Source organism: Micromonospora echinofusca (assembly GCF_900091445.1).
In the GTDB taxonomy this organism is placed as follows: domain Bacteria; phylum Actinomycetota; class Actinomycetes; order Mycobacteriales; family Micromonosporaceae; genus Micromonospora; species Micromonospora echinofusca.
In genome coordinates, this window is sequence record NZ_LT607733.1 from 6,681,054 (window position 1) to 6,735,000 (window position 53,947).

Genomic DNA, 53,947 nt, shown 5'->3' on the forward strand with positions numbered 1-53,947 from the left:
GGACGTGCACCATGCCCGCAAGGTGGACGCCCCCAGCGCGACCGCGTCGGCCCTGGCCCGGGCCTGGGGCGCCACCAGGGCCGCCCCGCCGATCTCCTCGCTGCGGTTCGGTGACGCCGTCAGCGAGCACCGGCTGCTCGCCGGCGGCGCGGGGGAACAGATCGAACTCGCACACCGGGTCAACGAGCGGTCGGCCTTCGTCCCCGGCGTGCTCGCGGCAGTCCGATTCGCCGGCCGGGCCGCCCCTGGCCTCTACAGTCTGGAGGACGCGCTGTGCGGCTGACCCCATCGCACCACCTGCGGGAACTGGTCGTGAGCCTGGCCAAGGAGCGCCCGGACGGGGTGGCCCTGTGCGCCCCCGGCCGACCCGACCTGTCCTTCGCCGCCCTCGCCCAGCAGGTGCGGGCCACCGGCGAACGGTTGCGCGAGCTGGGTGTCGGCCCGGCGGACGCGGTGGCGCTGGCCCTGCCCTCGGGGCCCGCCCTGGCCACCACCTTCCTCGCCGTCGCCGGGCAGGCCCGGTGCGTGCCGCTCAACCCGGCGCACTCGGCGGAGGAGTTCGCCGACTACCTCCACCGCACCGCCGCCCGCGCGGTGGTGGTGCCGGCCGGCGCGGCCGGCACCGCCGCCACCGCCGCGGCACGCGAACTGGGGGTCCGGACCCTGGAACTGGTGACCCGTCCGGGCGAGCCGGCGGGCGTCGGGACGCTGGTCGGGCAGGCCGTCGACCGGCCGGCGGCCGACCGGCCCGGACACCCGGACGACGTCGCCCTGCTGCTGTTCACCTCCGGCACGATCGCCCGGCCCCGGATGGTGCCGCTCACCCACACCAACCTGCTCACGGCGGCCCGCAACACGGCCGGGGCGTTGCGGCTGGCGCCGACCGACCGCTGCCTGAACGTGATGCCGCTGTTCCACGCGCACGGCCTGACCAGCACCCTGCTCGCCAGCCTCGTCCGGGGGGCGTCGGTGGTCTGCCCGCCCGGCTTCGACGCCGCCGCGTTCTTCGACCAGCTCGACGAGTTCTCGCCCACCTGGTACACGGCCGTCCCCGCCATGCACCGGGCGGTGCTGGACGCCGCCGCGAGCACCGGTCGGCGGCCGGCCGCCCGGCTGCGCTTCGTCCGCTCGGCCTCCGCCCCCCTGCCGGACACCGTGCTGGACCAGCTGGAAGGGCTGTTCGCCGCGCCGGTGGTCGAGGGGTACGGGATGACCGAGGCGGCCTCCCTGGTGACCTGCAACCCGCTGCCCCCGGGCGAGCGCCGGCGCGGGTCGGTCGGGCTGCCGGTGGGCGAGCCGGTCCGGGTGCTCGACCCGGCGGGTCGTCCGGTGCCGGTGGGCACCCCCGGCGAGATAGCGATCCGCGGCGCCAACGTCACCGCCGGGTACGCCGACGACCCGGCGGCCAACGCCACGGCGTTCGCGGACGGCTGGCTGCGTACCGGCGACTACGGCCACCTCGACGAGGACGGCTACCTGTACGTGGTCGGCCGGGTCAAGGAGATCATCAACCGGGGCGGCTCGAAGGTGTCGCCCGCCGAGGTGGACCAGGCCCTCGCCGGGCATCCCGATCTCGCCGAGGCCGCTGCCTTCGCCCTGCCCCATCCGACGCTGGGGGAGGACGTGGCGGTGGCGGTGGTGCCCCGTGCCGGGGCGAGCGTACGCGAGCAGGAGGTGCGGGAGTTCGCCGCGCGGCGGCTGATCGCACACAAGGTTCCCGGCCGCGTCTTCGTGGTGGCCTCCCTGCCCCGCAACGCCGTCGGCAAGGTGCAGCGGCTGCGGCTCACCGAGCGGCACACCCCGGCCGGGCGCGGGCCGGCGGTGGCCACGGGCACCGACCTGGAGCGCCGGATCGCCGCGATCTGGGCCGCCGTGCTCGGAACCGACCGGCCCGGCGCCACCGAGAACTTCTTCGACCTCGGCGGCGACTCGCTGCGGCTCGCCCAGGTCGCCGAGCGGCTCCGCGTCGAGCTGGGCCGGGAGGTGCCCGTGCCGGTGCTGCTGATGCACCCGACCGTACGCGGGCTCGCCACGCACCTGAGCGGGGACGGCGGGGCCGACCCGCCGCCGGTCGCCGAGCAGCGCCGGCGGCACGACGGCCGCGACCGGCTGCTGCGCCAGCGGCGCGGCCACGGCGCCGCCGCACCGGCAGGGGAGGCCGGCTGATGGCGACCGGCCTGGAGATCGCGATCATCGGGATGGCCTGCCGCTTCCCGGGCGCCGACAACCCGGAGCAGTTCTGGCGCAACCTGCGCGACGGCGTCGAGTCGATCAGCCACTTCGACGCGGCGGAGCTGGCCGACGCCGGGGTGCCCGACCAGGCGCTCGCCGACCCCGGGTACGTCCGGGCGCAGGCGGTGCTGCCGGACAGCGACCGGTTCGACGCCGAGTTCTTCGGCATCAACCCGAAGGAGGCGGACCTCATGGATCCGCAGCAGCGGGTCCTGCTGGAGTGCGCCTGGACTGCCCTGGAGGACGCCGGCTACGACCCGGACCGGGTCGACGGGCCGGTGGGCGTCTACGCCGGTACCTACTACAACTCCTACCTGCCGCTGCTGCCACCGACGGACGACGTGGCGGAGCAGTTCGCCCGCAACATCGCCAACGAGAAGGACTACGTGGCGACCCGGCTGGCGTACAAGCTGAACCTGACCGGACCGGCGGTGACCGTCCAGACCGCGTGCTCGACCTCGCTGGTGGCGGTGCACCAGGCCGCGCAGGCGCTGCTCGCCGGCTCCTGCGACCTGGCGCTGGCCGGTGGCGCCACCGTCCGCGCCGAGCAGGTGGTGGGTTACCCGTACCAGCCGGGCGGGATCTTCTCCTCCGACGGGCACTGCCGGGCCTTCGACGACGCCGCCGAGGGCACCGTGCCCGGCAACGGTGTCGGTGTCGTGGTGCTCAAGCGGCTGGAGGACGCGCTCGCCGACGGCGACACCGTGTACGCGGTGATCCGCGGCTCGGCCATCGGCAACGACGGCGGCGAGCGTGCCGGCTTCACGGCCCCCGGCGTGGCGGGGCAGGCCCGGGTGATCGCCGCCGCGTACGCGGCGGCCGAGGTGGACCCGGCGACGGTCGGCTACGTCGAGGCGCACGGCAGCGCCACCCGCCTGGGCGACCCGATCGAGGTCGAGGCGCTGACCCGGGTGTTCGGCCCGGCCGGCGCGGACGGCTGCGCGATCGGCTCGGTCAAGACCAACATCGGGCACACCCATGCGGCGGCCGGCGTCGCCGGACTGATCAAGGCGGTGCAGGCGCTGCGGCACGGGCAGATCCCGCCCAGCCTGCACCACGAACGGCCGAACCGTGCCATCGACTTCGGGGCGACCCCCTTCGTGGTGAGCACCCGGCTGACCGCCTTCCCCCGGCGCGACCATCCCCGCCGGGCCGGGGTCAGCTCCTTCGGCATGGGCGGCACCGGTGCCCATGTGGTGCTGGAGGAGGCGCCGGCGGCCCCGCCGCCGTCACCGGCTCCGCCGGGCCCCCGGCTGCTCACGCTCTCCGCCCGCAGCGCCCCGGCGTTGGAGGAGCGGACCGACGCGCTCGCCGCGTACCTCGCCGAGCGTGCCGAGACGGACCTCGCGGCGGTGGCGCACACCCTCTGGCAGGGACGGCATCCCTTCGGCCACCGGCGGGTCGTGGTCGCCGCCGACCCGGCGGAGGCCGCCGCCGCGCTCACCGCCCGCGATCCGCGCCGGGTGGTCACCGGCGCGCCAGGCGACGCCCGGCCGGACGTCGCGTTCCTGGTACCGGGGGTGGGCGACCAGCGCCGAGGGCTCGGGTACGAGCTGTATCGCACCCAGCCGGCCTACCGCTCCGCCGTCGACGAGTGCGCCGAGTTGCTCGCGCCGCTGCTCGGCCGGGACGTTCGGGCCCTGCTGCACCCCACGTCGGGCGCGCCGGCGGCCGGCCCGGCGGACCTGCGGCGGCTGCTGGGGCGCGGCGCACCCGGGGGCGGCGGGGAACCGGACCCGCTGCACCGCACCCGCTACGCCCAGCCGGCCGCCTTCGTCGTCGGCTACGCGCTGGCCCGCCTGTGGGCCGCCCACGGCGTACAGCCCGCCGTGTTGATCGGCTACAGCCTCGGCGAGTACGTGGCGGCCTGCCTGGCCGGCGTGTTCACGCTGCCCGACGCGTTGGGCCTCGTGGTGCGCCGGGCGCAGCTCATCGACCGGCTGCCGGTCGGTGCGATGCTCGCCGTACCGGCCGCCGAGACCGAGGTCGTGGCCGACCTGGTGCCCGGGGTGCACGTGGCGGCGGTCAACGGTCCGACCCTGTGCGTGCTGGCCGGCGCGCCGGACGCGGTGGCCGAGGTCGAGCGGCGCCTGCTCGCCGCTGGCCGGGCCGTGCGGCGGCTGCCCACCAGCCACGCCTTCCACACCCCACTGATGGATCCGGTCGCCGAGGAGTTCGGCGACCTGGTCGCCTCGGTGGCCCGGCGCCCACCGACCGTGCCGTACGTGTCCAACGTGACCGGCACCTGGGTCACCGGCGACGAGGCCACCGACCCGGAATTCTGGGTGGCCCACCTGCGCCGGCCCGTCCGGTTCGCCGACGGTGTCGCCGAGCTGTGCCGGGATCCCGACCGGATGCTCGTCGAGCTGGGCCCGGGGCAGGCCCTGGGCAGCCTCGCCGCGCAGGCGCGCCCCGCAGCCACCCCGGTGCCCGCGCCGACGGTGTCGAGCCTGCCGGGCGTCTTCGACCGGGACTCCGAGCCCGCCCACTTCCTGCGGGCCGCCGGCCGGCTCTGGTCGGCGGGGGTGGCGCTTACCCCACCCGTCCCGGCGGCCCGTCCGCCACGCCGGGTGCCGCTGCCCACGTATCCCTTCCAGCGCCGGCGGCACTGGGCGGCGGTGCCGGCCGGGTCGCGGCCCCATCAGGCGACGCCCGCGCTGACCCGCCGCCGCGACGTGGCGGACTTCTTCCAGGTGCCGGCCTGGCGGATGCTGCCGCCACGCGCGAGGCGCGACGCCGCGACGAGCACCGGGCACTGGCTGCTCCTCGTCGACGACGAGGGTCTCGGCGCGGCCCTCGCCGCCCGGGTGGCGCCGGCCGCCGACTCGGTGACCGTGGTGCGGCGCGCCGACCACGACGGCCCCCGGCTGCGGCGGATCGCCGACGACCGGTACGCGATGCCGGCGGCGGACGGGGACTATCCGGAACTCCTCGCCGAGCTGGCCCGGACCGGTCGGCGGCCGGACCGGATCGTGCACCTGTGGACGGTCGGCATCGGCCCGGACACCGGCGAACGGGACGCCACCGAGCGGGGTTTCGGCAGCCTGCTCCCGCTCGCCCGGGCGCTCGCCGGCCGTCCCGGCGACGAACTGGTGGACCTCACCGTGGTCACCGCCGACCTGCGCCGGGTGACCGGCACGGAGACCGGGTCGCCGCTGGCCGCGACGGCGCTCGGCGTGTGCCTGGTGCTTCCGCTGGAACATCCGCACCTGCGGTGCCGCGCGCTCGACGTCACCCTGGCCGGCGGCGAGCCGGCGGAGGTCGCCGCCACGCTCCACGAGGAACTGTGCGACCCGGCCGGCCCGACCACCGTCGTCCTGCGCGGGCGGCACCGTTTCGGCCCGACCTACCCGACGGTGCCGCTGCCCCCGGCACCCGACCGCGCCCCCGGCGGCGGCTACCTGGTGACCGGCGGGCTGGGTGGGATCGGCCTGTCCATCGCCCGTGAACTGGCCCGGACCGAGAACGCCGGCCTGGCCCTGCTGTCCCGTACCGCGCTGCCGCCCCGGCAGCGGTGGGACGAGTGGCTGGCCAGCCGCCCCACGGACGCGACGGCCGAGCGGATCCGGGCCGTCCGCGAGCTGGAGCGCCTCGGCGCCCGGGTGGCGGTGCTGACCGCCGACGTCACCGACCCGGGCCAGCTCCAGGAGGCGGCACGACGCGCGGTCGCCGCGCTCGGCCCGGTGCACACGGTGGTGCACGCCGCCGGGGTGGCCGGTGGTGGCCTGCTCCAGCTCAAGGAGCCGGCTGTCGCGGCCCGGGTGCTGGCGCCCAAGCTGCGGGGTGGGCTCGCCGTGGTGGACCTGGCCCGGCGCATCGGTGCCCGCACGGTGGTGCTGTGCTCCTCCACGCTGTCGCTGAGCGGCGGGATCGGGCAGGTCGACTACGTGGCCGCGAACGCCTTCCTCGACGCCCTCGCCCAGCACGCCGCCGACCGGCCCGGACCCAAGGTCGTGTCGGTCAACTGGGACGCCTGGCAGGAGGTCGGGATGGCGCAGCGGCACCTCGCCGGCACCGAGCCGGTCGCCGGGCCGACGCGGCCGGTGGACCATCCGCTGCTGCACACCCGTGGCGAGCCCGCCGACGGGCACGCCGTGTACGAGGCGACCGTGGACGCCACCGACTCCTGGCTGGTGGACGAGCACCGGATGCTCGGCGACGCGGTGGTGCCCGGTACCGGCCACCTGGAGCTGGCACGCGCGGCGTACGCCGACTTCGCCGGTGCGGGCCCGGTCGTCCTGTCGGACGTGCGGTTCCACACCCCGGCCGTGCTGGGCCGGGCGGGCCGGCGGGAGCTGCGGGTGGTCCTCGACGGGGCGGGCGAGCCGGTCGGGTTCACCGTGGCCAGCCCGCACCCACGGGCGGGGACCGCGCACGGGCCGACCTGGCAGGTGCACGCCACCGGCCAGGTGGCGGCGCTGACCGACGACCCGCCACCGGACCGGCCCGTCGAGCGGCTCATCGCCGACGGCCGGCTGCGGGACCTCGGCCGGCCCGAGCCGGTCGAGCTGATGGGCTTCGGCGGGCGCTCCCGGTGCCTGCACCGGGTGTGGCAGGGCGAGCGGGAGGCGCTGGCCGAGCTGGTCCTGCCCGACCGGTACGCCGACGACCTCGTCCGGATGCAGCTGCACCCGTCGCTGATGGACCTGGCCGCCGGCTTCGTGGGAACCCACCTGGCCGAGACGTTCCGCATCCCGATCTCGTACGGGCGGCTGCGGTGCTGGCGACCCCTGCCCCGGCGCGTGTTCAGCCACCACGTGTACCGGGAGGACGACCGGCCGGACCGGGAGACGTCCACCGCCCAGATCACCCTCTACGACGCTGCCGGGCGGGTGCTCGTGCGGATCGACGACTTCGTCCTGAAGCGGGTCGCCGACCTGCGGCGGACCTTGGACGCCGCCCGTACCGGCAGCGGCCCGGAGATCGGCGGGTTCCGGCTCCCGGGCCCCCCGACGGTCGGGGGCGCGGGGCTGCTCGGCGCGCACCTCGCCACCGGCCTGCGGCCTGCCGAGGGCGCCGACGCCTTCCGCCGGCTGCTCGCCGCCGACGTCGGCCCGCAGGTGGCGGTGGTGGCCAAGGACCTCGACGCGGTGTTCGCCGACATCGCCGGTCGCCGGGGGGCCGAGGCGGTGGCGCAGCGGCCACCGGCGCACCCCCGACCGGCGCTGGGCACGCCGTACCGGGCGCCCGGCGACGCGGTGGAGGCGCGCCTTGTCGACATCTGGCACGACCTGCTCGGCGTGGAGCAGGTCGGGGTCGACGACGACTTCTTCGAGCTGGGCGGGCACTCCCTGCTCGGGCTGGAGATGGTCAACCGGATCGGCCGCGAGCTGGGGCTGAGCGTGCCGCTGAGCGTGCTGTTCGAGGCGCGCACCGTCGCCGAGTTGGCCGACGTGCTCCGCCGGGAGCCGGCGCCGGCCGGCCCGGCCGTACTGACCGAGAGCCGAGGAGGATGACCGATGGGTGACATCGAGACGGTCGGCGTGGTGGGCGCCGGCGTGATGGGAACCGGGGTGTCGCAGGCCCTGGCGGAGGCCGGGCTGTCGGTGGTGCTGGTGGACCTGAGCACCGAGATCCTGGACCGGGCCCGGCGGGAGATCGGGGACGGGGTACGCCTGCGGCGGCTGCTCGCGGGAACCGGCGGGAACCGGACGGCGGTGCTGGAGCGGATCAGCTGGCACACCGACCTGGACGCCCTCGCCGAGGTCGACTTCGTCATCGAGAACGTCACCGAGGACTGGGCCGTCAAACAGCCGGTGTACGAGCGGCTGGACGAGGTGTGCCGGCCGGACACGGTGCTGGCGGCGAACACCTCCGTCATCGCGATCACGGCTCTCGGTGGCCTGACCCGCCGGCCGCAGGCGGTGCTGGGCATGCACTTCATGAACCCGGTGCCGCTGCGACCCATGGTCGAGGTGATCCGGGGGCACCACACCAGCGACGAGACCGTCGCTCGCGGTCGCTCCCTGCTGGAGCGGCTGGGCAAGGAGGCCGTGGTGGTGGCCGACTCGCCGGGCTTCGTCAGCAACCGGGTGCTCATGCTGACGATCAACGAGGCGGCCTTCCTGCTCCAGGAGCGGGTCGCCGACGCCGCGGAGATCGACCGGCTCTTCCGTGGCTGCTTCGGGCACCGGATGGGCCCGTTGGAGACCGCCGACCTGATCGGCCTGGACACCATCGTCCAGTCCATCGAGGGGCTGCACGAGGCGTTCGCCGACAGCAAGTACCGACCCTGCCCGCTGCTGCGCCGGATGGTGCAGGCCGGCCTGCACGGCCGCAAGAGCGGTGCGGGCTTCTACTCCTACGCCGGTGCCGGCGACCGGCCGGCGCCAGCGGAGAGGCGAGGATGATGGAGAACATTCGACGGCAGGTCCGCGCGTTCCTCGCCCGGTACGTCCGGGACCGGGAGATCGCCGACGACGAGAACATCTTCGCCGCCGGGGACGTCAACTCGCTGTTCGTCATGCAGCTCGTGCTGTTCGTCGAGAGCGAGCTGGACTGCCCGGTGGCGGACGAGGACCTGGAACTGGAGAACTTCAGCAGCATCGACGCCATCGTGGCGTTGGTCGGGCGTCGGACTGCGACGGTACGCGGATGAGGGTCCAGCTCACCGCCGACCAGCAACGGGCGTGGGAGCGGTTCGCGGCGTTCGCCGACGACGACCTGGTGCCGTACGCCGGCGGCTGGGACCGCGCGCAGGAGTTGCCCCGCGCCGTCGTGCACCGCCTCGCGGAGGCGGGGCACCTCGGTGCGGTGATCCCCGCCGAGTACGGCGGCGCCGGGCTCGACGCGATCAGCTTCGGGCTGCTGCACGAGGAGGTCGGCCGGGCCTGTTCCTCCGTGCGCAGCCTGCTCACCGTGCACGGCATGGTGTCGTACGCACTGCTGCGGTGGGGCCGCCCGGAGCAGCGCGCCCGCTGGCTGCCGGAGCTGGCCCGGGGGGCGTGCCTGGGCGCGTTCGCGGTGACCGAGCCCGGCGCGGGCAGCGACCTGGCGGGGCTGTCCGCCGAGGCCCGGTCGGTGCCCGGAGGGTACGCGCTGGACGGGCACAAGCACTGGATCACCTTCGGCCAGTACGCCGACCTCTTCCTGGTCTTCGCCCGGTTGGCCGGCCGGCCGGCGGCCTTCCTCGTGGAGCGGCAGCGCAGCGGGCTGACGGTGGTGCCGCAGACCGGCGCGCTCGGCACCCGCGCCTCGATGCTCGCCGAGCTGCGGCTGGAGGACTGCCGCGTCCCGGCGGAGAACCTCGTGGGGCGGCCGGGTTTCGGGCTGTCCGCGGTGGCCGCGAGCGCCCTGGAACTGGGGCGCTACAGCGTCGCGTGGGGCTGCGTCGGGCTGGCGGAGGCGTGCGTGCGGGCGTCCCTGGCCTACGCGGACACCCGGGAACAGTTCGGCCAGCCGCTGCGTCGCCACCAGCTCGTGCAACGCATGCTGGCCGACATGGTGACCGGGACCAGCGCGGCCCGGCTGCTCTGCCAGCAGGCCGGCTGGCTGCGCGAGAGCGGCGACCCGGCCTCGGTGCACGCGACCTGGCTGGCCAAGTACTTCGCCTCCACCGCCGCCGTGCGCGCGGCCGACGACGCGGTGCAGATCCACGGCTCGCGCGGCATCGGCGACGCGTATCCGGTGCAGCGGTACCTGCGCGACGCGAAGGTCATGGAAATCATCGAGGGCAGCACGCAGCTCCAGCAGATCACCATCGCGGAGTCGGCGTACCAGCTACGGCCCCGGTCGGCGGGTGACGCGCAGCCCCGCCAGGGTGCGGAGGGACTGATCCGATGAACGCTGAGGACGCACGGTCGCAAGCGGAGGCGCCGGCCGGCGGAATGATCAAGTGTGTCGTCTGGGACCTCGACCACACGCTCTGGGACGGCGTGCTGCTCGAGGACGGCGAGGTGCGGTTGCGCCCGGGCGTCGCCGAGGTGCTGCGGGTGCTCGACGAACGCGGCGTCCTGCACTCCGTGGCCAGCCGCAACGACCCGGACGCCGCGCTGGCGGCGCTGCGCCGGCTGGGCGTGGCCGAGTACTTCCTGCATCCCCAGATCGGCTGGGGCGCCAAGTCGACCTCCGTGCGGGCCGTCGCCGAGGCGCTCAACATCGGCCTGGACGCGCTGGCCTTCGTCGACGACGACGACTTCGAGCGGGCCGAGGTCGGTCACATGCTGCCCGAGGTTCGCTGCATCGACGCGGCGGAGGCGGCCACCCTCGCCGACCGCCCCGAGCTGACCCCCGAGGTGGTCACCGCGGACGCCCGCCAGCGCCGCGAGATGTACCGGGCCGACCTGGCACGCCAGCAGGTGGAGAGCCGCTTCGACGGGCCGACCGAGGAGTTCCTGGCCAGCCTGGGGATGCACCTGACGATCGCCGAGGCCGGGCCGGACGACCTGCTGCGGGCCGAGGAGCTGACCGTCCGTACGCACCAGCTCAACACCACCGGCTACACCTACTCGCGGGCGCAGCTCGACGCGTTCCGCACCTCGCCCCGGCACCGGCTCTACGTGGCGCGGCTGTCCGACCGGTTCGGCCCGTACGGCACCATCGGGCTCACCCTGATCGAGCAGGAGGGTTCGGCGTGGACGATCAAGTTGCTGCTGATGTCCTGCCGGGTGATGTCCCGGGGAGTGGGCGGCGTGGTCATCACGTTCCTGCGCCGCCTGGCCCGCGACTCGGGCGTACGGCTGCTCGCCGAGTTCGTGCCGAACGGCCGTAACCGGATGATGCACGTCACCTACCGGATGAACCGGTTCCGGGAGATCGGCCGCGACGGCGAGCGGGTGCGCCTCGAGTGCGACCTCTCTGACGTGCCGCCGCTCCCCGGCCACCTGCGGGTGGAGACGCCGTGACGGCTGGCGCGGACGCCGCCGCGGGCGCGGCGCGGGAGGTGGGCCTGGTCCGTCCCCGGCCGCTCCCCGGGGCCGCGCTGCGGCTCGTCTGCTTCCCGTACGCCGGCGGGGGCGCCTCGGTCTTCGCCTCCTGGCCGGCGGGAACCGGGCCGGACATCGAGGTCTGCGCGGTCCAGCTACCCGGCCGGGAGGCACGCTTCGGGCAGCGGCCCTTCCAGGACGTACGGACCCTCGTCTCCGCCGTCGAGGCGAGCCTCGGCGGGCTGCTGGACGAGCCGTTCGCGCTCTTCGGGCACAGCATGGGCGCCCTCGTCGCGTTCGAGTTCGCGCGCCGGCTGGCCGCGCGGCGTCGCCGGGCGCCGGCCCACCTGTTCGTCTCCGCCCGGCCGGCACCGCACCTTCCCCGGCCGTGGCCGCGCGCGCACCTGCTCCCCGACGACCAGTTGATCGACCGGGTCCGGCAGATCGGCGGCACCCCGGCACAGGTGCTCGCCGACGCCCGGCTGATGCGGCTGGTCCTGCCGGTGCTGCGGGCCGACTTCGCCGTCAACGACGGGCACGTGCACCGCCCCGGCCCGCTGCTGGACTGCCCGGTCACCGCGCTGGGCGGCCGGGACGATCCCGAGGCGTCGCCGCGGGCGCTGACTGCCTGGCAGCGGCACACGACCGGTCCGTTCCGGCTGCGCCTCTTCGACGGCGGCCACTTCTACCTGCGTGAGCACCGCGACGAGCTGCTGCGGGTGGTGCGGGAGTCGCTGGTCGGCTGAGCTACCGGCCTGGCTCAGCCGGCCAGCAGCTCCGCGACCTGGTACGCCAGGTCGAGCGCTCGGTCCCGGCCGAGTCCCCGGCCGCCGGCTGCCGCGCCCGGCCGATCGCCGTCGAGCGCCACGCGGAGCCCGCCCGGGTGGGTGCCCAGGGCCCGGTGCACCGCGAAGTAGCCGCGCACGCTGTCGAGGACGCGGCTGAACGGTGTACCGGGGGCCGCCATCGGATCGCACTGCCAGAGCACCCGGTGCCCGGCAGCGGTCATCTTCTCCACGATCGGGGGGAGGCTCTCCTCGACCCGGCCGGAGCCGAGCCGGCAGGTGAGGGTGAGCCGGCCGGCGACGTTGTCCGGGTTGAGCCGTTCGCAAAGTTCGACGGCCGACTCGGGCAGGGTGTCCGGCCCCAGGGTCACCGTCACCGGGTTGGCGATCCGGGCGACGAGGTCCACGTGCGCGCCGTCGAGGCGGCGGACCTGCTCGCCGAGGCCCAGCAGGTGACCGGAGAGACCGTACCTGCCGCCCCGGGCGGCCCGGATCAGCGGCCGCTCGTACTCCAGCACCAGGGCGTCGTGCGAGCTGTAGAGGCGGGCGTGCGGGCGCGCCGCGGCGTCCGGCACCCCGGACGCCCGCAGGAACGCCATGGCGCGGCCGATCTGCCGGGCGGCGTCGAGGTGCGGCGTGGCCGGATCGGCGCCGTCCAGCAGGCCCTGCTGCCAGCGGTGCACCGACTGGAGGTCGGCCAGGTCGCCGGTGAGGTGGGCGCGCAGTACGTTCATGGCGCCGGCCGCGTTGGCGTACGCCAGGATGAGCCGGCGTGGGTCGGGGACACGGGCTTCCCGCACCGGCGCGCGGCCGTTGACCAGGTCGCCCCACCAGCTCGGCAGTCCGGTGCGGTCCGTCAGCGTGGCCGCCGGGCGGGCGTACCCGCCGGCGGCCCGAGCGACACTGACCACCGGCATCGAGCCGCCGTACGCCAGGACCAGGGCCATCTGGGCGAGGGTCGCGGCGTTGGCGACCAGCCGCGCCTCGGTGTTGTCGGCGAAGGACTCCACCGGGTCGCCGCCCTGTAGCAGGAACGCGCGCCCCTCGGCGGCGACGGCCAGCCGGTCGCGCAGCTCGTCGACCTCGGCCGGCGTGACGAGTGGCGGCAGGGTGCCGAGGAGCCGCATCGCGTCGGCCAGCTCCGCCTCGTCGGGCCAGGGTGGTCGCTGCGCCCCGGGCAGGCCCCGCCAGCCGTCGAGCCCGTCGCCCTCGACGTTCCGGCTGACCTCCGGCGCCGGCCAGGCGGTCGGCGGCCAGCGCCGTAGCAGGCCCGGCGGTCTCATACCGTCTCCCTCCGACGACCCCTCCCCCGTGTCCGTCCGTCCAGGATGGCCGCTCGCCGGACGCGGGGAGATCTCCGAGAATGCGCAGTCCGGTGCTGGTGCCGGGTGGCCGGCGGGTCAGGCGGCGCACGCGCAATCCGGAAGGTGCGTGGCCGGTACGGCGGGTGCCACCGTCGGGTGGTCAGGGGCGGTCCGGCCGTGCCGTACCACCGGCCCGTCGCCAGGAGACACCGAGGAGGCAGTCGTGACGGTAGATCCGGGATCACGGGCGGTCGTGCTGGGCGGGAGCATGGCGGGCCTGCTCGCCGCCCGGGTGCTCGCCGACGCATACGACGAGGTGGTCATCGTCGACCGGGACGAGTTGACCGGCAGCGACGCCCGCCGGGGCGTGCCGCAGGGCCGGCACGTGCACGGCCTGCTCGCCCGGGGCCAACAGATCCTGGAGACACTGTTCCCGGGTTTCACCGGGCGGGCGGTCGCCGCCGGCGTACCCACCGGTGACCTGGGCGAGTTGCGCTGGTTCTTCAACGGCAGGCCGCTGCGCCGGGCGAGCACCGGACTGATCTGCGTCTCGGCGTCCCGGCCCCTGCTCGAGGCCCAGGTGCGCGACGCGGTCGCCGCGCTGCCCGGGGTCCGGCTGCGCGGCGGCTGCGACATCGTCGGTCCGGTCGCCACCGAGGACCGCGACCGGGTCACCGGCGTCCGGGTGCGCCCGCGCGATGCCGCCTCCGACGAGGTGATCCACGCCGATCTGGTGGTGGACGCCACCGGGCGGGGTTCCCGTACGCCGGTCTGGCTGGCCGAGTTGGGCTACCAGCGACCGGCGGAGACCCGCATCCCGATCGACCTGGCGTACACCACCCGGCACTACCGGCTGCGCGACGAGAGCATCCTGCACGGCGACCTGTCGATCAACCCGGTCTCCACCCCCTCGCACCCTCGCGGGGCGTTCTTCTCCCGGATCCAGGACGGCCGGAGCGTGCTGTCGCTGACCGGCGTGCTTGGCGACCACCCCCCGGCGGACGAGCGGGGCTTCCTGGACTTCGTCCGGTCCCTCCCGGTGCCGGACATCTTCGATGTCATCCGCGACGCCGAACCGCTGGACGACCCGGTCTCGTTCCGCTACCCGGCCAGCGTGCGCCGGCACTACGAGCGTCTCGACCGCTTCCCGGCCGGCCTCCTGGTCCTCGGCGACGCGCTGTGCAGCTTCAACCCGGTGTACGGCCAGGGCATGACGGTGGCGGCGCTGGAGGCGCTGACGCTGCGCGAGCACCTACGGGCCGGTCCGGTGCCCCGCCCGGCGGCCTTCTTCCGGGACGCCGCCCGGGTGGTCGACGTGCCCTGGGACATCTCCGCCGGTGGGGACCTGAGCTTCCCGGGGGTGGTCGGGCCCCGCCCGCCGAAGGTCCGGATGGCCAACGCGTACATGGCCCGTCTCCAGGCCGCCGCGGTCCGCGACGGCGCGGTGACGCGTACCTTCATGCGGGTGGCCGGCCTGGTCGACCCGCCGACGCACCTGATGCGCCCGGGCATGGTGTGGCGGGTCCTAACCCAGTCGCGGGGCGTGGCGCCGGTCCCGGTCCGACCGACCGAACGGGCCGTCGCCGGCGACTGAGGCCACGGGATTCCCACGTAAAAGAAATCGGCAATCGGCAAAACGGCAATCGAAAAGATGCACGCCCGTCTGCTGTCGCGAACCATAGGCACGAATAGCGATCGTCGCCTTTGGATCGGCTGAACCTCCGCAGATGGTAGGTGCACCCATGGTCATGTCACGTCGGCAGCTCATCGGCTCGACTGCCGCGATATCCGGTGCCACCGTCGGCCTCGCCGGCCTGGGCGCCACGCCCGCCCAGGCCGCCGGCGCCCCGGGCACCGCGGTCGACCCGCAGGTCGTCATCCACCGCGACGACCCGCGGTACGCGCAGCTCATGCTGCGCTCTTTCAACCCCCGGTTCATCTCGTCCCCGGAGACGGTCCACCTCACCTACACCGCCGAGCAGGTCCGCGCGGCGGTCGAGCAGGCGGTCGGCCGGGGCGAGCGCATCACCGTCCGCAGCGGCGGCCACTGCCTGGACAACCTGGTCGGGGACTCCGCGTTCCGGGTGCTGGTCGACGTGTCGGCCATGAACCAGACCTGGTACGACCGGCGGCACCGGGCGTTCGTCGTGGAGTGCGGCGCCACCCTCGGCCAGATGTACGAGCAGCTCTACCTCGGCTGGAAGGTCACCGTGCCGGCCGGCGTCTGCCCGCCGGTGGGCGTCGGCGGCCACATCGTCGGCGGCGGGTACGGGCCGCTGTCGCGCAAGTTCGGGCTCTCCGTCGACCATCTCTACGGGGTGGAGGTGGTCGTGGTCGACCGGTCGGGCCGGGCCCGGACCATCGTGGCCACCTCCCGTCCGGACGACCCGCACCGCGAGCTGTGGTGGGCGCACACCGGCGGTGGCGGGGGCAACTTCGGGATCGTCACCAAATACCTGTTCCGTACGCCCGGCGCCACCGGCGACGACCCGGGCAAGCTGCTGCCGACGCCGCCGCCGACCCTCCTCATGACCTGGGTCTCCTACCCGTGGGACGGGCTGACCCAGGAGGGCTTCGTCCGGCTGGTGAAGAATCACAACGCGTGGCACGCCGCCCACAGCGCCCCCGGCGACCCGTACGAGGGGCTGCACAGCGCGCTGCACCTGAACACCGAGAAGGAACAGTTCATCTTCCTGGAGATCCGCACGGACGCCACCATGCCCGACGCGCGGAAGGCGCTCGACGAGTACGTCGCCGCCGTGTCGGCGGGAGTCGGCGTCACCCCGCAGGTCAACACGACGGACGACCTGTGGCTGGCCAACGCGACGCTGGAGTACCCGCAGACCATTCCGCCGCGCACCAAGTCCAAGGGCGGCTACCTGCGCAAACCGCTGGCCGAGCGGCAGATCGTGGAGCTGTACCGGGGCCTGCGGGATCCGGCCTACAAGGGGCAGTGCCTGGTCTACTTCGCCGGATACGGGGGCCAGGTCAACGCGGTGGGGCCGAACGCCACCGCGGTTCCGCAGCGCGACTCCATCCTGAAGCTCTGGTTCTCGGCCTCCTGGCCGGACGCCGCGGACGACGAGGAGTCGGTGGACTGGGTGCGCCGCTTCTACCAGCGGGTCTTCGCCGACACCGGCGGGATGCCGGTGTCCAACGACCGCTACGACGGCTGCTACATCAACTATCCGGACATCGACAGCCGGGACCCGGCCTGGAACCGGTCCGGCGTGCCGTGGAGCACCCTCTACTACAAGCAGAGCTATCCCCGCCTACAGCGCATCAAGGCCAGGTACGACCCGAACGACGTCTTCCGGCACCCCTTGTCCATCGAGCCGCTGGCCGGCTGAGCCGCCGGGGCACGTACGCCGAGCGGGCCGGTCGCGACGCGGCCGGCCCGCTCCGCGTGCTCACCGACGCTCAGCCGGGCAACTCGTCGGGCGCCTCGGCGGCCAGCCGCCGCCGGATGTCGGCCCGCAACGCCTTCTTGTCGACCTTCCCGACGTTGGTGCGCGGCAGCGCGGCAACCTCGACCATGCGCTCCGGTAGCTTGAACCGGGCCACCCCGGCCCGCTCCATCACCGCGCGCACGTCGGCCAGCCGCACCGACGCGCCGGCCCGGACCACCACGTAGAGGCAGACCCGTTCGCCGAACTCGGGGTCGGGCATCGCCACGGCGGCGGCCAGGTGCACGCCCGGGACCTGGTAGGCGAAGTTCTCCACCTCCTCCGCGGAGACCTTCTCCCCGGCCCGGTTGATCATGTCCTTGTCGCGCCCCTCCACCACCAGGTTGCCGTCGGGGCGGCGACGCACCACGTCACCGGTCCGGTACCAGCCGTCCGCGGTGAACGCGAGCCGGTTCTGCTCCTCGGCACGGTAGTAGCCGCGCGGGGTGTACGGCCCGCGGGTCAACAGCAGTCCCGGGGTGCCGTCCGGCACTGGCTCGCCCTCGTCGTCGACCACCAGGATCTCGTCGTCCGGGCAGATCGGGCGGCCCTGGGTGTGACAGACCACCTCGTCGGGGTCGTCCAACCGCGTGTAGTTGAGCAGCCCCTCGGCCATGCCGAAGACCTGCTGGAGACGGCAGCCGAGGGTGGGCTGGACCCGCCAGGCCACCTCGTCGGCCAGCCGGGCGCCGCCCACCTGGAGCAGCCGCAGCGTGCTCAGGTCGTATCCGGGACCGGCCTCCTGGAAGGCGAGCCAGCTCTGCACGATGGTGGGTACCGCGGCGGTTACCGTCACCTGCTCCCGCTCGACCAGGTCGAAGACCTTCTTCGGCGCGGGCGACGGGGCGATGACCACCCGGCCCCCCACCAGCAGGGTGCCGAGGACGCCGGGACAGCCCAGCGGGAAGTTGTGGGCGAGCGGTAGCGCCGCCAGGTACACCGTCGACGGGCCGAAGCCGGAGACCTCGCCGCTGCGCCGGGCGTTGTACGCGTAGTCGTCGTGCGTGCGGGCGATCAGCTTGGGCAGGCCGGTGGTGCCGCCCGAGAGCAGGAAGAGCGCGACGTCCCGCCCGGCTGGCGCGGCGGCGTCCAACTGCCGGCGCGCCGCCGCCGGGTCGTCCGCCGGCCGGCACAGCGCTCGGACGTCCACCGAGCCGGGCGCGGGCCGGGGGCCGGCGGCGAACACGTGTCTGAGGCCCGGCTGCGCCTCGGCGATCCGCCGGGCCATCTCCTGGTGGTCGAAGTGGTCCGTCTCGGCGGGCACCACCACCGCCCGGGCCTCGGCGTGCCGCACGAGGTGGGAGATCTCGTGGTGGCGGTGCGCCGGCAGCGCCATGACCGGCAGTACGCCCAGCCGCAGGCAGGCGAGGGTCAGGACGACGAACTCCCACCGGTTGTCGAGTTGCATCACGATCCGGTCGTCGCGCCGCAGGCCCAACGCGCGCAGCCGCAGCGCCGCGCCGTCGGCCCGCTGCGTCAACTCCCGGTAGGTCAGTCGCACGTCGCCGCTGACCAGCGCCTCGACGTGGGGCAGCGCGTCGGCCACCGCGAGGACGTGCGCCCCCAACGGCCGTCCTTCCCAGTAGCCCGCGGCGACGTACCGGGCCACCGCCTCCGGCGGCCAGGGCACCAGGCCCGTCCGACTCGGCTCGGGGTCGCCCGCTGGACCTGTCACTGTGGCCTCCTCACACCGGCTGGCCGTCCCACGGCCGCGCCCGTACGGGCGGGTGCGTCGCGGCGGGGTGGCCCGGAGCACGAGGCCGGGCGTCGGGGCCGCAAGCTGGTGGGACTCCTCCCGAATATGCCGGTGGCGCAGCCGGGAGGGCATCTCCGAGCGTGCCGATGGAGGCGGGGAGAAAGAGCGCGACCACGGCGGGCGCCACCCGGGACGCCTGCCGTGGCCGGCGGGTCAGTTCGGTCGCTCGGGCAACTCCGAGTAGTACTTCACCAGATCGTCGAAGGAAGGCTGCCCGCCGTGCGGCGCCGGCCGGCCGGCCTCCCGGTCGAGCAACTCGCCCATCTTGTCCAGGGCCAAATGGAAGCCGGCGGCGCTCTGCGGCAGGTGGCCCGGGTCGCCGACCTCGTTCTCCAGCACCAACCGGCAGCCGTCCCCCTGCGGGCTGAGCAGCCAGCGGTAGGCGTCGCCCTCGCCCGCGTACACGAACCGGCGCGGCTCGTCGACCTCGACGACCCGGGCCCGCACCACCATCTCCGGGGAGAACGTCACGGTGACCTTCCCGCCCTCGACCGGCTCGACGTCCACCCGGAAGCCGAACCACGAGGAGTGTTCCCCGCTGTCGGTGATCGCCCGCCAGACGCGCTCGGGCGGATCCGGATAGTCGTGCGTGAAGCGCAGCAGCGGCTTCCCGTCGGTGCCGGGGTGCCGGGTGGTTCGCGTACGGAAGGTCTCGGGATCCATCAGATCCGGTCTCCTCTGGGTTGCTGGCCCGGCCCACACAGCGTGAACCGGTCGTAGCAGACTGCCAACAGTGGACGACGCGGGTCAAGGGCACACGCCACGGCCATGCCGGGCGGGCCGGCATGGCCGTGGGTGGTGCGCCGGTCAGCCGTGGCAGGAGCCCGCTGTCGCGACGCCGTAGCTGTCGTGGTGACGGATCCACCCCATGGTGTCCGCCATGCCCTCCTCCTGCCGTCCCAACGGGGTCAGGTCGAGGTAGTTGTAGGTGTTGTTCAGGACGTCGCTGCCGCGCCCGTGCGTGGAGTACGCGTAGAGCACCCGGCCGTCGTCGGCGCGCAGGAACGCGCTGATTCCGGGCAGCTCGGGCTCGCCCGCGCCGACGTCCAGGGTGAAGTCCTGGTAGAAGTCGTCGCCCCGGGTGGTGTACCAGGGTATGTCCCACCCCATCCGACGCTTGAACGGCACGATGTCCGACTGTGGCGCGGCGCAGACGATGACCAGCGACGTGTCGCGGGCGTGCAGGTGCGCCAGGTGCCCGATGTTGTCGATGAACAGCGAGCACACCGGGCACCAGTCGTGCCCCTCCAGCGGCCACATGAAGTGGTAGGTGAGCAGCTGCCGCCGGCCGTCGAACAGCTCCGGCAGCGTCCGTTCGCCGTCCGGGCCCTCGAAGACGTACTCCTTGTCCACCACCATCATCGGCAGCGCGCGCCGCTGTGCGCTGAGCGCGTCCCGCGCCCGGGTCACCTCCTTCTCCCGCTCCAGGAAGGCCCGCCGCGCCGCGAGCCAGTCCGCGCGCCCGACGATCCGGGTGTCCGTCATCGCAGCCTCCTCCCGCCGCGCCCGGGGCCGGTCACCGCAGCCCCTCGCCGCCGTCGGGCAGGGCGTCGACGAACTCGCCCCGGGCCAGCGCGGCCGCGACCGTCTCGATGTCGTCGCTCATGTAGCGGTCGCGGTCCAGGGTGGGCACCATGGACCGGATCCGGTCGTAGGTGGCCCGCCCGGCGGGCCCCAGCCGGTCCACGACGCCCCGCAGGTCCACCGCCTGGGCGGCGGAGAGATACTCCACGGCCAGGATGAGGTCGTTGTTGCGCAGCACCCGGCGTGCGTTGCGGGCGGAGATCAGGCCCATGCTCACCACGTCCTGGTTGTCGCTGTTGGACGGGATGCTCTGGGTGCTCGCCGGGCCGATCGTCCGGTTCTCCGCCACCAGCGCCGTCGCCGGGTACTGGGCGCCGGTGAAGCCGCTGTTCAGGCCCGGCTCGCCGGCCACCAGGTATTCCGGCAGGCCGCCGTTGAGGTGCCGGTTGAGCAGGCGGTTGGTGCGCCGCTCGCTGGTCACGCCGAGCTGGGTCAGCGCGATGGTGAGGAAGTCCATCGCGAAGGCCACCGGCTGACCGTGGAAGTTCGCGCCGTGGAAGACCTCCCGGCCCTCGAAGAAGAGCGGGTTGTCGTTGGAGGAGTTCAACTCGGTCGTCACCACACTGGTGGCGTGGTAGACGGTGTCGCGTACCGCGCCGACGACCTGCGGGATCGCCCGCAGCGTGTACGGCTTCTGCAGGTAGATCTCCCCGCGCTGGACGGTGACACCCGCCTGCTTCTGCTCCTCGACCTGGCGGCGGATCTCGCGGTGCTCCAGCGCCAGCCCGCTGCCGGCCAGCAGGGTACGCATGTTGGCGGCGTTGTCGACCTGGCCCCGGTGCGGCCGGGCCAGCTCGTGCCCCTCGGCCATGAAGGCGCCGGTCGAGCCCTGCAACGCCTCCAGCGCCAGCGCCGTCACGATCTCGGCCTGGCGGACCTGGGTGAGCGCCCGGCCGGTGAGCAGGGCGCCGAGGCCGGTCATCGCGGAGGTGCCGTTGATCAGCGACAGCCCCTCCTTGAACCGGAGTTGCAACGGCTCCACGCCGAGCTGGCGCAGGACCGGACCGGTGGGGGTGGGACGGCCGTCGCGCAGCACGTATCCCTCACCGATGATCACGGCCGCGATGTGCGACAGCGGGGCGAGGTCGCCGCTGGCGCCCAGCGAACCAATCTCCGGGATGGCCGGGGTGACGCCCTGGTTGAGCAGCAGGGCCAAGCGCTCCAGCAGCTCGGGCCGGACCGCCGAGTAGCCCCGGGCCAACGCGTTGAGCCGGGCCGCGACCATCGCCCGCGCCTCGTCCTCGGCGAAGAGCGGGCCGACCCCGGCGCAGTGACTGCGCACCAGGTTGAGCTGAAGCTCGATCTCCACGGCGTTGTCCACCATCATGTACGCCAGGTCGCCGTACCCGGTGGTGATGCCGTACACGGGAATTCCCTGCTCGACGATGTCCTGGAACATCGCTCGGCTCGCCGCGGCCTTCTCCAGGGCCGTCGGGGCGATGACGCACGGCGCCTGCTCCTCGGCGATCCGCCGGATGCCGCCGATGTCCACGTTCTGGCCGTCGAGTTCGACGGGCGTCGTCTCCACAAGAGTCACGTTTGTCCACCTCACATGTCGTCGGGCTGAGCGGTTCGGGAAAGGCAGCGGTCGGCCCCCCTGCGGGGCGTTCAGGTGGTGCCGCTCACCTCCCTCTGCGCCCGGGCGCCGTCGCCGGCCCGCGTCGCCGCGTCCACCAGGGCGGCGAGCCCGGCCAGGGTCGGGTCGGCGAGGAAGTGGCGGGCCGGCACGGTGACGCCGGTCCGTTCCCGGACGCGGTGCAGCAGCGGCGGGATCAGCAGCGAGTGACCGCCGAGGGCGAACAGCGAGTCCTCCGGCGCGACCTCGTCGATGCCGAGGACCTCCGCCCACACGCGCGCCAGGATCCGCTCGGTCGCGGTGGTGGGCTGCTGGCCGCCGGTCGCGCGCAGCGACGTCGGTGCCGGCAGTCGCCGCCGGTCGACCTTCCCGCCCACGTTGCGTGGCAGCGTCGGCAGGGTGCGGAAGCTCACCGGCGGCATCAGGCTGCCGAACCGCTGGCGCAGCCGGGCCCGCCACGCGACGGCCGGGTCGGTCCCACCTGGGCCGTCCGGCGTCTCCCGGGCCACCACGTACGCCATCAGGCGTACGACCAGGCCGCTGTGGTCACGCACCGGCACGACCGCGCACTCGGCGACCGAGTCGGCGGCGGCCAGCGCCGCCTCCACGTCGGTCAGCTCCAGCCGGGTACCGAAGAACTTGATCTGGAAGTCCTGCCGGCCGCGGAACTCCAGCAGCCCGTCCAGCCGCCGGCGGCCGAGGTCCCCGGTGCGGTACCAGCCGTGGTCGGGCAGCCCGAACTCCTCGTACGCGCGAAGCGGCGCGAAGGCGTCGCCCGACGCCTCCGTGCCCACGTAGCCGGGAGTGACGTAGGGGCTGCGGACGACCAGCTCGCCGGTCACCCCCGCCGGACAGGGCCGGTCCTGGTCGTCGACCACGAGCACCTGCCGGCCGGGGATCGGCTCGCCGACGGGCACGGTGCCGCGCACCGGCCCGGTCACCTCGTGCCAGGTCGCCAGCACGATCTCGGTCGGGCCGTACAGGTTGGTCAGCCGGGCCGACGGCAGCGCCTCCCGCAGCTGCCCGGCCAACTCGCCGGGGAGCGGCTCGCCGGCGAGCAGCAGGTGCCGCAGCTCGGGCAGCGCGTCGCCGCGACCCTGCGACCCCAGGGCCCGCAGGACCTCCCGGGCGAAGCTCGGCACGGTCTGGAAGTGCGTGATGCGCTCGTCGGCCAGCCAGCGCACCAGCCGGCGCGGGTCCACCCGCACCCGGTCCGGCACCAGGCAGAGGGTCGCGCCGGCGCCCAGCGCCGCGAAGATCTCGCAGAGCGCGGCGTCGTAGCCGGGCGCCGCCCACTGGGCCACCCGGCTGCCCGGGCCCATCGCGAAATGCGTCGCCATCCACTCGCAGAACTGCGCGAAGCCGGCGTGGGTCTGCGGGATGCCCTTGGGCCGTCCGGTCGACCCCGAGGTGTACGCGACGTACGCCAGGTCGGCCCCGTCGGGTCGGGCCAGGGCCGGGTCGGCCTCCTGCCCGGCGGCGCGGTGCAGCTCGTCCACCGCGACGGCCTGCCCGTCGAGTTCCGTGCGGTACCAGCGGGCCAACTCGTCGTCGTCCGGGTCGCCCTCCACCAGCAGGCAGGCCGGGCGCAGCTCGCCCAGGATCAGCCGACCCCGTTCGCCGGCCTCGCCGGCACCGATGCAGACCAGGTGCGCTCCCGCCTCCAGGACGCCCAGCAGCACAGCCACCTGGCTCGGCCCGGCCGGCATCCGCACCGCAACCGGCGCGCCCGCCATCAGACTCAGCCGTCGCAGTCCCCGGGCGGTGGAGCTGGCCAGCGCGGCCAGCTCCCCGTAGGAGACGGCCTCCGACTGCCAGGCCAGGGCGGTGTCGCCCGGGTGCAGCTCGGCCCGGCCGCGCACCGCCGCGTCGACGGGGGGCCGGCTGACGGCGGCCGTCCCGACCCGGTCGGCGGCCCGGACCGCCGCGCGGAGCTGCTCCGGCATCTCCAGCGGCAGCGCCGCCACCGGCTGGCCCGGGTCCTTCAGCGCGGCGTCGAGCAGGGTACGGAGCTGGCCGAGCAGCGCGCGCGCCGAGTCGGCCTCGAACAGCTCCGCCCGGTACGCCAGCGCGCCCGTCACGGTCGGCTCCACGGTGTCGACCTCCAGCGACAGGCCCACCGGGACCGCGCCGGCGCGCAGCGGCAGCCGGCGCACGGTCGCGCCGGTGAACGCGGGTTCCGGCTCGGGTGACCCGGGACAGCTGAACGTCGCGTCGAGCAACGGCAGCCGCTGCGGGTCCCGGTCGACCTCCACCTCGGCGACGACGTCGGCGAAGGGCAGCTCCCCGTGGTCGAGCGCGGCCCGGTGGGCCTGGGCCACCCGGGCCAGCAGGTGCCGGAAGGTGGGGGAGCCGGCGAAGTCGGCGCAGACCACCAGCGGATTCGAAAATGGCCCCACGGTCCCGGCGAACTCCGGGCGGGGCCGCACCACCACCGGGTGTCCCACCGCCACCCGCTGCTCGCCGGTGTGCCGGAACAGTAGCGCCTGGAACGCCGCGGACAGCACCACGGCCGGGACGGTTCCCTCGGCCGCGCAGACCTCGCGCAGCCGGCCGGCGGTCTCCTCACCCCAGTCGAAGTGCACCGCCGCACCCGCGTACCCGGAGTCGGCCGCGGGCGGCCGGTCGGCGGGCAGCGACAGCGCCGGCGGGGGCGGGGTCAGCGTGGCGCGCCACCACTGCGCCAGCCCCCGGTACGCCGGGCCGGTCGCCTGTTCCCGCTGCCACCGCGCGAAGTCGCGGTACTGAAGGGGCAGGAACGGCAGGACCGGCTCGCGTCCCTGCACCGCCGCCGAGTAGCACTCGCCCAGCTCGGTCACCAGGATCCGGGCCGAGCTGTCGTCGGCCACCAGCTGGTGCAGTACCAGCAGCACCTCGTGCTCGTCCGGCCCGAGTCGGACCAGGGTGAGCCGGCTGAGCGGGCCGTCGGCGTGATCCACCACGGCCCCCGCCAGGCCGGTACGCAGCCGCTCCGCGGCCGCCGCCCGTTCCGGCTCGTCGATGGTGGTGAGATCGACCAGCGTCGGCGCGTCGGCACCGGCGTCGATCGCCTGCCACGGGACGCCGTCGCGTTCGACGATCCGGGTCCGCAGCGCCTCGTGCCGGTCGACCAGCGTCCGCCACGCGGCGCACAGGGCCTCCTCGTCGAGCGGCCCACGCACCTGGTAGGCGCGGCACACCGTGTGCGCCGGCGTCCCCGCTGCCAACCTCTCCAGGAACCACAGGCCCTGCTGGGCCGCGGAGGTGACCGCCCGGATGCCGCTGCCCCGTGTGTCGTTCATCGCTACCCGCTCCTCGTGCTGTCGACGGCTTGCCGGCGCCGTGTCCCGGCGCGCCGGCGGGTGCCGGTCGCCGGGCGCGGCGGGGCTGGGGATCAGTAGAAGTAGCTGATGTAGGGGGCCCGTTCGGGCGTGGCCATGGTGTCCCAGAGCTGGGCGCAGCGGGCATCGCGCGCGACGATGCGCCCGCCCCGGGTCAGGTCGGTGGCGGCGGTGCCGCCGAGCAGGATCGCGCCGACGGCCGCCACGTGCATCTCCAGGTCCGGCTCGGCGGTGCTGCGCCGGCAGGTGCCCTGACCGGCGTCGACCTCGAGGCGGAACGTCCCGTCGGTGTGGCCCTCCGGGTCGTGCACGCGCAGCGTCAACGCCCCGTCGCCGGCCCATCCGCGCGCCTCCAGCAGCGTCGGCACGTCCAGCGGACGCAGCCACACGCCGTCGTGGCGCTGGGCGCGCAGCTTGCGCGCGTCGGTCACCCACCACGCCAGCGGGTTGTCCACCGGCGCGTACCACATCTGGATGGTGGCCACCATGTCGACGGAGAGCAGGTAGCGCCAGAGCGTGGCGGCCGCCTCGGCGTCCACGGCGAGGAAGTCGATGACCTGGAGCAGGTTTCGGGGCGTGGTCTCCGGCGCCCAGTCCGAGGTGATGCGGTACGACACGAAGCCCCGGTCACCCACCGCCACGCACGCCCGGGGCGCCCCGCCGCCGCCGATGGCCAGCATCTGCTCCAGGCGGGGGTTCGCCGGGTCCATCGCCAGCCGGTCCCAGTAGCAGGACGGCGGGATCACCTCGCCCGGCGTCCGGACCGCCTGCCGCTCGTACACCGACTGGGCCAGATCCCGGGCCTCCTTGCCGGAGACCCGCCGCACCGGCAGGTCGCCGTCCGGCGCGTCGTCGCGCCAGCCCACCCCCCGTACGTCGATGTTGAGGCTGTTGTACCAGGTGGCCGGGCCGTAGCCGAAGCGCCAGTAGATGGGCCACTCGGACACGCCCCCGGCGGCGATCGGCTTGCCCTCCTCGACGGCCCGCTCGTGCAGCCGGTGCAGGGTGGCCTTCATCAGCCCCTTGCGTCGCATCGTGGGGTGGCAGGAACCGCCGGTGCAGGCGGCGAGCGGCACCGTCCGGCCGCCCGGCAGCACCAGGTCACGGTGCAGCGAGGCGTTCGTCGCCACGTAACCGGCGTCGTCGGTGATGGCGATGGCGCGGTGCGGCGGGTGGGTACGCCGGTAGAAGTCCACCACCTCCGGGTCGTCACCGGGCGGCGAGGCGAACGCGCCGAGCCAGCTGTCGAGCCATTCGCCGTACCGTTCCTCGGTCACCTCGACCAGGCGCATTCCGGCGGGAAGGTCAGCGGTCATCAGAGGGTCCCTTCGGTGGGGTCGGTCAGTTGCCGGAGGTGGCGGGTACGGCTCCCGCGGCCAGGTCCGCCAGCGGCGTCTCGGGGTCGGCGATCCCGGCGCGCAGCACGTGGGTGAAGTCGGCCAGCATGGCGTCCATCGAGGACTGCGCGAACCGGTCGACGCTGCTGTTCACCGCGAAGATCAGCTCGTTGGTCGGGCTCAGCTCGGCGGTCCACAGGATCGCGTCGTCGGGGATGTCAGGGCCGACGGGCTGGGAGACGCGCCGCTGGGCGGCCGTGCAGCCGACCCCACCGGTGCCCTGCTCGCGCAGCACGAACGGGTTCGGTGACATCTGGAAGCCGGGGCGGGCCCGCTCGGCGATCCGGTCGCCCTCCTCCAGCGCGGCGACCTCGGCGGCCACCTCGGTGGCCAGCCGGACGAAGGGCACCTCGTGCGCGAACGCCGACATGCAGCTCTCCCGGACCCGCTCGACCACCTCGCGGAAGGTCCGGCAGCCGGTCAGGTCGGTGCGCAGCGGGAACAGGTTGACGAAGTAGCCGACCGTGTCGGCCATCCACCGGCGTCGCCGCCCCGGTCCGGAGGTGAGGGTCCAGATCACCCCGTCGGTGATCCCGGTGCGGGCCAGCAGGTGCACCCGGTAGGCGGCGAACAGCACCATGAACGGCGAGCACCGCAGGGACCGGGCGAACTCCAGGGTCGCCGTGCCCAGGTCCGCGCCGAGCGCGAACCGGTCGCACCGGGTTCCCGCCGGGGCGCCCTCGGCCGGCGGCCGGTCGGTCGGCAGGGTCACCGGACGGGCGTCGCGCAGGCGCTCCCGCCAGTACTGGAAGGAGGCGGCGGCGGACGCCTCGTCGGAACCGGCCTGCTGCCGGGCGACGTACTCCCGGAACTGGTGCACCTCGCGCAGGTCGGGCTGCCGGCCCTCGCGGCGCGCCGCGTACAGCTCGACGATGTCCCGCATGACCAGGCCGAGCGACCAGACGTCCACGACCGGCAGGTGGGCCACCAGCACGACGATCCAGTCGTCGTCGGCCAGCCGGCCCACGTGGATCCAGAAGGCCGGCACCTGCTCCATGTCGAAGGTCTGCCCCTCGATCTCGTTGAGGAACGCCTCGGCCCGCTCCTGTCGCGGGCTCCCGCCGTCGGGCAGGTCCCGGACCACCAGCGTCGGCGAGCTGGGCGGCCGGACCTGCTGACGCCAGCCGTCCTCGTCGTGCAGCAGCACCGTGCGTAGCGCCTCGTGCCGGACGACCACGTCGTCGAGGGCCGCGGTGAACGCGGCCAGGTCGAGGTCACCGGTCAGTCGCCACCCGCCGCTGGAGATGGGACGCGGGCCGAAGGCGCCGGCGGAGCCGTCGTTCAGGTGTTGCAGGCGGAGGAACTCCTGCTCCAGCGAGAGCGGGAACGGGGTGTCGGGCGTCATCGGTCTCTTCCTCTCCGGGTGCGGCACACCCTGACGTCAGGCGGCGGGCTCGAGGGTCACGACGACCTGACGGATGAACGTGTCGAGGTCCGGGTCGTCGAAGAGTTGGTCGACCCCGACGGAGGTGATGCCGAGCTCGTCCTCGAGCCAGGCGATGATCAGCAGCGCGGTGATCGACTGCCCGCCCAGTTCGAAGAAGGTGGCGTGCTCCGCGCCCGAGGGCACGTCGAGCGCCTCCCGCCAGATGGCGGTGATCTGTTCCTCCACCGAGGGAATGTCGGTGCCGGGCGCGGAAGCGCCGCCCGGCGCGGGGTGCGTGCCCATGGCTCACCTTTCTGCTGGAGCGGGCGTCCGCGCCGCCACGGCGCCGGACCCGCCCGCCGGCAGGTCCACAGACCGATCGTGGCATCGCCCGTCCGGGTGCTTCACCTCCTGAAGTGCCCCGTGTGCCCGTTCGCTGCGCACCTTCGGAGAAGCCCTGGCCGAAGCCGCGTCGATATCGTCGGATTGCTTGCCGGCTTTCGCGATTCGCTTGCCAGGCAATGGATTTCCGGACGGATCAGGTGGTCGCACCGCCCTGTGCCGGCGGTGGCGGTCGGCCACGTCACCCCGGGGCCGATCCCCGACTCACCGGCACTGCGCCCACCGGATCGGCGCTGCGTCGCCCGTGCCGCCAGGCCGGACCTTCCTGGAGGAGTAGATGGCTGGTCATCGGAAGTACCACGAACGGACGATCGCGCCGGTCGAGGATCCACTGGCCGCGGCGGGGCTGCTGGTCGCGGCCCGGCAGGGCCGCGACCACGTGTGCTACGAGGGGCCCGAGGGGTACGCGGTCGCCGTGGACCCGGTCGCCGAGGTGGTCGCCGACCGGCGTCGCCTGGTCGTGCGCACCGACAAGGGCCGACGGACGTCGCCCTTCTCCGCCGAGGCGCTGCGCGGGCTGCCCACCCTGCTCGACGAGGTGCCGGTGGATGCCTGGCGCTGCTACGGCTGGGCCGGGTTCGAGCTCGCCGCGGCCCGGGACGGGTTGGTCGAACTGCTCGACGACGAACCGTTCCTGCACCTGATGATCCCCCGCGTCGAGGTGCGCTTCCACGCCAATGGCACGCTGCTGCGGGCGCTCGACGTGGCCGACCTGGACGCGGTCCAGGCCGATCTGGAGAAAACCCCGCCGGTGCGCCCGCCCGGCCAGCCGACCCCGGTGGACGACTGGGACGCCGAGGGCTACCTGTACGCGGTGGGCCGGGCGATGCGCACGATCCGCTCCGGCCGGTTGCAGAAGGTGATCCTGTCCCGCACCGTGCCGGTCGCCTTCCCGGTCGATCTGCCGGCGACGTACCGGCTGGGCCGCCAGGCGAACACGCCCGCCCGCTCGTACCTGCTGCGCCTCGGTGGCCTGGCGGCTACCGGTTTCAGTCCCGAGACCGTGGTCGAGGTGGCCAAGGGCTGGGTGACCACGCAGCCGGTCGCCGGAACCCGGGCCCGCACCGGCCGTGAGGACATCGACGAACCGCTACGCCGGGAGCTGCTCACCGACCCCAAGGAGGTCTACGAGCACGCGATCTCGGTGAAGGTGGCGGTGGACGAGTTGGCCGAGCTGTGCCCCGGGGCGCCAGTGGAGGTCCCCGAGTTCATGGCCGTGCGCGAGCGCGGGTCGGTGCAGCACCTCGCCTCCACCGTCCGCAGCCCGCTGGCGGCGACCAGCCACGCCTGGGACGCGTTCAGCGCGCTGTTTCCCGCTGTCACCACCTCCGGTGTGCCGAAGCGGGCCGCGTACGAGGTCATCCACGAGTTGGAGCCGTCGGCTCGCGGCCTGTACGGCGGCGCGGTGCTCACCTACGACTCCGACGGCGCGATGGACGCGGCAGTGGCGCTGCGGACGGTCTACCAGCGCGACGGGCGAACCTGGTTGCAGGTGGGCGCCGGCATCGTCGGCACCTCGCTGCCGGAGCGGGAGCTGACCGAGACCCGCGAGAAATTGGCCACCATCGCCCGGTACCTGGTGGCCGAGCGACCCGACCACGCCGCCGGCGAGCGCCGGGGGCAACCTTCGACCGCGACCCGAGAGATGGGGCAGCCATGCAGCCGTTCCGTGTAGCCATTCCCGAGGCGGACCTCGACGACCTGCGGCGCCGCCTCGCCGCCACCCGCTGGCCCGACGAACTGCCTGGCGTGGGCTGGGAGCGGGGCGTCCCGCTCGGCTACCTTCGGGAGCTGGCCGAATACTGGCGCACCGAGTACGACTGGCGGGCCGCCGAGGCGCGGCTCAACCGGTATCCGCAGTTCCGCACCGACCTCGACGGCGCGCCCGTGCACTTCCTGCACGTGCGCTCCCCGGAGCCGGAGGCGATGCCGTTGCTGATCACGCACGGGTGGCCGGGATCGGTGGCGGAGTTCCTGGACGTGATCGGTCCGTTGTCCGACCCGGCGGCGCACGGCGGCGACCCCCGCGACGCGTTCCACCTGGTGATCCCCTCGCTGCCCGGCTACGGCTTCTCCCGGCCGCTGCCCGGGCCCGGCTGGGACGTGCCGCGCATCGCGCGCGCCTGGGGGGAACTGATGTCCCGGCTCGGCTACGAGCGGTTCGCCGCCCAGGGCGGCGACGCCGGCTCGGTGATCTCCCTGGCGCTCGGTGCCCTCTTCCCGGACCGGCTGATCGGGGCGCACCTCAACATGCTGATGACGTTTCCCGGCGCCGACCCGGCCGAGTTGGCCGACCTCGACGAAACCGACACGCGCCGGCTGGCGCTGCTGGGCCGCTTCGACACCGAACTCTCCGGCTACATGCGGGTCCAGCAGACCCGCCCGCAGACCCTGGCGTACGCGCTCACCGACTCGCCCGTCGGGCAGCTCGCGTGGATCGTGGAGAAGTTCCGCGAATGGACGGACTCGGCGAAGGCACCCGAGGACGCCGTGGACCGGGAGCACATGCTGACCGTCGCCTCCATCTACTGGCTGACGGCCACGGCCGGCTCATCGGCCCAGTTCTACTACGAGGGCGCCGCGGCGGTGCGCGCGGCGGCGGCCGGTGCGCCCCCGCCGCCGGTACAGGCGCCGGTCGGAGTGGCGGTCTTCCCGCACGACATCTTCCAGCCGATCCGCCGGCTCGCCGAGCGGGACTACCCGACGATCAGCCACTGGACCGAATTCGACCGGGGCGGCCACTTCGCCGCCATGGAACAGCCCGAGCTGCTGACCGGCGACATCCGGGCCTTCTTCCGGTCGTTGCGCTGACCCGGCTGCGGGCCGCATCAGGCGCTGGGCCTGCTCGCCGGTCGCGCCTGCCGTCGCGGTCACGTGCCAGGCCTGCCGCCGGTCGCGCCGACCGTGACCCTGCCGCAGCGGCGGGGGCCTCCGCCGCTTGAGTCCCCTCAACCGAGATCAACCGAGGACACCTGGAGGAACCGATGGAACAGCGCTGCCCGATCAGGCTGGACACCACCGGCAGTCGTATCCACGCGGAGGCGGACGGCCTGCGGGCGCAGGGCCCGGCGACCCGCGTGGAACTGCCCGGCGGGGTCCTGGCCTGGTCGCTCAACAGCTACGCGACGATCAAGAAGGTGCTGACCGATCCCCGGGTCACCAAGAGCGCCCGCAACCACTGGCCCGCGTTCATCAACGGTGAGATCCCGCCCGACTGGGAGATGATCAGCTGGATCGCCATGGACAACATGGTCACCTCGTACGGGCGGGACCACGTGCGGCTGCGCCGGCTGGTCGGCAAGGCGTTCACCCCGCGCCGCACGGAACTGATCCGCCCGCGGGTGGTCGAGCTGACCGGTGAGCTGCTCGACCGGATGGCTGCCCGCGCCCCCGGCGAAGTCGTCGACCTGCGGGCGGAATTCGCCTACCCGCTGCCGGCCCGGCTGGTTGCCGACCTCATCGGCATGTCCGAGGAGGCCCGGGTCGAGACGGCCAAGGCGATCGACATGATGGTGGACACCACCGTGTCGCCGCAGCAGGCCCAGCAGATCCTCCAGGACTGGCGCGCCGCGATGACGGAACTGATCGCCGAGAAGCGTCGCAACCCCGGCGAGGACATCACCAGTGACCTGATCGCGGCCCGCGACGTCGACGGCACCCGGCTCACCGAGGCGGAGCTGACCGACACCATCTTCGCCATCCTGGGCGCCGGCTCGGAGACCACCATCAACTTCTTCGACAACGCCATCACCGCCCTGCTCACCCATCCGGAGCAGTTGCAGTTGGTCCGTACCGGCGCGGCGAACTGGGACGACGTCATCGACGAGACGCTGCGGGTGGAGTCGCCGCTGGCGCACCTGCCGCTGCGCTACGCCGTGGAGGACATCGACCTGGACGGCGTGACCATCCCGGCGGGCGACCCGATCCTGGTCAACTACGCGGCGGTCGGTCGGGACCCGGCCCTGCACGCGGACGCCCCGGGCGAGTTCGACGTCACCCGCGCCGACAAGGAGCACCTCTCCTTCGGGCACGGGCCGCACTACTGCCTCGGCGCCGGCGTGGCCCGGCTGGTCGCCACCGTGGGCCTGTCCAGCCTCTTCGACCGGTTCCCGGAGATGGCCCTGGCGGTCGATCCCGACGAACTGACCCCGCTGCCCACGTTCATCATGAACGGGCACCGCAGCCTGCCGGTCCGGCTGAGCGCGCCGGTGCCGTCCCTGTCCTGACGCCCCGCGTACCCGCCGCGCCGCCCCGCCAGACCCGGCGGGGCGGCGCGGCGTCGTGGCCGTTGGTGCGGCGGTACGCGCTCTGGGCAGGCGCACCGGGGACGTCGCGATCGCGACGCCCCCGGTGCGGTGTGTTGGTCCGTGCCGGTCAGCCAGGCTGGGCCGGGCTGTTCTGGTAGGCGGCGAGCAGCCAGCGCCCGTCCTGGCGGTGCAGCAGCCAGGACGCCCGGATGGCCCGCTCCGGCGCGACGGCGGACTCACCTTCGGCCAGCACGCCCCCCTCGGTCAGCAGCAGCGCCGTGTCGGAAGAGAGGATGCGCACCTCGAACGGCTGACCGGTCACCCGGGTGCCCCGGTACGGCCCGGCGAAGCCGGCGGCCATGAAGTCCCTGATCTCCGTGCGCCCCTTGCGGTAGAGACCGGGCAGGATCATCGTGCCGTCCTCGGCGAACTGCGCGGCGAAGGCGTCGGCGTCGTGCCTAGCCCATGCCTCGATGATGCGCTGGGGTATGGCGGCCGCGGCCTGCTGGGCGTCCGTCACGGATTCGGTGGAGGTCATGTGGTTGCTCCCTTCCGGAGGTCGGTGTCGGCGGGCGCGCCCATCGCCGGCACCGGTAGAGCGGTTTCGGTTCGCGGCCGCACAGCACCCGGCCGTACGGCTCGGCATCGGTGTCGGTGTTCATCAGGGTGTGTCGGTCAACGGTCCGCACCTCGGGCAGGACCGGGCGGGCGAGTTCCTTCCCGGCGCGGACGACGGTCACCAAACGCCATTGCCTCCTCCAGGTGCTCGGTTGCGGTGACAGATCGGGGCGACGGGCCGCCGGCGGACTCAGGCGACCGGCACATCGGACTGGCCTGGCGGGCGATCGGTGCCTGCCGGTCCCGTAGGCCTCGGCGAAGCTCACGCCAGCGGTCGGCGACCGGCCCGGTCCCAGGTCCGGACGCCGAACTGGTGCGGCTCAGCCACCTGTTCGTTCCTCTCGGTCTGGTCCGGCGGGCGGCCGGTGGGTCCGGCGGCCGGACCGCCAGGCCAGGCGCGGCTAGTCCCAGAATGGTGGGAGAGGGACCGGTGTGTCTTCTCCCCACGTGCTCGGCACTCCGGTGCCGGCCGCACCGTCCGCTACGTTCGCCCGTCCGACTGAGAGGCCCGGCGGTCGGGGAGTGTCGTGCCGCTGGCGCGCGGCGTCTACCCTCGCGGCCATGGGAGCTGTCAAGCCGTGGCACCTGTTCGCCCTGACGATCTGCTGCCTCCTGCCGGTCGTGGCGGCGGTCGTCGGCGGCTTCCTGGCGACCCGTCGCTCGCGCAACCGGCGCTGAACCGCCCGACGCGAAGGGGAGACGGCCTCATTCCCCTTCGACGACGGCGCAGACGCAGAACTCGTTGCCCTCGGGATCGGTGAGTAGAACGTAGTCGTCGCTGGGGTCGTGGTCGTGCCGCACGTAGCTGGCGCCCAGCGCGAGCAGGCGTTGCAGTATCGGTCAGCCGCCCGCCCCGCGCGCTCCGGGCGGTGGACCGTCAGGCCGGCACGGGCTGGTCGAACTGGGTCCGGTACAACTCGGCGTACCGGCCGCCCCGGGCCAGCAGGTCGGGGTGTCGGCCGCGTTCCACGATCCGGCCCTGTTCGAGCACCAGGATCTGGTCGGCGGAACGGATCGTGGAGAGCCGGTGCGCGATGACCACGCTGGTCCGGCCCGTCAACGCCTCGCCCAGCGCCGCCTGCACCGCCGCCTCGGACGTCGAGTCGAGGTGCGCGGTGGCCTCGTCGAGGATCACCACGCGCGGGCGGGACAGCAGCAGCCGGGCGATGGTGAGTCGCTGTCGTTCGCCGCCGGAGAGGCGGTATCCGCGCTCGCCCACGACCGTCTCCAGGCCGTCCGGCAGCGAGCGGATCAGGTCGGCCAACCTGGCCCGGCGCAGCACGTCCCACAGGTCGTCCTCGCCCGCGTCCGGTCGGGCGTAGAGCAGGTTGGCGCGGATCGTGTCGTGCAGCAGGTGACCGTCCTGGGTGACCACCCCGAGGGCGTCCCGGATCGAGTCGCCGGTCAGGTCGCGGACGTCACGCCCGGAGAGCCGTACGGCGCCGGCCTCCACGTCGTACAGGCGGGGCAGCAGTTGCGCGATGGTGGACTTGCCGGCGCCCGACGAGCCGACCAGGGCGACCATCTGCCCGGGCTCGGCGCGGAACGAGATCCCGTGCAGCACCTCCTCGCCGCCGCGGGCGTCGAGCTTCGCGACGTCCTCCAGCGAGGCCAGGGAGACCTTCTCCGCCGAGGGGTACCCGAAGCGGACGTCGTCGAACTCGACCGCCACCGGCCCGTCGGGCAGCGGCCGGGCGTCCGGCCTGTCCTCGATCATCGGCTTGAGGTCCAGGATCTCGAAGACCCGCTCGAAGCTGACCAGCGCGCTCATGATCTCCACCCGCGCGCTGGCGAGCGAGGTCAGCGGCGCGTACAGGCGCGACAGCAGCAGGGCGAGCGCGACGACCGCGCCGGCGTCGAGCTGCCCGCGGATGGCGTAGACGCCGCCCAGGCCGTACACCAGAGCCAGCGCGAGGGAACCGACCACCGTGAGGGCCGTGATGAAGACGGTCTGCAACATGGCGGTACGCACGCCGATGTCGCGGACGCGCCGGGCGCGGACGGCGAACTCGGCGGACTCCTCCGCCGGTCGCCCGTAGAGCTTGACCAGCGTGGCGCCGGGCGCGGAGAACTTCTCGGTCATCCGGGTGCTCATCGCCGCGTTGAGGTCGGCCGCCTCCCGTTCGAGCCGGGCCAGCCTGCGGCCCATCCTCCGGGCGGGCAGCACGAAGATGGGCAGCAGCAGCAGCGTCAGCAGGGTGATCTGCCAGGAGAAGGTCAGCATCACCGCGAGCGTGAGGACCAGCGTCACGGCGTTGCCGACCACGCCCGAGAGCGTGTCGCTGAACGCCTGCTGCGCCCCGATCACGTCGTTGTTGAGCCGCGAGACCAGGGCGCCGGTGCGGGTCCGGGTGAAGAACGCGACCGGCATCCGCTGCACGTGGTCGAAGACGGCGGTCCGCAGGTCGACGATGAGGCCCTCGCCGATCCGCGCCGACTGGTAGCGGTTGAGCAGCCCCAGCCCGGCCTCGGCGAGGGCGATGAAGGCGATCGCCACGGCCAGCCGCACCACCGTCGACGTGTCGGTGCCGGTGACGATCGCGTCGACCACCCGCCCGGCCAGCACCGGAGCGGCCACGGTCAGGACCGCGGCCACGACGCTGCCCGCCAGGAACCACCCGAGCAGGCGGCGGTGGGGGCGGGCGAAGCCGCCGATCCGTCTGAGGGTCGCCTTCGAGAAGGGCCGCTGCTCGCGCTGATGCATCGCGTGGTGCAGGGACATCCACGCGGTGACTTCCATGCTCATGCCGCGAACCTAGAACCTGGAGCGAGGTTGAGGTCAAGCCGTTTTCCCGTGCGGGCACCGTGGCGCGGGACGGTGGGCACCTTCGGACATTCCGCGCGCCGCCGGGCTGCCCGCTCGCGCACGGGGCCACCCGGCGATACCCTCCGTGCTGTGCCCGTCACCCCGCCGCCGTCCGAGAGGAACCCCGTCGTGAACCGTCAGCCGGTCGCGGAACCGTCCTTCGCCAGCGAAGGCGCCGAGCCGATGCCCTGGTCGCGGGCGCACGAGCGGCTGGCGGAGGCGGGAGAGTTCTTCCTGTCCACCGTCCGTCCGGACGGCCGGCCGCACGCCGTGCCGTTGCTGGCCCTGTGGCTCGACGACGGCATGTACTTCTGCTCCAGCGGGTCCGCCCACAAGGTCGGCAACCTGGCTACCAACCCGCACTGCGTTCTGACCGTCGGCAGCCCCGAGCTGGACCTGTCCATCGAGGGCACGGCATCGCGGATCAGCGACCCGGCGACGCTGCGCCGCGTCGCCGAGGCCTACGGGAAGAAGTACGGCTGGGAGGTGACCCCGGTCGACGGCGGGATCGACGGCGACGGGATCGGGCCGTCGCCGTACGTCGTCTTCCGGGTGACCCCGGCCAAGGTGGTCGGCATGGACAAGGGATCCGGCTTCAGCGCCACCCGGTGGCGGTTCGCCTGACGGGACCGGCCGGGCGCGTCGGCCGAGGCATCCCGGCGGCCCGGCGCGTCGGCCGGGCAGTCCGGGTGAGCGCGGCGGCGGCCAGCGTCGGCCGCGGAGGGTGGCGGCGCGGCAGCCCGGGGCGTCGGTCGACCTCGGCAGGCGCGGTCGTCGGGTTGATATCCTCGCCGGGCCGGCCACCTGGCCGGCGCTAATCCCGCTCCGCGCGGCACCGCTGCCCAGGCGCGGCCGACGGCGACCCGGAGCAGCTCAGGACAGTCGAGAGCCGAGGCGATGATGACCACCTTCAGTTGGTCGGAGCTTCGGCGCCGGCCCGTGTACGAGGACGGCCACCTGCTCGTGCTCGACAAGCCCCCGGGCATCTCCGTGATGGGCGAGCGGCACACCGATTCCCTCACCGACCTGGCTGCCGCCGCCGGCGAGCCGGTGCACTGGGTGCACCGCATCGACAAGGTCACCTCGGGGCTGCTGCTGCTCGCCAGGACGCCTTCGGCGCACGCGTCGCTGACCCGCCAGTTCGCCGACCGGGGTGCCGACAAGCGCTACCTGGCCTGGGTCGAGGGGGCGCGGCTGCCCGAGCGGGGCACCATCGACCTGCCGCTGCGGCCGGGCCGCAAGGGCACCATCCGGATCGCGGGGGAGCGCGACGCCATCCGCTACGACGCCGACCGCCGCCGCTTCGAGCTGCCGGAGTCGGCCGTCGACCGCTCCAAGCCGTCCTACGGGTCGCGCACCGACTTCGCGACGGCGCTGGTCAGCGGCGACCGTACGCTGCTGGTGCTCAAGCCGGTCACCGGTCGACGCCATCAGATCCGCGTCCACCTGGCCTGGCTGGGCTTCCCGATCGTCGGCGACCCGCTGTTCCAGCGCGGGCAGCCGGAGCAGCGGACGTACCTGCACTCGTGGGGCTGCGAGATCACCTGCGACTGGCGGGACGAGCCGCGTACCCGGTTCTGGGCCCCGCCCGGCGAGGAATTCCTCGACGTCTTCGCCGACGGCCGCAAGCCCCACCTCGACGACGCCCTCGAGACGCTGGCCGGCTGACCCGGCGCGCGGCCCCAACTCGCGTGACCCGCCGCACGCCGGCCCGGCGGACCACGCCGGCCCGCCGGCCGCCCACGATGTGGACCCGCCCCCGGCCACCCGGCGGAAGGGGCAGCCGGAAGTTCCAGCCCAGGGGGACCGTAGGTGTCGTTTCCGACAGATCCGGCCGCTTGTTCCCGCTCGGCATAGCGGCGTGGCGGGCTTGACCATTAGGCTCGATTGCTGAGTGGAGTCGCCGGACACATCGTCTCTACTCGATGCCGGGTTGCGAGTATTGGCTGGTTGCGGCACCGAAGGGCAGGACGGAGTGACCCGAGACGGCGAGCCAGGGGCCGACTTCGCCGAACGCGAGGACAGCAGACGCGTGGCGTACGAGGTGACCGGCGCGCCCGATGGCTTCCCCGTCTTCCTGCTCCACGGCACCCCCGGCAGCCGCCGTGGCCCGAAGCCCCGCGGCATCGTCCTCTACCGCATGGGCGTCCGGCTGATCGCCTACGACCGGCCCGGCTACGGCGACTCCGACCGCCGCGAGGACCGCGACGTCGCCGACGCCGCCCGCGACGTGGAGGCGATCGCCGACCACCTGGGCGTGCGGAACTTCGCCGTCGTCGGCCGCTCCGGCGGCGGCCCGCACGCCCTCGCCTGCGCCGCCGACGCGCGGCTGCGCGGCCGGGTGACCCGGGTGGCGGTGCTGGTAAGTCTCGCCCCCTGGAACGCGATCGAGCTGGACTGGGTCAACGGCATGAACACCGGCAACGTCCGCGGATTCGGCGTCGGCAGCCCCGACACGGCCGCCGTCGTCGAGGAGATCCGCCAGCGCGCCGAGCGGGCCGCCGCGGACCCGCGACTGCTCCTGGCGGACCTGAGGACGGAGATGAGCACGGCGGACCGCCGGGCGGTCAACGACCCGGCGCTGCGGCGACTCATCACCGACACCTACGCGGAGGCGCTCCGCTCCGGCCCGTACGGATGGATCGACGACGTGCTGGCCTTCCGCCGCCCCTGGGGGTTCGACCTCGGGGCGATCGACACCTCGGCGACGCCGGTGCGGCTGTGGCACGGCGCCGACGACAACTTCTCCCCGGTGAGCCACGGCCGCTGGCTGGCCGCGCAGATCCCCGGCGCCGAGATGGAGGTGCAGCCCGGCGCGGCGCACTTCGACGCGGTCGAGGAGCTGCCGCGCATCCTGCGCTGGCTCGTCGACCCCGACGCGGCACTCGGCGCCGACCTGCTGATCGGCGCGCGACCCGGTCAGTAGGGGTGCGGGTCGAGCACCCGGCGCACGTACCGCCCGTCGCGCAACACCACGACGCTGGGATGGTGCTGGCCGACCCGGTTGGCGAGCCGGTCGGCGATCCGCATCCGCCCGATGCTCACCCGCCCGCCCGACAACGCCTGATGGGCGGTCTCCAGGTTGCCCCGCGCCCGCAGCGTGTCGGGGTGCTCGGGCCCGAGCACCTCGGTGAGCTGCTCCACCACGGCCCGCAGCCGGTCGCGGCCCTTCTCCGGCTCCCCGGCGAGGATGGTGAAGACCGCGACGTTGTTGGCCGCCGCCATGGCGAACGGATGCCGGTCGCCGAGCGTGGTGAGCATCGTCCGCGTCGTCGTGTCGGTGAGCGACCGGCCGGTGCCGGTGTCGCCCGCGTCCCACAGGGCCACGCCGAGGTTGATCCGGCAGACCAGCGAGTACGGGTGCTCGGCGCCGAAGACCTGGACGAACTGCTGCTCCACCTCGCTCAGCTCCGTCAGGGCCTGCGCGTTCTGCCCCTGCAACATCATGTTGGCCGTCCGGCTGAGCCGGCTGAACAGGGTGTCCGGGTTGGTCGGCCCGAGGGTGGCCAGCAGCCGCTGGTAGGTCTCGTCGAGCAGCTGGGCGGCCTCGGCGATGTCTCCGGTGCTGCGCAGCGACACGGCCAGGTTGGCCTGCGCGGTGAGCACGGCACGGGAGTGGTCGCCGAAGAGGTTCCGGTAGCCGGTCACCACCTCCCGCAGCAGCGCCACGGAACCCTCGTAGTCGCCGGTCTCCCGCAGGTCGCGGGCGAGGTTGTTGGCCGACACCAGGGTGTTCGGGTGCTCCGGGCCGAGCACGACCCGTAGCCGCCGGTTGGTGGCCCCGTCGAGGTCGAGGGCCCTGTCGAACATCCCCACCAGGCGGTACGACGCGGCGAGGTTGTTCGCCGAGTTCAGCGTGCGGCGGTGGTCCTCGCCGAAGACCTCGACCGACGCGGCGTACGTCCGCTGGGTGCGCTCCAGCGCCTCCTGGTATCGACCCAGGGTGCACAGGTCCGCCCCGTAGCCGCCGGCGGTCATCAGCGTGTGCGGGTGGCTGTCCCCGATCAGCTCCTCCTGCTGGCGCAGGGTGTCCTCGTCCAGCCGGTAGGCCTCCTCGAACCGCCCGAGGCTGCGCAGCAGGTTCGCCCAGTTGAACCGCAGGTGCAGCAGTTGGACGCGCAGCTTGCGATGCTCCGGCCCGTCCGGCGGCAGTTCCTCCAGCAGCGCCGACCAGACGGCCTCGGTCTCCCGCGCGTACCGCTCGCCCTGCTCGTACCCGCCGCTGACGTAGATGTAGCGGACCCGGTCGATGACCAGCTGCCGGACGTCGTCGTCGTCGCAGGAGATCGCGCCGGAGCCGTCGAGGTGCGGCCAGAGCATCCGGAACCGTTGCCGGTTCGTCGGGTCCTCCACCTCGCCCTGCGGTCGGGATCCGGCGAGGATCTGGTGCACCTCGTGCTTGGCCGTGACCAGTTCGTCGTCGGTCATCCGGGCGCGCAGGGCGGTCTGCAACAGCCGGTGCACCTGCACCCGGTGGGCGTGCGGGTCCAGCTTGATCAGCGCGAGCTTGTTCATCCGCTGCACCAGCGTCGCCGCGATGTCACGTTCGGACACCCGGTCGGCCACCCGCGCGGCGACCACCGGGTCGTGCGGGGCGATGACCCGCGCCACCTGGTCGCCGTAGAGCAGGTCGAGGGAGATCTCCGGGGCGAGCACCGACGCGAGCTGAAGCAGACGGTACGCCCCCGGGGAGCCCTCCCTCAGCCGCTGCAACGGGAGGTCCCAGACCTCCGTCTCCAGGCCGGTGCGGCGCAGCCCGGCCAGATATTCGTCGACCGGCGTGCGGGTGTCGGCCAGCCACGCCCCGACCGTCGCGACGAAGATCGGCACGTTCTCCACGGCGTCGGCGACCCGCTCGGCCTCGGCGACGCTCATCAGGTGCTCGCCCAGGCGGGCGCGCAGGTGCGCCACGCTCTCCGCCCGCTCGAACTCGTCGACGTCCACGGCCCGCGCCAGGTCGCCCCAGTCCGGGTTGCGGGTGGTGACCAGGACGTGCCCGTTGCCCTGCGGCAGGTAGGGCCGGACGTCCTCGTAGAGGTCGGCGTTGTCGAAGATGAGCAGCCAGTGCGGCGGCGGGCTGCCGTCGGCGCGGCGCTCGGTCTGGCTCAGCCGCTGCCGCAGCGCCCGGTTGGTCTCCGGGATCGTGGTCTGGGGCAGGCCCAGCTCCTCGGCGAGCTCCACCATCCGCACGTCGACGAACTGCGGCGGGTCGGCGGCGACCCACCAGATGATGTCGTACGCGCCCCGGAACCGGTGGGCGTACTCGATGGCGAGCTGCGTCTTGCCGAGACCGGGACCGCCCCGCAGCGCGACCGGCGTCCCGCCGCCCGCGGCCTTCAGCTCCTCCCGGAGCCTGCGCAGCAGATCCTCGCGCCCGGTGAAGCGGGCGTTGCGGGCCGGCGCGTTGAACACGCCGGCGCGTACGCCCGGGAAGCGGGCCGGGCGCAGACCGGCCGCGACCACCGTCCGGCCGACCAGCTTCAGCAGGTGGGTCGCCGCGTCCTCGGCCGTGAGGTCGTGCACGGACGTCCAGCTCCCGACCGGAACGTCCGGCACGGGCGGGGTGTCGTCGACGTGCACGGCCAGCCAACTCGGCGCGGCCCGGTCCTCGGGGCCGGTGCGGGAGCGCTGGGCCGCCAGGTAGGCCCGGGAGACCAGCCGGACCTCGCGGAACGCCGTGCCCGTCGGCTCAGGTGCCGGCCCGTCCAGCACGGCGGTCACCACCCGGAGATCCGCGGAGTTGAGCACCGCCTGCGCCCACTCCGCCCAGATCTGGTCCTCGGGCGCGTGCCGGAGCAGGATCAGCTCGTCGACGACCGCCGGCTTGCGTTCGAAGCGCTGCACCGTCCGGCGGCGCAACTGGTCGTCCATCCGGGGCAGGCCGGTGATCCTGCCGTTGGTGATGTGGCTGGTCAACGTCTCGTACGCCGACAGCAGGGTGGTGCGCCCGCCGGGCTCGTCACCGAAGGTCGCCAGCGTCTCCTCGTAGGCGTAGTACGCGCGGTAGGGCACCTCGACGGTGAGCCAGTAGGCCTGCCGCTCGCTGTCGGTCATGCCGCCCGGCAGGCCGGTGAACTTCTGCATGGCCAGCGACCGCCCGGCGTCGCGCTTGCTCTTCTCCCCGTCGTCGACCCGCATCGGCACGGGCAGCACCCGGCGGGCCCGGCGTCCCTCGTAGTCCCGGACCCGGGCGGCCACCGCCGCGGCACCGTCGATGCCCTGGTCGCTGAGGGTGAAGCAGTCGACCAGGACGTCGGGCAGGTGGATGGTGCAGATCTCGGCGACGTCGCTGATGCCGGTGCGGCTGTCGATGAGCGCGTAGTCGTAGTGCCGCTTCATGTCCTCGCGCAGCGCGTCGAAGAACTGCGCGCCGCCGAGCCGGTTGTAGAAGTTGTCCCAGTTGAGGCCGGTCACGCTGGTCGCGTAGTCGGGGTTGTGCCGGCCGGCCAGCAGCAGGTCGAGGCTGCCGCCGCCGGGGAACTCCCAGCCCACCGAGAACGCGTAGCGGTGGACGCGCGCGTACTCCCGGTGCCAGTCGCCGGGGCGGGGGTCGGCGCCGGTCTCCTCGCGCCGGCGGGCGTTCTCCCACTCGTAGTCGAGGATCAGGTCCATGACACCGCCGGTGGTGGCGACCTGCTCCGCGTCGAGGAACGGGGCGTAGAAGCGGTGCAGGCCGGGAGATTCCAGGTCCCAGTCTGCGACGAGCACCCGCTGGCCGTTCGCGGCGAGGATCCAGGCGGTGTTGGCCAGCGCCATCGTGCGGCCCGTACCGCCCTTGTAGGAGTAGAAGGTGATGACCTGCCCTTCGCGCGATGGCGTCATCGCTCGTCCTTCCCTCGCGTCGTGTCGATCGGCCGCAGCGGCGGCAGGCCCGGGCCGGACCCCGTCGGTCCGTCGGGCGACCGGGCCGGGCGCAGGCTGGGCCGCGGGGTGACCGGGCCGTCCGGCGGGTCGACCGGGCCGTACCGGAGGAATTGTTTGCGGGCCTCGGTGACCAGCAGCGGGGTGCAGCGCTCGAACTCGTCGATCGCCCGTACCGGCATGACCCGCGGGAACCCGGCGCCCTGCAACGTCTCGGAGACCGACTCGGGCGCCGTCTCGCCGCGCTCGTGGTCGGCGGCGATGACCAGCGGCACGACCCAGCGGGGCAGGTCGTCCAGCGCCGACCGGACGGCGGTCGCTCCGGTCGCGGCGTCCACCAGCACGACGGTGGGGCTCCGCGGCGCCAGGGCCCGGGCCGCCGCCAGGTCGACGACCCGGGTGGGCAGACCGAGCCGCTCGGCAGTCGCGGCGACGTAGTCGGCCACGGCCAGCTCGTGCTGCCCCGCGTAGGGCCGCCATCGTGCGTGGTCGGTGAGGGTGGTGACGACCAGCGCCGGGCCGACGCTGTCGGGCACCGGGTGGCTGGACAGCATCGCCGCCCGGGACCTGGCCAGCGGCTGCCTCTCCGCCACCGTGACGATCCGCTTCGCCAGTGCGCCGAGGACTCGCAGGTACTGGTCGTGGTAGGCGCTGAGCTTGCAGAGGGCGCGCAGCCCGTTCTCGGCGTAGTCGGCCCGGTCGCCGGCGTCCGGAACCAGGTCGAGGGCCCGGGTCGTCTCGGGCCGGTCGCCCCAGGACGGCAGCGGCAGCCACAGCACCGGTACCAGGTGCTGCTCGGCCTGCGCCGGGGCGAGCCGGGTGAGCCGGCTGCGGAACGACTCGCGTTCGCCCAGGGCCCACGCGTTGCGGAAGTAGTTCGGCGAGTGCAGCGGCACGAAGACGTGCGCGAGGCTGAGCGCGTCGGTGAGCGTCTGCCGCAGGTCGGCGCCCGGGCTGACCTGGCCGTCGTAGAAGCCGGCGTCGAGGTCGCCGCCCCTGGTGGCGGCGTGCCGGACGGCGGTGGCCAGGTCGTTGAAGAACCGGTTGACCCAGTAGTCGGTGTCCGGCCGGACACCGGCCGACAGCGGCACCGAGTGCGCGTAGCTGAGGAAGAAGTAGGTCTCCCGGCGGGGCGCGCCGCGGGGCGGGGCGGGGTCAGACCACGTCATGTCCGCCCTCCTCGAACGTGGTACGCAACTGCCGTACGTCGGCGGGGACCTGGGCCTGCACCCAGTGCGTCTGGTAGGCCCGGGCGATGCGCTGCGCCAGCCGCCAGACCACCGCGTCGTAGGCGGCCTTGCCGGTGTCGCCGAGGCTCAGCAGGCCGTAGATGCCCTCTTCGTGGTATTGCGGGGCGATCTCCGGGGGCAGCCGGGTGGGGGTGAACATCTGCCGCCGCGACACGGCCGCCGGCAGGCGGCGACGGTCCACCAGGGACCAGTTCACCGGAATGACCGGCGTCTCTCCCGCCGACGGATCGGCGCCCGGCCGGGTCAGGATCGGCCGGCGGGTGAACGCGTCCCACTCCCGGGCGCACCAGTCGCTGTTGAGGTAGTGGGTGGAGATCAACGGGATGAAGACCTGGCAGTGCCCGGCGGCGAAGGCGAGGTCGTCGGTCCACACCTGCCCTCCGTCGAGCATCCGGTCCATGAACCCCGCCGTGCGCCCAGGGCCGAGGCCGAGCAGCTCGACGACGTGGTCGGACAGGTCGACGAAGAGCTGGAAGACCTTCTGGTTGGTGTCCCGGGGTGCCGCGACCTGGTTCTTCTTGTGGGCGTAGCTGAGGAAGAACACGGGGGCGCTCTCGTCCTCCCAGAGTGTTTCCTCTGCCACCTGAGGCTCCCGACCGGTGCGGCGACTCCCGACCGTCCACAGTATCGAGCGCAGCCAACTCTCCGCTGCCCCGCCCGTCACCGCCGGTGCTCATCCATCCACTCCCGGGCGAAGTCGACGGCCACCCGGACACCCACGAGCCGACAGTCGGCGCCGCCGACCCGCCCGCGCCGCACCGCGCCGGTGTCCGTCAGGGCCAGGCCGATCAGCGGGAAGTCGGTGTCGTGCAGGTCCGGGGCCCGGAAGTCGCGCCGGACCCGCCGGCCGGCGGCGTCGCGCACGTAACACCGGTACGCCCGGTCGACCGGCGGCCGGCGCAGCCGGTACTCGGCCAGGTGGAACGCCGTGCAGACGGACCAGTCGACGCCGAGCAGCAGCACCACGGCGTCGGCGGCGTAGAGCGCGCCCAGCGGAGAGCGTTCGCCGAGGTGGCAGTCGAGGTCGTGGACGGCGGTCAGCCGGGCCGCGTCGGGGCCGAGGGCGGCGAAGGAGGTCTGCGGGTGTCGGCTCCGCGCCGCCCCCGACTGTAGGCGTACGTGCTCGGCGAAGATCCCCATGCCCTGGGTGGGGCTGTGCTCCGGGTCGAACGGCGCGATTGCCGCCTCGGCCGCCGCGACCTCGGCGGCGCTCATCCCGGCGGTCGCCGCCCGGAAGGGCCGCGACGTCGTCGAGTTCCCGGCCGTCTGCGCCGGTACGACCACCGTGCCCGACCCGCCCAGCACGTCCCGCAGGGCGGCCAGCAGGGCGGCGGGGCCGCCCGCGAGCCGGCCGACGCGGGACAGGGCGCAGTGCACCAGCACGGTGGCCCCCGGCGGCAGTCCCAGCGCCCGCAGGTCCGTCGCCAGCGGGTCGCGCCGGAGCAGACCGGCGGTCACGACCACCCGTCCACCGTGGCGCGCATCCCCCGGACGAACCGCTCGCCGGTGGCGGTCAGCGCGTCGACGCCGAGCAGGGCGTCGAGGGCCCCGTCGGTCCACGCCCGGTAGCGACGGAAGTGGCCCCCGGCGGCCGGGCCGGGGCGGTGCCGCCACACGTCGGCGACCGCCAGGCGGGCGTACGCGCCGTGCAGCACCTCCGCCAGGGGGCGCGGGTCCTTCCGCCACGGCACGCGCAGCGTCCGGTTCCCGTCGCGCTCGAAGAGGGTGCAGACGTCCCGCACCGCGCCGAGCTTGAGGTGCTGCACCTCGTGGACCAGCAGCACGGCGAGGGTGGCGTCGTCGGGTACGGGCATGACGGCCACCGCGCCGAAGGCGGCGCCGGCGGCGGCGCTGCGGGAGCGACCGGCCGGCGCCGCGCGCAGCGGCACGACGGCCCGCAGCAGGGTGCGGACCCCCGCCGCGTAGCCGGGGGCCTCGGCGTCGATCCGCCGCACCGCCCGCTCCACCTGCCGCGTCCACCGCAGCGCGGCGGCGCCGGACAGCCGAGGTTCGACCGGCAGGTCGTAGCACTCCCGGTGGGGGTCGGTGTCCTCCAGCAGCAGCCGGTCCCCGCCCACGCGCAGGGACCGCACCGGCAGCCAGCCGTCCGGCCCGTCCTCCCGGGCCGGGTCGTTGTCGTGACCCGCGTCGGCGGTGACCCGCCGCCCGGCCAGCCGGACGTCCCCGTCGGCGGTGACGAGCCGGACGACGCCCCGCTCGCAGCCGACGGCGAGCGCGCCGAGCGTCGGCAGGCTGACCACCCCGTCGCGCACCGGGACGGGCAGGTCGGCCCCGACCCCGGCGCGGACGGCGGCGGCCGCCGCGACGCACGCCAGGTAGGACAGCTCGGCTGCGCCGTCCCGGCAGCGCCGGGCCCAGCGGCGTACGAAGGGATGGGCCAGCACGGCGCGGACGGCGTCGGGGTGCGCGTCGTCGAGGTGCACCAGCAGCCGCCACCCGTCGGCCGCCACCGGGTCGCCCGCGGCCCGCTCGCTGAGCGTGACCAGCAGGGCGCGCACCATCGCCAGGTGGACGGCGGCGAGCTGCGCCGCCGAGGCCGCGGTGCCGGCGCCGGAGGCGAGGTCGTCGAGGACCCGCTCGTCGAGCGGGTCGGCGGGCCGGGTCGGCTCGTCGGCGACCGGGGCCGCCGTCACCACCCGGACGAGTTTCAGCAGGTCCGGGCAGTAGGCGGACGGGTTGTCGAAGCCGCTGCCGGCACGGTATCGGTGGGCGTAGAGGCCGCCGCCGCAGTGCCGGACCACCGGGCACGCGCGGCAGGTCGCGCAGAGGCCGGCGAGACCGCTCTGTCGTACGGCGATCGCCGGATGGGCCGCGGCGTCGTCCACCCGGTGCCGGAAGACGTCCAGGCCGGTGGCGGCGGCGCCGTCGAAGGCGGACTTGAGCGAGTCGACCTGCTCGAAGGTGCCGTCGGTCTCGACGACGACCAGGTCGGCCGGGCTGAGGCCGACCGCCTCGCTGCGGCTGCCGTGCCCGGACGCGGTGGAGAGCAGGGACTCCAGCAGGCGGATCGGCACCGGCCGCCCGTCGGCCAGCCAGCGCCGGTGGACCGCCAGCAGCCAGTCGGCGTACGGCGTGGTGCGCCCGTCGGGCCGGGCGGGCGGGTTGTCCCAGTTGGCGTGCGGCAGCAGGAAGTCGACGTGCGGCGGCTCCTCGGCGAGCAGCGCCTCGTACACCCGGATCGGGTCGTTGGCGAGGTCGACGGTGCAGAGGATGCCCGCGTAGCTGGTGCGGTAGGCGGGGCTGCGCAGCAGCGACAGCGCGCGCAGCACCTGCCGGTGGCTGCTCGACCCGTTGGCGTGCCGGCGGTGCCGGTCGTTGGCGGCCCGGTCACCGTCGAGGGAGATCCCCACCTTGACGTCGTGGGCGACCAGGACCTCGCAGGTCGCCGGCGTGAGCAGCACACCGTTGGACTGCATCCGCAGGTCGAGCCGGGCCACCGGCTCGATGACGCCGCGCAGGGTGGCGGCGGTGGCGTCGAGGCGGGCGGCACCGGCGAGCAGCGGCTCGCCGCCGTGCAGCACCACCCGTACGCCGTCGAGCCGGTGCGCCGCCGCGTGCTCCGCGATCCGCTCGGCGACGGCCCGCACGGTGGCCGGGGCCATCATCCGGGGCTGGCGTCGCCAGGACTGGTCGGGGTGTTCGTAGACGTAGCAGTGGTCGCAGGCGAGGTCGCAGCGGCTGACCAGCTTGAGCACGTACTGCGTCAGCGGGGCGACCCGGTCGGTGGGTCGGCGACCCGGCTCGGCCGGCTCAGATCGCAGAGTTGAAGGCCGCGACGTCGACACGGGCCGGACGATCCTCCCTGCGGCTGGTCACGCGGGCGACGGAACGGGCCCGGTCGAGCGGGATGCGGCCGAGCGGGGTGCGCCGGAGGTCGTCCAGCGGCGGCGGGCTGAGATCGGGCTGGCGTGCGGTGCGATCCACGTCGGTTCCCCATTTCAGTCGGGAGTGGACGGACGGCCGCCCACCGCGACGGTCAACGACGACTATCGACGATGCTATATGGCACAACCTGTGATGTCACGGCTGCGCAGCGCCATCCTGCTCGATCGTCCGCGCCATCCAGCCCTCGTTGGACAGCGAGATGATCCGCTCGGCCTCGGCGACGAACGCGTCGTCGTCGGCCCAGCCCAGCCCGGCCTCGTGGGCCGTACGCAGCCGGGTGAGCTGGTCGGCGGTGCGGGCGTACTCGATCTGGTGTTGCTCGTACTGCTGGGCGGAGCCGTAGCCGACCAGCGCGGTGGTCACGGCCGCCGCGACGCCGATCCAGGCGGTGAACCCGAGGTTGTCGCCGAGTACCCCGACCGTCGCGGAGACCCCGGCGGCGGCGATCGTGAGCCCCGTCGCCGCGTACCGGACCCGTCTGGCGGCGCGGGCCATCCGGCGGGCGGCCGGCAGGTAGTAGGCGTCGACCTGCCGCTGCACCCGTTCCGTCACGTACGTCGCGACGTCGGAGACCGCCGGCAGCGGGCGGGCGGCCGGCGGCGCGTCCAGGGTGCGGCCGACCAGGTCGCCGGCGTCGTCCATGAGCGCGTCGAACCGGCCGAGCAGGACGGCGTCCCGGTTCGGGCCCCGGAACGGCGCGACCCCGGCGAGGTAGCGGTAGGTGTCGGCCTTCAGCGCCTCGGAGACCGAGCGGAGCCGGGTCCACGCGTGCACCGCGTCGCGGGAGGCCCACCGGGCGGCCAGCGGCACCACGAGCAGCGCCGCCGCCGCGACGATGGCGAGCGCCCGGCCCACGCCGGGACGGGCCGACCCGAGCTGGTTGGCCAGGGTGCCGCACACGGCGGCGCCCACGGTGAGCCCGGCGACCGTCAGGCGCGCGCGGGTGATGACGCGCTTGGCCTCGCCGGACGCCCGTGACCAGGCCGCCTGCCGCTGCCAGACCGTCGCGACCGCTGTCGGGACATCGAAGTTCGCCACGATCCGAATGGTAGGACGGCCGCGCCCGTGCGACGGGGGCCCGAAAGGCCGAGCGAGCCGGTCCGACGGGTCAGCTGGGCAGGAAGCTGTCGTACGCGTCGTCGTACCAGTCGGCCTCGTTGTGCCGGCGGATCACGCCGTCGACCCGGGTCAGCAGCAACCAGTTGTCGTTGAGCACCAGCGCCGCGTCCTCGGGCCGGTCGGCCAGCACCCGGCCCACGGTCCGCAGCATGTGCGGCCTGCCGAGGTCGCTGAGCCTCTCCTTGCGCATGTGGAAGCCGATGTCGACGTGGTTCTCCGGCTCCCACGCCCACACAGCCCCGTCCGCCTCCGCCTCGTAGTACCCGTGACTGCCCGACGTGATGCTGACGGCGAAGCCGCACTCATCGTTGAGGTCGGCGCTGAGCAGGCGGTTGCCGGCCGGCGTCGGCGTCTCCGCGGCGCCCGGAGCGGCGAGTTCGGCCACCAACTCCAACGGGATGTCGCCGGCGAGCGTCAGTCGATAGGTGATGGACATGTTCGGCCTTCCTCAGTCCCGCCGGACGATCTCGATGATCGTGCCGTTCCGTATGACCGCCACCAGTTCCTTCAACGCCGGTACCGGCCAGTCGTCGAACTGCTTCTGCAGCGCGGCGAGGTCCCCCGCCAATCCTGGAGATTCAGCACCACACGCTGCGTCTGGGCGTCCGTGATCTTCCTCGGGACCGCGCTTCCGATGGCACGGACTGAGGTGGTGGGACCGGGAGCGTAGCAATCGAAGACTTGCCCTTCGACCAGGTAATCCGGCGATTTTCCCGGATCGACGACATCGCCGGTGTTCTGCTGCGCGTCGACGATCTCCTGCCTCGTCGGGTTCTGGTGCACCCGGTAGCCCCTGTCGGCGATCAGGTCGGCGGCCTCGTTCTCCAGTTCCAGACTGCGGCGTTCCGTCGGTCTCTCCTTGGCCCGGATCGGGGTACGTCGGCCGGTCGGCGTGCCGCCGGGGGTGCCGGTGGTCGGCTTGCTCCATGGCGTGGGGCTGTCCGTGCGGCCTTCGTGTGTCGGGCCCTCGTGCCTTGGGCCCTCGGATGTGGAGCCGTGGTCGGTGGTGTCGGTGTCGTCCGCCGGCGTGGCGACGGTGGGGGCGGCGTCTGCGGTGGCCGGGCTGTTCGGTGTGTCGCCGCCAGCCCCGCTCAGTTTCCCGCCGACCCCAGCTGCCGGGCCTCGCCGATCGCCGTCTCCACCGCCTGCCGGGCGGTGGCGGTGCGCTGGGCGACCAGGCTCAGGACCTGCGTGATGCTCTCCAGGGACTGCACGAGGGGGCCAGGTTGGCCGCCGTGCAGGACGGTCGTGACGAGTTGTCGTGTCTCGCGGACCTGCGCGATGGTGGCGGCGGCGGTGTCGCGGATGCCGTCGCACGCGTTCTGCACGGGTGTCAGGCCGGTGATCGTCTCGTGTGGGCTGGCCTCCTGCGGGACGGCGGCGGTGCTCGTCGTGGCCTCGCCGATGGTCGTGGCGAGGCCGCCCAGGCCGCCCCGGACGGCGGAGATGCCGTCGCGTACGCGGGTCAGGCCCGCCGCCACGGCGGCGAAGCCGGCGCCGGCGGCGCGCAGTGCCACCTCCTGCGCCTGGTTGTCGGCGGCGGACGCGAGCGCCTGTGCCCTCTCGACGCCGGTCGCCAACGCGCGCAGCTCCCCGGTGATCTTCTCGATGTGCGACACGCGGCCGACTCCCCCGATCGACGACGATGGGACACCGAGAAAACTAGCGACATGTGCCCCGGCCCCGCCAGGCCATTCGGGTGGGGCGGGGCCGCGTCGGACGGGCCGCGCCCGCCGCCACCACGCGGCCCGCCTCCCGCAGCGTCCGCTCCGGTCGTACGACCGCTTCAGGCCGGCGTGGCGGTGGCCTTGCGACGCCGCTCGGCCCGGCGGCGCACCTGCGTGTACGCGCTGGTCAGGCCCATCGCCCGGCGGACCTCGACGAGGGTCTGCCGCACCTCGTGCCGGGTCCGTTCCGTGCCCTCGAAGATCAACTGGTCGACCAGTCCGGGTTCGGCCTCGATCCGGGCCCGGCGTTCCCGGATCGGGTCCAGGAACCGGTCGAGCGCGACGGCCAGCTTCTCCTTCACCTCCACGTCACCGACCCGCCCGGCCCGGTAGCGCTCCTTGAGGTCGTCGACCTGCGCCCGATCGGGGTTGAAGAGGTCGTGGTACGCGAAGACCGGGTTCCCCTCGACGGTGCCGGGCACGTCGGCGCGGGTCCGGTTCGGATCGGTGTACATGCCCATCACCGCGCGGCGGACCGTCGCCGAGTCGGCGGAGAGCGCGATCGCGTTGCCCCGGCTCTTGCTCATCTTCGCCCGGCCGTCCGTGCCGACCAGGGTCGGCGTCTCGGACGCGATCGCCTCGGGTACGGGGAACACCTCCCCGTAGAGGTGGTTGAAGCGCCGGGCGATCTCCCGGGTCACCTCCACGTGCGCCGCGTTGTCCTTGCCGACCGGGACGACCTGCCCCTTCACGCAGAGGATGTCGGCGGCCTGGAGCACGGGGTAGCCGAGCAGGCCGTAGGGCATCTCCTCCTTACCGGCGTCGCGGGCCATCTCCTTCAGCGAGGGCACGCGCTCCAGCCGGGGCACCGTGACCAGGTTCTGGAAGAGGGTGTTCAGGTCGCCGACCTCCGGGATGGCCGACTGGAGGTAGAAGGTGGCGCGCGCCGGGTCGACGCCGGCGGCCAGGACGTCGGTGACCATCTCCCGGGCGTTCGCCGCGACCCGCTCGATGTCCTCGCGGGTGTTGCGGGTGGTGAGCATGTGCAGGTCGGCGATGATGAAGAAGCTCTCGTAGCGCTGGTGCAGCCGCACCCGGTTGGCGATGCTGCCGACGTAGTGGCCGAGGTGCAGCCGTCCGGTGGGGCGGTCCCCGGTGAGCATTCGTGCGACGGACATGGTGGTACGCCTTTCGTGCCTGGTGGAAGAAGGTGTGCGCGGGCGCGCGTCGACCGGGGAGGTCGTCCCGGGTCGGTCAGGGTCGGCTCAGCGAGCCGAGCGCCATCGCGCGCCGTCGCGGAACCGCAGTCCGCCGGCACGAAGTACGTCGATCATCCGCTCGCGGCCGTCGTCGGAGCGGGTGGGAGAGGTGGTCACGACGCCGAGCGGGAGGCCGTCGACGGGGTCGACGGCCTCCGGCGCGTAGCTGATCGGCCGGACCACGCTCCCCACGGTAGCGGGTCCGGCCCTGCCCGTTCAGCCCTGGCGGTAGCTTTCCCGGTAGTAGTCGCCGATCCGGTCCCGGTAGCCGGGCTCGCCGTACGCGTCCGGATCGAAGGCCGGCGAGTCCTTCACCTGATCGCGGGTGCGGTCCACGTGGACCGTGCGGTCCAGGTGGTCCACCCGCGTCACCGTGCCGGCGGGCAGCAGGACCTTTCGCCCGAAGATCCACGGCCCGGTGTCCACCACCAGCCAGCGGGCGTCGGTGTCGTCGCTGGCCTCGTCGACCGAGCCGATCCGCCCGTCGGTGGCCTCCACCCGGTAGCCGACCAGGTCGAGTGGGGTACCGGGACCGGGGGCGTCCGGCCCGTCGCCGCCGGGCTCCGGCCCGTCCGGCGGGGCTGAGTCGGGGTTGGCGCCGGAATATCCGCCGGCGAGGGCGGACGGGTCGCGCCAGGTCCAGGGGTTGAAGGTCGACGGCTGCACGGGTCACCTCCGATGACGGTCTGCGCCGGTCCCGGAGGGCAGTGCCCCGCCCGCGTCCGTGGGAAACAACGCGGCAATTCTTGGTTCACTGGAACGTCTCGGGTGCGAACTACGTCATATTCGTCCTGCGTCGATGAATGCAGTGTCCCGGTCGCAGGTGGGAGCGGCGGAAACCGTGGGCACGCACATTCGCCGGCAAGGGGGAGTGTCCATCCGGCACATTCGTTCCGTCGCTGCGGCCGACCATTCTGGTCCCGCATCATCCGCAGCGAGAAAAAGGGGACACGGATGTACCGCACCATTCGCCGGACCGGGGTCGTGCTCGCCGTCGCGCTCGGACTCGCGGCCGGGACCGGCGCCGCCGCGCAGGCCGCCGTCGTCAACCCCGTCACGCCGCATTCGCTCTGCGGGCTCGGCTACGGCGTCCTCGACCAGGACCCGATCCGCCACGCGGAGACCGGCGCTCCGCTCGGCGCCGTCTACCTGCTGTATCACCCGGTCACCGGCTACGGCTGCACGGTCACCGTCAAGTCCGCCTACGTAGGCGCCGCGACCCGCACCCAGGTCTACCTCGCCGCCCAGTACCTGCCGACCCGGACCGACGACGGCGACAGGTTCTGGGCGGCCGGGCCGACCCGGGCGTACGTCAGGGGTGGTTGCATCATCTGGGGCGGTTTCATGGCCGACGCGGGTGGCACGATCCATTACCACGAGCGGGCGAACCCGGCGATCGGTGGCATCGGCACCTGCTTCTGAGACAGCGGTCCGGGAGGTCCGTGATCACGCGGGACTCCCGTTCCGGGACCGCGTAACCGAATTGTCGACCGCAGTTGAGAAAACGCCCGACGGGTCCCGTTGTGCCGCCGTTATCGTCGGTCCATGGGGCGGATGCGGGGCGTCAGTCCCGGCGAGCGGGCCTCACCAGGCCCTGGTCACCAGGTACCCGCCGGGCTCGGTGATCGGCTGGCACCGCGACGCGTCCACCTTCCGGCAACTCCGCCATCCCTGACCGCCGCCGCGCTGGCATACTCGGCGGCCATGGTGCTGTCGCGAGGCTGGGCCCTCTTCCTCACCGGGGTCGGAGTCTGGACCTGGGTGATCTGGCCGAGGTTCGCGGTCGCCATCTGGAACGATCCCCGGTCCTGGTCCTCCGGCACGGTCGGGGAGTTTCCGGCCACCGGCTTCCTCTGGATCCACGCCCTGCTGATCGCGGCGTCCCTGCTCATCGGCACCACCGTCGGGGTGCTCGGCGTCCGCGCGTGGCGGGTGGCCCGCCGGCGGGCCGAGGGCCCGGCTTCCTGACCTACCGCCGGGTGCCACGCCCTTCGGCCAGGCGGCGAGGACCCGCCCGACTGGCGTGCGGCCTGTCGCACCGGCCCTGAACAGGCGGGATAGTGAGCCGGTAATGGTGTGACGGGCGCCGCTACCCCCCGATTTGACGTTCAAACCAGCAGACGCGTAACTTTCTCTCTGCCAGCGCGGAACGGGGCAAACAGGGCGAAGGTCCTGGAGTGCC

General features: G+C 73.8%; 42 protein-coding genes and 1 pseudogene (1 of these 43 running past the window's edge). 18 read left to right on the forward strand and 25 right to left on the reverse strand.

Features of this window, described 5'->3' with window-relative positions:
* The 8 genes in view from GA0070610_RS28870 to GA0070610_RS28905 are tightly spaced (at most 3 nt apart) and all read left to right on the forward strand, a layout consistent with a single transcriptional unit that may run on beyond the window.
* Positions 1–283: the end of a 4-hydroxy-tetrahydrodipicolinate reductase gene (locus tag GA0070610_RS28870; RefSeq protein WP_089002951.1), read on the forward strand. It extends 422 nt beyond the left edge of the window; 283 of the gene's 705 nt are visible here — the last part of the coding sequence; the start codon falls outside the window, past its left edge; the stop codon is at positions 281–283.
* Positions 274–2,166: a non-ribosomal peptide synthetase gene (locus tag GA0070610_RS28875; protein ID WP_157747268.1), complete on the forward strand. Its 1,893-nt coding sequence runs from the start codon at positions 274–276 to the stop codon at positions 2,164–2,166. Before GA0070610_RS28870 ends, GA0070610_RS28875 begins: the two co-directional genes overlap by 10 nt.
* Positions 2,166–7,688, forward strand: coding sequence for a type I polyketide synthase (locus GA0070610_RS28880; protein ID WP_089002952.1), 5,523 nt, complete (start codon positions 2,166–2,168; stop codon positions 7,686–7,688). Before GA0070610_RS28875 ends, GA0070610_RS28880 begins: the two co-directional genes overlap by 1 nt.
* A 3-nt stretch (positions 7,689–7,691) precedes the next feature.
* Positions 7,692–8,582: a 3-hydroxyacyl-CoA dehydrogenase family protein gene (locus tag GA0070610_RS28885; RefSeq protein WP_089002953.1), complete on the forward strand. Its 891-nt coding sequence runs from the start codon at positions 7,692–7,694 to the stop codon at positions 8,580–8,582.
* Complete coding sequence (locus tag GA0070610_RS28890) at positions 8,582–8,830, forward strand: acyl carrier protein (protein WP_089002954.1); 249 nt, start codon at positions 8,582–8,584, stop codon at positions 8,828–8,830. Before GA0070610_RS28885 ends, GA0070610_RS28890 begins: the two co-directional genes overlap by 1 nt.
* Positions 8,827–10,014, forward strand: a complete 1,188-nt coding sequence (locus GA0070610_RS28895; protein ID WP_089002955.1) for an acyl-CoA dehydrogenase family protein — start codon at positions 8,827–8,829, stop codon at positions 10,012–10,014. The genes GA0070610_RS28890 and GA0070610_RS28895 overlap by 4 nt, the downstream gene beginning before the upstream one ends.
* Positions 10,011–11,075: an HAD-IIIC family phosphatase gene (locus tag GA0070610_RS28900; RefSeq protein ID WP_089002956.1), complete on the forward strand. Its 1,065-nt coding sequence runs from the start codon at positions 10,011–10,013 to the stop codon at positions 11,073–11,075. The genes GA0070610_RS28895 and GA0070610_RS28900 overlap by 4 nt, the downstream gene beginning before the upstream one ends.
* Positions 11,072–11,842, forward strand: coding sequence for a thioesterase II family protein (locus GA0070610_RS28905; protein WP_197697779.1), 771 nt, complete (start codon positions 11,072–11,074; stop codon positions 11,840–11,842). Before GA0070610_RS28900 ends, GA0070610_RS28905 begins: the two co-directional genes overlap by 4 nt.
* Before the next feature lie 14 nt (positions 11,843–11,856).
* On the opposite strand, the gene GA0070610_RS28910 is transcribed toward GA0070610_RS28905, so the two are convergent.
* Entirely contained in the window at positions 11,857–13,164 is a 1,308-nt protein-coding gene (locus GA0070610_RS28910; RefSeq protein ID WP_089002957.1) for a 3-deoxy-7-phosphoheptulonate synthase, read from the reverse strand.
* Positions 13,165–13,453: 289 nt separating this feature from the next.
* Here GA0070610_RS28910 and GA0070610_RS28915 point away from each other — a divergent pair, with 289 nt between their 5' ends.
* On the forward strand, positions 13,454–14,779 hold the full coding sequence (locus GA0070610_RS28915; RefSeq protein WP_089002958.1) for an FAD-dependent oxidoreductase: 1,326 nt from the start codon (positions 13,454–13,456) through the stop codon (positions 14,777–14,779).
* A gap of 148 nt (positions 14,780–14,927) precedes the next feature.
* The gene (locus GA0070610_RS28920) at positions 14,928–16,535 is read left to right on the forward strand and encodes an FAD-binding oxidoreductase (RefSeq protein WP_197697780.1); all 1,608 of its coding nucleotides are present in this window, start codon (positions 14,928–14,930) and stop codon (positions 16,533–16,535) included.
* A gap of 70 nt (positions 16,536–16,605) precedes the next feature.
* On the opposite strand, the gene GA0070610_RS28925 is transcribed toward GA0070610_RS28920, so the two are convergent.
* From GA0070610_RS28925 to GA0070610_RS28960, 8 genes are all read right to left on the reverse strand, one after another.
* Entirely contained in the window at positions 16,606–18,306 is a 1,701-nt protein-coding gene (locus GA0070610_RS28925) for a (2,3-dihydroxybenzoyl)adenylate synthase (protein ID WP_231925843.1), read from the reverse strand.
* A 234-nt stretch (positions 18,307–18,540) separates the two neighbouring features.
* On the reverse strand, positions 18,541–19,050 hold the full coding sequence (locus GA0070610_RS28930; protein WP_089002961.1) for an SRPBCC domain-containing protein: 510 nt from the start codon (positions 19,048–19,050) through the stop codon (positions 18,541–18,543).
* 144 nt (positions 19,051–19,194) lie between these two features.
* Positions 19,195–19,872, reverse strand: coding sequence for a DUF899 domain-containing protein (locus tag GA0070610_RS28935; protein WP_089002962.1), 678 nt, complete (start codon positions 19,870–19,872; stop codon positions 19,195–19,197).
* Positions 19,873–19,903: 31 nt separating this feature from the next.
* Complete coding sequence (cmdF, locus tag GA0070610_RS28940; RefSeq protein WP_089002963.1) at positions 19,904–21,508, reverse strand: tyrosine 2,3-aminomutase; 1,605 nt, start codon at positions 21,506–21,508, stop codon at positions 19,904–19,906.
* 71 nt (positions 21,509–21,579) lie between these two features.
* On the reverse strand, positions 21,580–24,828 hold the full coding sequence (locus GA0070610_RS28945) for a non-ribosomal peptide synthetase (RefSeq protein WP_089002964.1): 3,249 nt from the start codon (positions 24,826–24,828) through the stop codon (positions 21,580–21,582).
* Positions 24,829–24,920: 92 nt separating this feature from the next.
* A complete protein-coding gene (locus tag GA0070610_RS28950; protein ID WP_089002965.1) occupies positions 24,921–26,183 on the reverse strand; it encodes a GNAT family N-acetyltransferase in 1,263 nt (420 codons plus the stop codon).
* A gap of 25 nt (positions 26,184–26,208) precedes the next feature.
* A complete protein-coding gene (locus GA0070610_RS28955) occupies positions 26,209–27,609 on the reverse strand; it encodes a condensation domain-containing protein (protein WP_089002966.1) in 1,401 nt (466 codons plus the stop codon).
* Positions 27,610–27,645: 36 nt separating this feature from the next.
* On the reverse strand, positions 27,646–27,933 hold the full coding sequence (locus GA0070610_RS28960) for a phosphopantetheine-binding protein (protein ID WP_089002967.1): 288 nt from the start codon (positions 27,931–27,933) through the stop codon (positions 27,646–27,648).
* 376 nt (positions 27,934–28,309) lie between these two features.
* On the opposite strand from GA0070610_RS28960, the gene GA0070610_RS28965 reads away from it, so the two are divergent.
* The 3 genes from GA0070610_RS28965 (at position 28,310) to GA0070610_RS28975 (ending at position 32,258) form a co-directional block, all read left to right on the forward strand.
* On the forward strand, positions 28,310–29,707 hold the full coding sequence (locus GA0070610_RS28965) for a salicylate synthase (RefSeq protein ID WP_089002968.1): 1,398 nt from the start codon (positions 28,310–28,312) through the stop codon (positions 29,705–29,707).
* Complete coding sequence (locus tag GA0070610_RS28970) at positions 29,689–30,843, forward strand: epoxide hydrolase family protein (RefSeq protein ID WP_089002969.1); 1,155 nt, start codon at positions 29,689–29,691, stop codon at positions 30,841–30,843. The genes GA0070610_RS28965 and GA0070610_RS28970 overlap by 19 nt, the downstream gene beginning before the upstream one ends.
* A gap of 173 nt (positions 30,844–31,016) precedes the next feature.
* Complete coding sequence (locus tag GA0070610_RS28975; protein WP_089002970.1) at positions 31,017–32,258, forward strand: cytochrome P450 family protein; 1,242 nt, start codon at positions 31,017–31,019, stop codon at positions 32,256–32,258.
* A 148-nt stretch (positions 32,259–32,406) separates the two neighbouring features.
* Here the strand turns inward: GA0070610_RS28975 and GA0070610_RS28980 are convergent, their stop codons facing one another.
* The 3 genes from GA0070610_RS28980 to GA0070610_RS28985 all read right to left on the reverse strand — a co-directional run bounded on the left by GA0070610_RS28980 (position 32,407) and on the right by GA0070610_RS28985 (position 35,643).
* On the reverse strand, positions 32,407–32,817 hold the full coding sequence (locus GA0070610_RS28980; RefSeq protein WP_089002971.1) for an SgcJ/EcaC family oxidoreductase: 411 nt from the start codon (positions 32,815–32,817) through the stop codon (positions 32,407–32,409).
* A gap of 785 nt (positions 32,818–33,602) precedes the next feature.
* A complete protein-coding gene (locus GA0070610_RS31015; RefSeq protein ID WP_172896729.1) occupies positions 33,603–33,734 on the reverse strand; it encodes a VOC family protein in 132 nt (43 codons plus the stop codon).
* A 40-nt stretch (positions 33,735–33,774) separates the two neighbouring features.
* Positions 33,775–35,643 (reverse strand): ABC transporter ATP-binding protein, encoded by a 1,869-nt coding sequence (locus tag GA0070610_RS28985; protein ID WP_089002972.1) that lies wholly within the window; start codon positions 35,641–35,643, stop codon positions 33,775–33,777.
* A 189-nt stretch (positions 35,644–35,832) separates the two neighbouring features.
* Between GA0070610_RS28985 and GA0070610_RS28990 the strand changes: the two genes are divergently transcribed.
* From GA0070610_RS28990 to GA0070610_RS29000, 3 genes are all read left to right on the forward strand, one after another.
* Positions 35,833–36,327: a pyridoxamine 5'-phosphate oxidase family protein gene (locus GA0070610_RS28990; RefSeq protein ID WP_157747269.1), complete on the forward strand. Its 495-nt coding sequence runs from the start codon at positions 35,833–35,835 to the stop codon at positions 36,325–36,327.
* A 276-nt stretch (positions 36,328–36,603) separates the two neighbouring features.
* A complete protein-coding gene (locus tag GA0070610_RS28995; RefSeq protein ID WP_157747270.1) occupies positions 36,604–37,371 on the forward strand; it encodes an RluA family pseudouridine synthase in 768 nt (255 codons plus the stop codon).
* 307 nt (positions 37,372–37,678) lie between these two features.
* Positions 37,679–38,629, forward strand: a complete 951-nt coding sequence (locus tag GA0070610_RS29000) for an alpha/beta fold hydrolase (RefSeq protein ID WP_089002974.1) — start codon at positions 37,679–37,681, stop codon at positions 38,627–38,629.
* Here the strand turns inward: GA0070610_RS29000 and fxsT are convergent.
* From fxsT to GA0070610_RS29055, 13 genes and pseudogenes are all read right to left on the reverse strand, one after another.
* On the reverse strand, positions 38,623–42,525 hold the full coding sequence (gene fxsT / locus GA0070610_RS29005) for an FxSxx-COOH system tetratricopeptide repeat protein (RefSeq protein ID WP_089002975.1): 3,903 nt from the start codon (positions 42,523–42,525) through the stop codon (positions 38,623–38,625). The two genes, GA0070610_RS29000 and fxsT, sit on opposite strands and share 7 nt — an antisense overlap.
* Positions 42,522–43,733, reverse strand: a complete 1,212-nt coding sequence (locus tag GA0070610_RS29010; RefSeq protein WP_231925846.1) for a TIR-like protein FxsC — start codon at positions 43,731–43,733, stop codon at positions 42,522–42,524. The genes fxsT and GA0070610_RS29010 overlap by 4 nt, the downstream gene beginning before the upstream one ends.
* On the reverse strand, positions 43,720–44,397 hold the full coding sequence (locus GA0070610_RS29015) for a TIR-like protein FxsC (protein ID WP_089002976.1): 678 nt from the start codon (positions 44,395–44,397) through the stop codon (positions 43,720–43,722). The genes GA0070610_RS29010 and GA0070610_RS29015 overlap by 14 nt, the downstream gene beginning before the upstream one ends.
* 77 nt (positions 44,398–44,474) lie before the next feature.
* Positions 44,475–45,272 carry an aminoglycoside N(3)-acetyltransferase gene (locus GA0070610_RS29020; protein WP_392567347.1) on the reverse strand — a complete coding sequence of 266 codons (798 nt, stop codon included), beginning with the start codon at positions 45,270–45,272 and terminating at the stop codon, positions 44,475–44,477.
* A complete protein-coding gene (locus GA0070610_RS29025; protein ID WP_089002977.1) occupies positions 45,269–47,530 on the reverse strand; it encodes an FxsB family cyclophane-forming radical SAM/SPASM peptide maturase in 2,262 nt (753 codons plus the stop codon). The genes GA0070610_RS29020 and GA0070610_RS29025 overlap by 4 nt, the downstream gene beginning before the upstream one ends.
* Positions 47,531–47,585: 55 nt before the next feature.
* On the reverse strand, positions 47,586–47,759 hold the full coding sequence (locus GA0070610_RS30760) for a hypothetical protein (protein ID WP_157747271.1): 174 nt from the start codon (positions 47,757–47,759) through the stop codon (positions 47,586–47,588).
* Positions 47,760–47,855: 96 nt separating this feature from the next.
* A complete protein-coding gene (locus GA0070610_RS29030) occupies positions 47,856–48,758 on the reverse strand; it encodes a DUF4231 domain-containing protein (RefSeq protein ID WP_089002978.1) in 903 nt (300 codons plus the stop codon).
* Between the two features lie 70 nt (positions 48,759–48,828).
* Positions 48,829–49,275, reverse strand: coding sequence for a SitI3 family protein (locus GA0070610_RS29035; protein WP_089002979.1), 447 nt, complete (start codon positions 49,273–49,275; stop codon positions 48,829–48,831).
* 12 nt (positions 49,276–49,287) lie between these two features.
* Positions 49,288–49,709: pseudogene (locus GA0070610_RS29040) on the reverse strand (CdiA C-terminal domain-containing protein).
* A gap of 221 nt (positions 49,710–49,930) precedes the next feature.
* Positions 49,931–50,458, reverse strand: coding sequence for a DUF6244 family protein (locus GA0070610_RS29045; protein ID WP_089002980.1), 528 nt, complete (start codon positions 50,456–50,458; stop codon positions 49,931–49,933).
* Positions 50,459–50,625: 167 nt separating this feature from the next.
* The gene (gene trpS, locus GA0070610_RS29050; RefSeq protein WP_089002981.1) at positions 50,626–51,684 is read right to left on the reverse strand and encodes a tryptophan--tRNA ligase; all 1,059 of its coding nucleotides are present in this window, start codon (positions 51,682–51,684) and stop codon (positions 50,626–50,628) included.
* An 87-nt stretch (positions 51,685–51,771) separates the two neighbouring features.
* Positions 51,772–51,948 (reverse strand): hypothetical protein, encoded by a 177-nt coding sequence (locus GA0070610_RS30765; protein WP_157747272.1) that lies wholly within the window; start codon positions 51,946–51,948, stop codon positions 51,772–51,774.
* Between the two features lie 33 nt (positions 51,949–51,981).
* Positions 51,982–52,431 (reverse strand): PRC-barrel domain-containing protein, encoded by a 450-nt coding sequence (locus tag GA0070610_RS29055; RefSeq protein WP_089002982.1) that lies wholly within the window; start codon positions 52,429–52,431, stop codon positions 51,982–51,984.
* Positions 52,432–52,719: 288 nt separating this feature from the next.
* On the opposite strand from GA0070610_RS29055, the gene GA0070610_RS29060 reads away from it, so the two are divergent.
* Positions 52,720–53,187: a hypothetical protein gene (locus GA0070610_RS29060; protein ID WP_089002983.1), complete on the forward strand. Its 468-nt coding sequence runs from the start codon at positions 52,720–52,722 to the stop codon at positions 53,185–53,187.
* Positions 53,188–53,469: 282 nt separating this feature from the next.
* Positions 53,470–53,733, forward strand: coding sequence for an SCO4848 family membrane protein (locus GA0070610_RS29065; protein ID WP_089002984.1), 264 nt, complete (start codon positions 53,470–53,472; stop codon positions 53,731–53,733).
* Positions 53,734–53,947 lie beyond the last annotated feature (214 nt).

Bases quoted from the DNA above. Each gene is read 5' to 3' on its own strand.
- GA0070610_RS28880 (WP_089002952.1), top strand. From the start codon at position 2,166: ATGGCGACCGGCCTGGAGATCGCGATCATCGGGATGGCCTGCCGCTTC.
- GA0070610_RS28885 (WP_089002953.1), top strand. From the start codon at position 7,692: ATGGGTGACATCGAGACGGTCGGCGTGGTGGGCGCCGGCGTGATGGGA.
- GA0070610_RS28890 (WP_089002954.1), top strand. From the start codon at position 8,582: ATGGAGAACATTCGACGGCAGGTCCGCGCGTTCCTCGCCCGGTACGTC.
- GA0070610_RS28895 (WP_089002955.1), top strand. From the start codon at position 8,827: ATGAGGGTCCAGCTCACCGCCGACCAGCAACGGGCGTGGGAGCGGTTC.
- GA0070610_RS28900 (WP_089002956.1), top strand. From the start codon at position 10,011: ATGAACGCTGAGGACGCACGGTCGCAAGCGGAGGCGCCGGCCGGCGGA.
- GA0070610_RS28910 (WP_089002957.1), bottom strand. From the start codon at position 13,164: ATGAGACCGCCGGGCCTGCTACGGCGCTGGCCGCCGACCGCCTGGCCG.
- GA0070610_RS28915 (WP_089002958.1), top strand. From the start codon at position 13,454: ATGGCGGGCCTGCTCGCCGCCCGGGTGCTCGCCGACGCATACGACGAG.
- GA0070610_RS28920 (WP_197697780.1), top strand. From the start codon at position 14,928: ATGGTCATGTCACGTCGGCAGCTCATCGGCTCGACTGCCGCGATATCC.
- GA0070610_RS28930 (WP_089002961.1), bottom strand. From the start codon at position 19,050: ATGGATCCCGAGACCTTCCGTACGCGAACCACCCGGCACCCCGGCACC.
- GA0070610_RS28935 (WP_089002962.1), bottom strand. From the start codon at position 19,872: ATGACGGACACCCGGATCGTCGGGCGCGCGGACTGGCTCGCGGCGCGG.
- GA0070610_RS28945 (WP_089002964.1), bottom strand. From the start codon at position 24,828: ATGAACGACACACGGGGCAGCGGCATCCGGGCGGTCACCTCCGCGGCC.
- GA0070610_RS28950 (WP_089002965.1), bottom strand. From the start codon at position 26,183: ATGACCGCTGACCTTCCCGCCGGAATGCGCCTGGTCGAGGTGACCGAG.
- GA0070610_RS28955 (WP_089002966.1), bottom strand. From the start codon at position 27,609: ATGACGCCCGACACCCCGTTCCCGCTCTCGCTGGAGCAGGAGTTCCTC.
- GA0070610_RS28960 (WP_089002967.1), bottom strand. From the start codon at position 27,933: ATGGGCACGCACCCCGCGCCGGGCGGCGCTTCCGCGCCCGGCACCGAC.
- GA0070610_RS28965 (WP_089002968.1), top strand. From the start codon at position 28,310: ATGGCTGGTCATCGGAAGTACCACGAACGGACGATCGCGCCGGTCGAG.
- GA0070610_RS28970 (WP_089002969.1), top strand. From the start codon at position 29,689: ATGCAGCCGTTCCGTGTAGCCATTCCCGAGGCGGACCTCGACGACCTG.
- GA0070610_RS28975 (WP_089002970.1), top strand. From the start codon at position 31,017: ATGGAACAGCGCTGCCCGATCAGGCTGGACACCACCGGCAGTCGTATC.
- GA0070610_RS28980 (WP_089002971.1), bottom strand. From the start codon at position 32,817: ATGACCTCCACCGAATCCGTGACGGACGCCCAGCAGGCCGCGGCCGCC.
- GA0070610_RS28985 (WP_089002972.1), bottom strand. From the start codon at position 35,643: ATGAGCATGGAAGTCACCGCGTGGATGTCCCTGCACCACGCGATGCAT.
- GA0070610_RS28995 (WP_157747270.1), top strand. From the start codon at position 36,604: ATGACCACCTTCAGTTGGTCGGAGCTTCGGCGCCGGCCCGTGTACGAG.
- fxsT (WP_089002975.1), bottom strand. From the start codon at position 42,525: ATGACGCCATCGCGCGAAGGGCAGGTCATCACCTTCTACTCCTACAAG.
- GA0070610_RS29010 (WP_231925846.1), bottom strand. From the start codon at position 43,733: ATGACGTGGTCTGACCCCGCCCCGCCCCGCGGCGCGCCCCGCCGGGAG.
- GA0070610_RS29035 (WP_089002979.1), bottom strand. From the start codon at position 49,275: ATGTCCATCACCTATCGACTGACGCTCGCCGGCGACATCCCGTTGGAG.
- trpS (WP_089002981.1), bottom strand. From the start codon at position 51,684: ATGTCCGTCGCACGAATGCTCACCGGGGACCGCCCCACCGGACGGCTG.
- GA0070610_RS29060 (WP_089002983.1), top strand. From the start codon at position 52,720: ATGTACCGCACCATTCGCCGGACCGGGGTCGTGCTCGCCGTCGCGCTC.
- GA0070610_RS29065 (WP_089002984.1), top strand. From the start codon at position 53,470: ATGGTGCTGTCGCGAGGCTGGGCCCTCTTCCTCACCGGGGTCGGAGTC.